This is a genomic window from Stenotrophomonas geniculata ATCC 19374 = JCM 13324 (assembly GCF_001431625.1).
Taxonomy (GTDB): domain Bacteria; phylum Pseudomonadota; class Gammaproteobacteria; order Xanthomonadales; family Xanthomonadaceae; genus Stenotrophomonas; species Stenotrophomonas geniculata.
The window spans coordinates 1-55,195 of sequence record NZ_LLXT01000079.1 but is presented as its reverse complement, the minus strand read 5'-3'; the positions used below and the strand labels follow the sequence as shown (position 1 = coordinate 55,195).

The following is a 55,195-nucleotide window of genomic DNA, read 5'->3' as shown; positions in this document are numbered from 1 at the left end:
CATCAGCCACAGCACGCTGCCGGGCACTGCCTGCAGAATGGCGAAGGCGCGGCCCATGCTGCGCGGGTTGAGCTTGTAGCTGTTGTTGAAGCAGCAGAACACCACGCCCTGTTCGGGCAGGCCGCAGTCGGCGCGGCTCGGCGCAGGCGCCAGCACGCGGGTGTTGTCCGACGGCTGGAAGGCGCGCGGCAGGCGCAGCACGCGTTCGCTGTAGTGCGGCTCCAGTGCGGGTGGCAGGGCGAAGGCATCGCCGATCACCGCATCCATCCACGGCGCGCCCGAGGTGCCCGGATAAGCCAGCCAGTTCAACTGCAGCGGGGCAGGGCGCATCGCCAGCACTTCCGGCGTGCCGCCGCCGCCCCAGCCGCGCAGGTCGAACAACAGGTCGATGCCCTGTGCGCGGATGCGCGCGGCAGTGTCTGCATGGCGCAGGCCAGCCACATCATGCAGCTGTGTGGCCGTCTGCAGGCGCTGGCGGATGCGGCTGCCGTCGTCGCGGTTCAACGCGAACAGATGCAGCTGCAACGCCGGGTCGTGACGCAGCTGCTCGAACAGGGCCACGGTCAGCAGCCCGGTGGGATGGGCGCCAAAACCATTGGAAAGGAAACCGACGCGCAGGGGGCCGTGCGCGCGCACCTTCACGGCAGGAAGGGGACGTACCCCCGAAGCAACCACTGCGGCGCGTGCACGCGCGCAGGCCAGCTGTTCGGCCGCGCTGGCATCCTCGCTGAGGAACGCGAACGGTTCGACCACGCCTTGCCCGGTGGCCAGGGCGCCACGCACCTGTGTGGCCAGCGCCTCCACGTCCTGCCAGTCGCAGAGGCGACGCTGCCAGGCCAGGCGCTGCGCGGCGATATAGGGTTCGTCCGGCATCAGCGCATGTGCACGGCGATAGGCCGCCGCCGCGCCTTCTGCATCATCGGCATCTTCCAGCGCATGGCCCAGCCACAACGCGATGCCGGGGTGCTGCGGGGCCAGCGCCGAGGCCTGGCCGAGCAGCTTCGCTGCGTCGGCATGCGCGCCGGCCATCCAGGCCACGCGACCCAACCGTGCCAGTGCTTCAGGGTGATTCGGGCGCAGCTGCAGGGCACGTCGCGCGGCCTGTTCGCCGGCGGCAATGTCGCCGGCTTCCAGTTCCACATCGGCCAGCATGACCCAGGCGACGAAGTCGCCGGGCTGGCGTGCAATCGCCTGTTGCAGGTGCTGTCGCTGCTGCCAGGCCGTCATCGTGCTCAGCCCGCCGACAGCTGGGCCAGGGCGTCGACCTGGTGCTCGTGGCTGAGCCGCTGCAGCAGCGGATCGAGGTCGCCGGCCAGTACGTTGGGCAGGTCGTACAGCGTCAGGCCTTCCACACGGTGGTCGGTGATCCGGCCCTGCGGGAAGTTGTAGGTGCGGATGCGCTGGCTGCGGTCGCCGCTGCCGACCTGCAGGCGCCGCGATTCGGCCTGCGCCGCGTCCTGGCGCTGGCGCTCGGCGTCCAGTAGTTGTGCTTTCAGGCGTTTCATCGCCTTGTCGCGGTTGGCGTGCTGGCTGCGCTCGGTCTGGCATTCCACCACCACGCCGGTCGGCACGTGGGTGATGCGGATGGCCGATTCGGTCTTGTTCACGTGCTGGCCGCCGGCACCGGACGAGCGGAACGTATCCACCTTCAGGTCGGCCGGGTTGATGGCGATGTCATCGACCTCATCGGCCTCGGGAATGATCGCTACGGTGGCCGCCGAGGTGTGGATGCGGCCCTGAGATTCGGTGGCCGGCACGCGCTGCACGCGATGCGTACCCGATTCGAACTTCAGGCGCGAGAACGCTCCACGGCCGACCACGCGCGCCACCACTTCCTTGTAGCCGCCGTGCTCGCCCGGACTGTCCGATTCGATCTCGACCTTCCAGCCCTGGCGTTCGGCGTAGCGGGCGTACATGCGGAACAGGTCGCCGGCAAAGATCGCTGCCTCGTCGCCGCCGGTACCCGCGCGCACTTCCAGGAACAGGTTGCCTTCGTCGCGCGGGTCGCGCGGCACCAGCAGCAGCGCCAGCTCCTGCTCCAGTTCCTGCAGGCGCGCCTGTGCAGCAGCGATTTCCTCGTCGGCCAGCTCGCGCAGGTCGGGGTCGGCGCGCATGCCTTCGGCGGCTGCCAGATCGGCCTTGGCACGGGCTTCATCAGCCAGGGCGATGGCGATCGGTTCAAGTTGGGCGAATTCGCGCGAAAGGTCGCGGAAACGAGTGTTGTCGGCGACCACATCGGGTTCGGCGAGCAGGCGTTCCAGTTCTTCGCGGCGCTCGGCCAGCGCTTCCAGCTTACGGCGCAGGGTCGGCGTCATCGGGTCTCACGGGTGGGTGGCGGTAACCCGGCGTGGCCGGGAACAGGCGCTCGGCGGCGCGGGTCAGGTCGGCATCGCCACTCAGCGCGGCCGCACGCAGGGCGGCGGTCGGCGGATGCAGCAGGCGGTTGGTCAGGCCGTGGGCAAGCAGCTCCAGCACTTCATCGGCCGGCTTGCCGTTGGCCAGTTGCTGGCGTGCGCGCTCCAGCAGCTCGGCGCGGGTGGCTTCGCCGAACGCGCGCAGCTGCCGCAGCGGCGCCTGGTGAGCGCTGGCCTGCTGGGTCTCGACGAAGCGCGACACCTGCAGGTCGATGATCGCCTCGGCTTCGGCGGCGGCCTCACGGCGGCCACGGCGGTTGTCTTCCACCGCACGCTCGAGATCGTCCACGGTGTAGAGGAAGGCATCGTTGAGCGTGCCGACCTCGGCCTCGATGTCGCGCGGTACGGCCAGGTCGAACAGCAGCATCGGCTTGTGCCGGCGCGCGCGCAGGGCCTTGGCCACCATCTCGCGATGGATCACCGGTTCGCGCGCAGCGGTGGCCGAGAACACCACGTCGGCCTCGCCCAGGTGGCGGTCCAGTTCGGTCAGCGGCAGGGCCACGCCGCCATGGCGGCTGGCAAGTTCCTGCGCGTGGGCGAGGGTGCGGTTGGCGATCAGCAGCCGGCGTACCTTGCCTTCGCTCAGGTGCCGTGCAGCCAGTTCGATGGTCTCGCCGGCACCGACCAGCAGCACGGTGGAATCGTCCAGCCGGGCGAACGCGTTCTGCGCCAGGCGCACTGCGGCCGACGCCACCGATACCGGGTTGGCGCCGACCTGGGTATCGGTGCGCGCACGCTTGGCCACCGAGAAGGTCTGCTGGAACAGGCGGTCCAGGCGCTGGCCGAGCAGGCCGTGGTCGCGCGCGGTCGACCAGGCATCCTTCACCTGGCCGAGGATCTGCGGTTCACCCAGCACCATCGAATCCAGGCCGGTGGCGACCCGGAACAGGTGGCGCACGGCTTCGGCATCGGCGTGCTGGTACAGGTAGCCCTGCAGGTCGCCGGCCTGGGTGTGCAGCCACTGGTCCAGCGCCTGTGCCGAATCGGCCACGGCATACAGCTCGGTGCGGTTGCAGGTGGACAGCAGCACCGCCTCGGCGATCTGCGGGGTATCGCGCAGCGAACCGAGCGCGCGCGGCAACGCCTCACCGGCGAAGGCCGCGCGCTCGCGCAGCTCCACCGGTGCGGTCTGGTGATTCAGTCCGAGCACCCACAGGGTCATTGTTCAGTTGCTTGCGATAAGCTGCTGGCCATTGGACGACATTTTAAGGCCCCGATGCCGACGATGCCCGCATTGATTCGCATCCCCAGTGTTCTGCTGCTGTCCCTGGCCTGCAGCCAGGCCCTGGCGGCGGTGCCGGCCAAGGCCCCTGTAAGGGCCCCGGCCACTGAGGAACTGGCGCTGGAGCCGGTGATGGCCGGTGAGTTCGCCCTGCAGGCCGGCAAGCTGGCTGAGGCCGCGCGCTGGTACCTGCAGGCGGCCCAGCAGACCGACGGCGACGCCGGCCTGGCCGAGCGTGCGACCCGCATTTCCATGCTCGCCAACGATGATGCCAGCGCGGCCAAGGGCCTGGCCCTGTGGCAACAGCGGGCCCCGCGCTCATTGACCATGCGCAGTGCGGCCGGTGCGCTGGCCATGCGCCAGGGCGATGTGAAGGCTGCCCGCACCGAACTGCAGGGCCTGCTGGCCGACTCCGACGAGCGTGGTTGGAAGTTTGCCCTGGCCGCCCTGATCGGTGGGGGGCGCGATCCGGCGGTGCCCGCGCAGGTGCTGGGTGAGCTGGTCGACGCCAACGCCATTCCACCGAAGATCGAAGCCTGGCAGGAGTTCGGCCGCCTCGCCCTGCGCATGGACAAGCCCGAACTGGCGCGGCGCATGATCGATGAAGTGGTCAAGCGCTTCCCTGAAGAACCGCGTGTGGCGTTGCTGCGTGCCAGCCAGCTGCAGCAGGCCGGGGAGACCGGCAAGGCGCTGTCGCTGCTGCAGGATGTGGAGCCTAAGACCCGCCAGGACCCGGAACTGCGCAATGCGGTGGCCATTGCCTACGACAGCCTCGGCCAGCCGTCCGCGGCCGAGCGCGTGCTGGCCTTTGGCCCGCAGGACGTGCAGACCTGGGGCATGCGCGCTTCGCTGCTGGCCAAGCAGGGCGACAAGGCGGCGCTGTCCAACCTCTACAACGAACTGTCGCGGCAGGCGGCCAAGCCGGACCCGGCGCAGCGCCTGCTGCTGGGCAAGATCGCCGAGTACCTGAAGCGTTATCCCGAGGCGGTGCAGTGGTATCACAGCGTGCCCGGCGGCGATGAGCTGAGCGAAGCGCGCCTGCGTGCGGCCAACGCCCAGGCCCTGGCCGGGCGCCTGCCGCTGGCACTGGATGAGGTGCACGCGATCCAGTCCGATGCGGTGGTTGACGACGACGTGCGCCGCGACGCCTACCTGCTGGAAGCGGAACTGCGCCAGCGCGCCGACGACAGCGCCGGTGAACTGGATGCGCTGGCCCGCGGCCTGGCCGCTTACCCGGATGACAACGGCCTGCTGTACGCCCGTGCGCTCACCTGGGAACGCCGCGATGACATTCCGCGCGCCGAGGCCGATCTGCGCAAGATCCTGGTGACCGACCCGGAGAACGTGCCGGCTTTGAACGCGCTGGGCTACACCCTGGCCGATCGCACCGGCCGCCTGCAGGAAGCACTGGAGCTGATCGACCGCGCCCGTGTGGCCGAACCGGACAACGCCGCCATCGTCGACAGCTATGGCTGGGTGTTGTATCGCCTGGGCCGCAAGGAAGAAGCACTGGTGCAGCTGCGCCGGGCCTGGACCCTGGCCAAGGACCCGGAGATCGCTTCCCACGTTGGCGAAGTGCTGTGGGTGCTGGGCAAGCATGACGAGGCCCGCCACTTCTTCGAAGAAGCGGCCAAGCTCGATCCTGAAAACCGCGCGCTGCTGCGCGCCCGCGAGAAATTCAATCCATGAGTGTTTCCCTGATCCGGCCGATGCTGTTGGTGGCCGTGACCCTGGCGGTGACCGCCTGTACCAGCGTGGGTACGCAGAAGACCGCGCCACCGGCGGTGGTCGAGACGGTTTCGGCCGAAGCGGCGCAGGCCGAGGCGGCGCGCGTGGCCGCGCTGCAGGCACAGTCGGACTGGGCCTTCCAGGGCCGGGTCGCGGTCAGCAAGGGCAAGGACGGCGGCAGCGGTCGCATCGACTGGAAGCAGGAGGGGCGCCGCTATGTGGTCGAGCTGAGCGCGCCGGTGACCCGGCAGAGCTGGAAGCTGACCGGCGATACCCATTCCGAAGCCGGTCGCCTTGAGGGACTGGCCGGCGGGCCGCGTGACGGCGAGGACGCCCAGCAGCTGCTGCTGGAGGCCACTGGCTGGGACATCCCGGTCAACCAGCTGCCGCAGTGGATCCGTGGCCTGGTGGCTGGCGATGCTGCCGGTCCGGAGAAGGTCGAGCGCGACGGTGAAGGCCGGCCGCGTCGTATGCAGCAGATGGGCTGGCAGGTGCAGTACCTGGACTGGTACCCGGCCGAGGCCGGGCGTCCGGCGCTGCCACGCCGGATAGAAGCCAGCCATGGTGACGCCAAGGTGCGCCTGCTGGTGGATCAGTGGGGGCAGGGCGCCCCATGAGTGCCGGGTGCGATGACGCGGGCTGGTCCTGGTGGCCGGCCCCGGCCAAGCTGAACCTGTTCCTGCATATCACCGGTCGCCGCGCCGATGGCTACCACGAGCTGCAGACCGTGTTCCGGCTGCTGGACTGGGGCGACCGCATTGGTCTGCGCCTGCGTGAAGACGGGCAGGTGCGTCGTGAGGGCGAGGGGCTGGCCGGCGTTGCCGAGGCGGATGATCTGGCGGTACGCGCCGCACGGATTCTGAAAGACGCGGCCAATATCGCGCAAGGCGCCGACATCATCGTCGAAAAGCGCGTTTCTGCCGGCGGTGGCTTTGGCGGCGGTTCCTCCGATGCCGCCACCGTGCTGGTGGTGCTGAACCGGCTCTGGCGGGCCGGTCTGGATGAGGACGCGCTTGCTGCGTTGGGCCTGCGCCTGGGCGCGGACGTGCCGGTGTTCGTGCGCGGGCGCAATGCCTGGGCCGAAGGGGTGGGCGAACGCCTGCAGCCCATCGTGCTGGAACCGGCCTGGTATGTGGTGGTTGAACCGGGCGTTCATGTTCCCACCCCGGCCCTGTTCGCAGACCCGGATTTGACGCGCGACAGCCCAGTGGCGAAAATAGAGGACTTCGCTTCCGGGACCCTGGTCGGGAACGCGTTCGAACCGGTGCTGCGCCGCCGTGAGCCTGCCGTCGAGGCAGCGTTCGCCGCGTTGAGCGATATCGGCACGGCGCGGCTGACCGGTTCGGGAAGTGGTTGTTTCGTCGAGTTCGCATCGCAGTCTGCCGCAGAGCAGGGACGGTCGAAGTTGCCGAAGGAGTTGCGGGCAAGGGTGGCAGCGGGCGTTGCGCGTTCGCCACTGCTGGATGCACTCGAGCAACACTGATTTATCAATGCAGGGGCGTCGCCAAGAGGCCCAAGGCACCAGGTTTTGATCCTGGCATTCGTAGGTTCGAATCCTACCGCCCCTGCCAATAGCGGCTGTGTCCGCGCCTTCCAGCGCATCGCCCGCGCGGGACGTGGAAACAACCGCGGTGTTGTCAGCAGCAAGGGTCCATCAGGGTCCTTGCCGACTCCGGATCCCCGCCACTCGTCCCCGCCCGAGACAATCATGATGCAAGAGTCCCCGAACCTGCTGGTCTTTTCCGGCAACGCCAACAAACGTCTGGCGCAGAATATCTGCAAGGAACTGGGGGTTCGCCCGGGCAAGGCGCTGGTCTCGCACTTCTCTGATGGCGAAGTGCAGGTGGAGATCGAAGAGAACGTCCGCAAGCAGGACGTGTTCGTGATCCAGCCGACCTGCGCGCCGAGCGCGGAAAACCTGATGGAACTGCTGGTGCTGATCGACGCGCTCAAGCGCGCATCGGTGGCCAGCGTGACCGCCGTGGTGCCGTACTTCGGCTACTCGCGCCAGGATCGCCGCATGCGTTCCTCGCGCGTGCCGATCACCGCCAAGCTGGCGGCGAAGATGTTCAGCACCGCTGGCGCTGATCGCGTGCTGACCGTCGACCTGCACGCTGACCAGATCCAGGGCTTCTTCGATATTCCGGTGGACAACGTGTATGCGTCCCCGCTGCTGCTGGCCGACATCTGGCGCGCCTACGGCACCGAGAACCTGATCGTTGTGTCGCCGGACGTGGGCGGCGTGGTCCGCGCCCGTGCGGTGGCCAAGCGCCTGGATGACGCCGACCTGGCGATCATCGACAAGCGCCGCCCGCGCGCCAACGTCTCCACCGTGATGAACATCATCGGTGACGTCGAAGGCAAGACCTGCGTGATGGTCGATGACATCGTCGACACCGCCGGCACCCTGTGCGCCGCTGCCGCTGCCCTGAAGGCGCGCGGTGCGCTCAAGGTCGCTGCCTACTGCACCCACGCGGTGCTGTCGGGCCCGGCAGTGGACAACATCACCAATTCCCAGCTCGACGAGCTGGTGGTGACCGACACCATCCCGCTGAAGGACGCCGCGCGGGTGTGCAGCAAGATCCGCCAGCTGAGCGTGGCGGAAATGCTGGCCGAAACGATGCGCCGCATCGCCTTCGGTGAGTCGGTCAGCTCGCTGTACGTCGACTGAGTTTTTCGTCCCTGCCGGCAACGGCAGGGACATACCCCGGGTGCTTCTGGTCGCGGAAGCATCTTCAACCGCCACGCCGCAGGGCGCGGCAACAACCTGAGTAGTCGAAAATGTCGAAGACCCATGAAATCAAGGTCACCAAGCGTGAACTGCAGCGTAAGGGTGCGAGCCGCCGCCTGCGTCACGCCGGTGTGATCCCGGCCATCGTGTACGGCGGCAACGCCGAGCCGGTCGCCATCAGCCTGGACCACAACGAAATCTGGCTGGCCCAGCAGAACGAGTGGTTCTATGCCTCGATCCTGGACCTGAACCTGGACGGCCAGGTGCAGAAGGTCCTGCTGCGTGACATGCAGCGCCACCCGTACAAGCAGCTGATCATGCACCTGGACTTCCAGCGCGTGAACGAGAACGAAGCCCTGACCGCTTCGGTCCCGCTGCACTTCGTCAACGAAGACACCTCGCCGGCCGGCAAGGCTGCCGACGTCGTGGTCACCCACGAACTGAAGGAAGTGACCATCACCTGCCTGCCGAAGGACCTGCCGGAGTCGATCGAAGTCGACCTGGGTGAGCTGAAGGCCGGTGACGTGGTGTACCTGTCCAACATCAAGCTGCCGAAGGGCGTGGAAATCCCGGCCCTGGCGCTGGGCAAGGACCACGACGACGCCATCGTCACCGCCAAGGCCGGCAAGGCCGACGAGGCTGACGAAGAAGCGGCTGCCGCCGAGTAATACCGTTACGGTGCCTGCCTCCGGGCAGGCACCGTACTGGAAGGAACCATGGCAGGACTGCGACTGATCGTCGGTCTGGGCAACCCCGGATCGGAACACGCCCGGACCCGGCACAATGCCGGGTTTCATTTCGTTGAGGCCCTGGCGGAAAAAGCCGGTGCGCGATGGAATGTGGACAGCAAGCTGTTCGGCGAGACCGCCAAGGTCGAGATCGCCGGGCAGACGGTGTGGCTGCTCAAGCCCGCCACCTTCATGAACCTCAGCGGCAAGTCGGTCACCGCCGCGCAGCGGTTCTGGAAGATCGAGCCGGAAGAGACCCTGCTGGCCCATGACGAACTGGACCTGGCGCCCGGTGTGGCGCGGCTGAAGTTCGACGGTGGCCACGGTGGTCAGAACGGCCTGCGTGACACCATCCGCCTGCTCGGCCACGGCAGGTTCCATCGCCTGCGCGTGGGCATCGGCCATCCCGGCCACAAGGACCGCGTGGTGGGTTGGGTGCTGGGGCGCCCGTCGAAGGACGACGACGTGCTGATCGCGCGCGCCATCGATGATGCGATCGACGTGATGCCGCTGGCGGTGCAGGGCGATTTCAGCGAAGCGATGAAGCGGCTGCATACCCCGCGCTGACCATGACTGACCCGCGTATTCCCTGCACCGTGTGTGGCGCCATGATCCTGCTGGCGACGGCGGCCCGGAACGATGGGCTCTGCATGCCGTGCCGGAATGGCACGCGGCAAAGCATGGAAATGGCGAAAGCACGAGATCGGCATATTCGCGAAGAGCGCAAGCGTTTCGGGGAATCTGCAGAGGGGCGGCATTGGCATTGGTTGATCGAACAGGTCCACGGGAACGGTTGTGGATTTGCCGGACTGTCAGTGCAGGATCAGCGTTACTTTGCGATCAACGCGCTCATCAATGATGTCTATCGTGGAGGGCTTGATGCCTATTTCCTCAATTCTGCTGGCGCCTACATTGCTGAAGCGCTTGCAGGGCTTGGGGAGATGCAGCAGCTTGACGTGCGAGACATCGTGCTCGCGGCCCAGCAGCTACTGTTTGGCAATGAGGCTATGGAAGATCATCATGCGCAGAGGCGCCTGCAGATCTATCGTGCTGACGGGTGGCTCGACGATGAAGTCGAAACAGCACTTGATGCGCTGGATGGGCGATTCTATGCGCTGGTCGATGACGGCAAGCTGGAAGAACTGCTGAAAGCGTACGCAGAACATCACAGGTTGTACGCCGCGTTCTAGCGCGGGCTACTGGAAGGACGATTGGGGATTGAGGGCATGCCCGCAGGCGAGCCTTGAATCCCGAATCATCCACTTACACTCAAACCCGGATTCAACCCATGGGTATCAAATGCGGCATCGTCGGCCTGCCCAACGTCGGCAAGTCGACCCTGTTCAATGCGCTGACCAAGGCGGGTATCGCCGCGGCGAACTTCCCGTTCTGCACCATCGAGCCGAACGTCGGCATCGTGCCGGTGCCGGATCCGCGCCTGAACGAGCTGGCGGGCATCATCAACCCGCAGAAGGTCATCCCGACCGCGGTCGAGTTCGTCGACATCGCCGGCCTGGTGGCCGGTGCCGCCAGCGGTGAAGGCCTGGGCAACAAGTTCCTGGCGCACATCCGCGAAGTCGATGCCATCACCCACGTGGTGCGCTGCTTCGAGCACGGTGACATTGTGCACGTCGCCGGCAAGGTCGACCCGATCTCGGACATCGAAACCATCGATACCGAGCTGGCGCTGGCCGACCTGGACAGCGTCGAGAAGGCGCTGAACCGTGCCGAGCGTGCAGCCAAGGGCGGCGACAAGGACGCAGCGGCGCGCAAGCCGGTGCTGGCCAAGCTGCAGGCGGCACTGTCCGACGGCAAGGCTGGTCGTTCGGTCGGCCTGGATGATGAAGAAAAGGCGCTGGTACGCGACCTGTTCCTGCTGACCCTGAAGCCGGTGATGTACATCGCCAACGTGCTGGAAGACGGTTTCGAGAACAACCCGCACCTGGAAGCCGTGCGCGCGCATGCCGCCGCCGAAGGCGCGCAGGTGGTGCCGGTGTCGGCCGCGATCGAGGAAGAGCTGTCCCAGCTCGACGACGAAGACCGCGATACCTTCCTGGCCGATCTGGGCCTGAGCGAGCCGGGCCTGAACCGCGTGATCAACGCGGCCTACAGCCTGCTGGGCCTGCAGACCTACTTCACTGCGGGCGTGAAGGAAGTCCGTGCGTGGACCGTGCGCAAGGGCGCTACCGCCCCGCAGGCCGCCGCGGTCATCCACACCGACTTCGAGAAGGGCTTCATCCGCGCCGAAACCATCGCGTATGACGACTTCATCAAGTACAAGGGCGAAGCCGGTGCCAAGGAAGCCGGTCGCCTGCGCCTGGAAGGCAAGGAGTACCGCGTGCAGGAAGGCGACATCCTGCACTTCCGCTTCAACGTCTGATCCAGCGGCATCGGATCGACCCCGGACGCCCCGCCTTGTGCGGGGCGTTCGCGTTTCTGGCACCGCCGCCGGTGGCTGGCGAAAAAATGACCATGCTTTGAAACGCTTGCGCGGCAAGTCTCGCGCTCACTTGTCCACACCAAACCCCCACCACTTTCCACGCGCGGTGTGGAAAACCCGGTGTGCCGCTGTAGAGCGGAGCCCATGCATCGGCTGATGCCGGCCGGAGCCGAGCATGGGCTCGGTTCTGCAGGGCTTGTCCGCGGAGCGTGGATAAATATTCGCCACGCTTCCAAACGCCTGCGTGGCAACACTCACAGCCACTTGTCCACACCTAGTTCCCATTGCTCTCCACGTCCGGTGTGGAAAACGATCGAAGGGCATGGACAAAAAATCACCACGCCCGGAAATGCCTGTGAGACAAGGATCGCGCCCACTTGTCCACACCAAGTTCCCATCGCTTTCCACGTGCGGTGTGGAAAACCCGCGTGGCCCGCTCTGGTAGTCGCCCGCCTTGGTGGGCGCTTGGCATATCGGTGTCCACCAAGGTGGGCATCTACCAGAGCCAGGTTCCCAAACAACAAGGCCCGCCAATGGCGGGCCCCGTCGTCCACGTCCTGCGTAACCGCGCTTACAATGCGCTGCCACCGAACTTGTGGGTGTACTGCAGGTTGATGGTGCGGCCGACGCTGTCGAACCAGGACACGTCGTAATACGGATACGCGGTGTAGGTGGCGTCCTTCGGCGGCATCTTGTTGAAGACGTTCACCACCGACAGCGACAGGCGCGCGTGGTCGTCGAAGCGGTACTGCAGCGACGCGTTGTAGCGGTAGGTCGCCTTGATGTACGGGCTGTCGCCGCTTTCCCACTCGAAGATCTGGTCGTAGCTGTCCGATGTCGGCAGCTTGCCCAGGCGCGAGCCATAGACCGTGGCCGACCACGCGTCCTTCTCCCAGGTCACGCTCAGGCTGGTCTTGGTGCGCGGAATATCGAAACCGCTGTTGACCGCGAACTGATCTTCGACGGGGTCACCGGGGTAGCGCTGGAAATCGTGCTTCTTCACCCAGGTGTGGGTGCCGTTGAGGATGAAATCACCAATGCCGGTCTGCAGGCGGTAGCGCAGGCCGACGTCGATGCCGGAGGTCGACTCGCGGGCGACGTTGATCGGGGCGACGCGTACGCCGTACAGGCGGCCATCACTGGTGCGGGTGATGCGGTCGAGCGCGTCCACGCAGGTCGGCGAGTTGATTTCGGCAGTACCCAGGCGGCAGTTCGCTTCACTGGCCAGTATCGTGCGCACGTCCATGTCCTGCACCTGCTTGCGCATGTCGATGTCGAACCAGTCCACCGACAGGTCCAGGCCGATCGCCGGCGACCAGACAAAGCCGGCGCTCCACGAGGTGCTGGTTTCCGGGTCGAGCTGGCGGTTGCCGGTGCGGCTGCGGATCAGGTTGCGCTCGTAATCGGAACAGTCGCTGGCTTCCTCGAGGCGGCAGGTGTACAGGTCCTCGGCGCTGGTCTCGTCGTTGCCCGGTCCGGCAAACACGTAGTGCAGGTCCGGTGCACGGAATGCGGTGCCGTAGGAGCCGCGCACCAGCAGGGTATCGATCGGGCGCCATTCCAGGCCGCCGCTCCAGGTGGCCTTGCCGATGGTGTGGCCCGAATAGCGGTACTGGTCGTAGCGGCCGGCCACGCTCAGGTTGACCGTCTCGTGCAGCGGCATGCGCAGCTCGGCCGCCGTGGCCCAGCGGTTGCGCGAACCGTTGCCGTCCGAATCCTTCCAGCTGTAGTAGTAGTACTGGGTCGCCAGCGGATCGGGATTCAGCGAGTACGCCTGCTGGCCCACTTCCACGGTCGCGGCGAAGCCGGCGTCACCGCCCGGCAGGCCGAACAGCGCGGAATTGGTCAGCGTGAACGCGGCGGTCTCGGTGCGCGACTTCGGGGTGTAAGTGGTACGCGCCGCGATCGAGTCGTACTCGGCGCGGGTCAGTGGCCGGTACAGGCGTGACGGATCGGCGTTGTAGATCGGGAAACCGTCGTCGTCCACGCCCAGCTGCGGGCCCAGGAACAGGTCATTGGCCTTGGCGGCGATGATCTGTGCCCAGCTGATCCGCGACTGGTACTGCGAATGGCTCAATGCTGCCTCGTAGTCCCAGTTGCCGGCCAGATTGCCCTTGAAGCCGGTAGTCACGCTGAAGGTCTTCTGCGTGCTGCGCACCATCGCATTGCGCAGGCCACCCATTTCCTCGGGGGAGAACTGGCGCTGCCAGAACTCGATCTCGCCGGTGGCCTGGTTGTTGAAATAGCCCGACTCATCGCCATTGGCGTCCATGCGGCCCCACTTGGTGACGTCGCGCATCAGCGACATCGTGTGGTAGCCCAGCTGCACATCGGCGAACCACTGCTGGCCGTTGTCGAAGTCGTAGCTGAGCGAAGCGTAGCCATTGGCGCCGCGACGCTTGCTGAGGATGGTGCCGTAGCCGATCGAGCTGTCGCTGCCGCAGTAGTAGCCGTAGCGCGGGCGGTACGCGCGGTAGGTGCTGCCCTGGTTCTGCCCGGCCAGCGCTTCGCACGTGGCCGTACCCGGATCCAGGTAGTCGTCGTTGTAGTCCGTGCGCAGGTAAGCGCGGCGGGCGATGCGCGAGCCCTCGGTGGGGCCGTCCTGGGTCGAATCCTGGATGTCGCGCTCGTACGCCCACAGCGGGCTCTGTGACTGCAGCTCGACGCTGTACACCGCGTTGAAATTGCCGCGGCTGAAACCGCTGGCCAGGCTCATGTCGAACGAGTCGCCACCGCCTTCGCTGGTGGTGCCCATGCGCATGTCGATCGTGGTGCCGTCGGCCTTCTTCTTCAGGATGAAGTTGACCACGCCGGCGATCGCGTCCGAGCCGTAGATGGCCGAGGCGCTGCCGGTCAGCACTTCGATGCGCTCGATCATCCCCAACGGGATGTTGGAGACATCGGTGAAGTTGCTGCGGCCCTTGAACGGCATTGGGAAGTCGGCGATGCGGCGGCCATTGACCAGCACCAGCGTGTGATTCGGGCCCAGGCCGCGCAGGTCCACCTGCTGGGCGCCCGGCGAGAAGTCAGCGCCACTGGAGGACTGCTGGCTCTGGGTCTCCCCCCCGTTCTGGGTCATCGCGCGCAGCACGTCCGGCACGGTGGTAAAGCCGCTGGAGCGGATCTGCTCGGCGCTGATCACCGTGATCGGGGCGGGGCCTTCGACCTGGGCGCGCGGAATGCGCGAACCGGTGACCTGCACCGCGTCCAGTTGTTGAACCGAAGAGGAAGCCGGTGCCTGGGCCGCCGCGGAAGCAGCCACGCCCATCAACGCCAGCTGGATCGACCACGCCATCGCCTTTCTACGCATGAGGAATTCTCGGAAATGAAGCCGGCCCGCAGAGGAGGGGCCCTGTCCCCCATTCAGATTTCCGGAATGGGCGCGCGCATTTAACGCCTTTTTCATGCCCTTGACTACTGGATCCCTATCTGGCAAAGAGTGAAAACGCTTGCAAGTCGATTTTGTTCAGGGAGATCAAGATGCGACGCCTCCATTGGACCCTGCGTGCCCCCTTCGCCTGGCTGGCGCTGCTGGTGTTGGCCGTGCCGTTGGCCGCCCTTGCGCAGGACCTGCAGGGCCCGGGTTTCGCCTACTACGAAGCCGGGGATCTCGACGCCCCCCGGCCCGGTCCGCGCGCGCCGGCCATGATGCTGATGGGCGGTGGCGAATGGGTGCCGGAAGCCTTCCATTGGTGGCTGAAGCAGGCTGGCAATGGCCGCGTGCTGATCCTGCGCGCTTCTGGCAGTGACGAACTGCAGGACCGCCTGTATCGCGAGATCGGCGGGGCCACCGCAGTGCAGACGCTGGTGTTCGACAATCGCCGTGGCGCCGATGATCCCGCGGTGCTGCGCGTGGTGGCTGCAGCCGATGCCATCTTCATCGCCGGCGGCGACCAGTCCCGCTACATCCGCTTCTGGAAGGGCACCGCGCTCAACCGCGCGCTCAACGCCCATGTGCGCGCCGGCAAGCCGATTGCCGGTACCAGCGCTGGGCTCGCCATCCTCGGTGGCTATGCCTACGGCGCGATGGACGGCGGCAGCATCACCTCCGCCGGTGCGCTGGCCGACCCGATGGGCAGTGCGGTGACCATGGACAGTGGCTTCCTGCAGATGCCCTACCTGCAGCGCGTGGTCACCGACACCCACTTCGACAAGCGCGATCGGCTTGGCCGCCTGATCGTGTTCGTGGCGCGCGCTGCCCAGGACAGTGGCAACCCCGACATCGTCGGCATCGGCGTCGACGAAGACACTGCCCTGTGCGTGGAGCCCGATGGCCAGGCACAGGTCTACAGTGCTGACGGCGAGGGCAAGGTCTGGGTGGTCAGCCCCGGCCGCGATGCCGACCGCCTGGTCGAAGGCGAGCCGCTGCGCTTCCACGCGGTGCCGGTAACGGTGGTCGCCAGCGGCAGCCGCATGCGCCTGGATGACTTCCAGGCCGAGGCCGACTACCAGGCCGTGGCCGACGTCAGCGACGGCGAGATCGAAGTCATCCGCCAGTGACCCGGCGATCCTGTGGCCACGCATGGGATGCTGTAGAGCCGAGCCCGCGCTCGGCTGCCTTTCAATCGAGGCATCAGCCGAGCATGGGCTCGGCTCTACGATGATGCCTCCCTTGCCCGCCTGCTGGAGACGTACCCGATGAAACTGCGCCTGGCGCTGTCCGCACTGTTGTCCCTGCCCACGCTTGTCCAGGCTGCACCGGCGGCTTCGCCGCTGCTGGTCATCCACGGCGGCGCTGGCGTCGAGCGCAAGGACCTGTCGCCGGCCGAGGAGAAGGCCGCACGTGACGCGCTGCGGGCGGCCCTGTTGAAGGGGCATGCGGAGCTGGCAGCGGGTCGCCCCGCGCTGGCCGCTGTCACCGCCGCGATCACCGTGCTGGAGGACGATCCCACCTTCAACGCCGGCAAGGGCGCGGTGTTCACCCACGACGGCCACAACGAGCTGGATGCGGCCGTCATGGACGGCGCGAGCCAGGCGGCGGGCGCGGTGGCGGGCGTGCAGCGGGTGCGCAACCCGATCCTGCTGGCGCAGACCGTGATGCAGAAGTCCAGGCATGTGATGATGGTCGGGCAGGGCGCCGAAGCCTTCGCGGTCGAGCAGGGCATTTCTCTGGTCGATCCCTCCTATTTCCGTACGGAAAAGCGCTGGCAGCAGCTGCAGCGTGCACTGAAGGAAGAGGCCGGCGGCCAGGCGCATGCCGATCTGGAGACCGCAAAGCACTTCGGGACCGTCGGTGCAGTCGCATTGGATGCACAGGGGCACCTGGCCGCCGGTACCTCCACCGGTGGCATGACCAACAAGCGCTATGGGCGCGTGGGTGATTCGCCGATCATCGGCGCCGGTACCTGGGCTGACGCGCGATGTGCGGTGTCTGGCACCGGCTGGGGCGAGTACTACATCCGTACTGCCGCCGCGCACGAGATCTGCGCGCGCATGCGTTACCAGGGGCAGAGCCCGGAGCAGGCCGGCAAGGGCGTGATCAACGAGACGATCCCACAGATGGGCGGCGACGGTGGTGCGATCGTGCTCGCCGCAGACGGAAAAATGGCCACGCCGTTCAACACCCAGGGCATGTATCGGGGCTGGATTGGCGGCGACGGTGTCCCTCATGTCGCAATTTTCGCCAGCGAGACCCTGCCGGTCCCCGGGCAATAACCTTGCGTATCAATGGGTTTGCGACAGCGTGTGAAAAAAGTGGAAAAAAGCGTTGACAGCCCCCCGTCCCATCAGCAGAATAAGCGGCTCACCACCACACACCGCAACGCTTCGGCGGCAACGGAATGGGGTGGTAAGGAGGGATACCCAAGCGGCCAACGGGGGCAGACTGTAAATCTGCTGGCTTACGCCTTCGGTGGTTCGAATCCACCTCCCTCCACCAGTTTCACGTTGTGACATTCCCGGCGCGGGAGTAGTTCAATGGTAGAACCTCAGCCTTCCAAGCTGATGGTGCGGGTTCGATTCCCGTCTCCCGCTCCATTGAATGAACTTTGAATATTATCGAGTTCATGTCATAATGCAAAACTCGGCTCACGTAGCTCAGTCGGTAGAGCACTTCCTTGGTAAGGAAGAGGTCGAAGGTTCGATTCCTTTCGTGAGCACCATCTTAAGCATCACCTCTCAGACGAATTCGAGATAAGCAGCCATGGCCAAGGGTAAGTTCGAGCGCACCAAGCCGCACGTCAATGTCGGCACCATCGGTCACGTCGACCACGGCAAGACCACGCTGACCGCCGCACTGACCAAGATCGGTGCCGAGCGCTTCGGTGGCGAGTTCAAGGACTACTCCTCGATCGACGCCGCGCCGGAAGAAAAGGCTCGTGGTATCACGATCTCGACCGCGCACGTCGAATACGAATCCCCGATCCGTCACTACGCCCACGTTGACTGCCCGGGCCACGCTGACTACGTCAAGAACATGATCACCGGTGCCGCCCAGATGGATGGCGCGATCCTGGTGTGCTCGGCCGCTGACGGCCCGATGCCGCAGACCCGCGAGCACATCCTGCTGTCGCGTCAGGTCGGCGTGCCGTACATCGTCGTGTTCCTGAACAAGGCCGACATGGTTGACGACGCCGAGCTGCTCGAGCTGGTCGAGATGGAAGTGCGTGAACTGCTGAGCAAGTACGAGTTCCCGGGCGACGACACCCCGATCATCGCCGGTTCGGCCCGCCTGGCGCTGGAAGGCGACCAGAGCGACATCGGCGTGCCGGCCATCCTGAAGCTGGTCGATGCCCTGGACAGCTGGATTCCGGAGCCGGAGCGTGCGATCGACAAGCCGTTCCTGATGCCGGTGGAAGACGTGTTCTCGATCTCGGGCCGCGGCACCGTGGTGACCGGCCGTATCGAGCGCGGCGTGATCAAGGTCGGCGACGAAATCGAAATCGTCGGCATCCGTCCGGTGCAGAAGACCACCGTGACCGGCGTTGAAATGTTCCGCAAGCTGCTGGACCAGGGCCAGGCAGGCGACAACGCTGGCCTGCTGCTGCGCGGCACCAAGCGTGACGACGTCGAGCGTGGCCAGGTCCTGGCCAAGCCGGGCACGATCAAGCCGCACACCAAGTTCGAAGGCGAAGTCTACGTCCTGTCGAAGGACGAAGGCGGCCGTCACACCCCGTTCTTCAACGGCTACCGTCCGCAGTTCTACTTCCGCACCACCGACATCACCGGCGCAGCTGCACTGCCGGAAGGCGTCGAAATGGTGATGCCGGGTGACAACGTCAAGATGGTCGTCACCCTGATCAACCCGGTGGCAATGGACGAAGGCCTGCGCTTCGCCATCCGCGAAGGCGGCCGTACCGTCGGCGCCGGCGTGGTCTCGAAGATCATCGAGTAAGCCTGCAGTACCGGTGGTTGCATAGCGCCGCCGGTTACGCGAATGGCGGGCCGGGAACCTCGGTCCGCCTTCGCCGTCTAAGGGAAGGCAAGTTTCAATACGTACGCCAGTAGCTCAATTGGCAGAGCAGCGGTCTCCAAAACCGCAGGTTGGGGGTTCGAGTCCCTCCTGGCGTGCCATCTGCCCACCTTATCCAGCGGCCTGGGCCGCTAAAGCAGACACAGCCGGATGAATAGCAAGATCGAACACTCCAAGGACAACTCCGCCAATGGCGGGGATATCGTCAAGTACGTCGCCGCATCGCTGCTGGTGCTGGCTGGTCTGTTCGTCTGGTTCTGGTTCTCCGCCGACTCCGGTCGCGCCACCCAGCTGGGTGCGTGGGCGGGTCAGCTGCGTGCGTTGGCGGTTGTAGTCGGTCTGGTTGGCGGTATCGGCGTGTTCATGCTGACCGGCAAGGGGCGCGACACCCGCGAATTCCTCTCCGAGTCGCGCTTCGAACTGCGCAAGGTGGTCTGGCCGACGCGCCAGGAAGCCATCCGCATGACCTGGGTCGTGATGGTGGTGGTAACCATTCTCAGCCTGCTGCTGGGTGGGTTCGATTACGTCATTCAGTGGCTGATTCAGCTGTTCCTGAGCCGCTAAGGAGAATTGCATGAAGCGTTGGTACGTCGTTCACGCCTATTCGGGCTTCGAGAAGTCGGTGGCGCAGGCTCTGCGCGATCGCATCGTCCGTGACGGCATGGAAGAGCGCTTCGGCGATGTCCTGGTCCCGACCGAAGAAGTGGTCGAGATGCGCGCTGGCCAGAAGCGCCGCTCCGAGCGCAAGTTCTTCCCGGGTTACGTGCTGGTCCAGATCGAGACCCACGAAGAAGCCGGTATTCCGCGCATCGACAACGAAAGCTGGCACCTGGTCAAGGAAACCCCGCGCGTCATGGGCTTCATCGGCGGCACGGCCGACCGTCCGCTGCCGATCGCCGATTCCGAGGCCGAAGCCATCCTGAACCGCGTTCAGGAAGGCGTCGAGAAGCCGCGTCCGAAGGTGCTGTTCGAGCCGGGCCAGATGGTCCGCGTCACCGACGGCCCGTTCAACGATTTCAATGGCGTCGTCGAAGAGGTCAACTACGAGAAGAGCCGTCTGCGCGTCTCGGTGCTGATCTTCGGTCGTGCCACTCCGGTCGAACTCGAGTTCGGCCAGGTCGAAAAGGCCGTCTGATCCCATTGTAGAGTCGAGCCATGCTCGACTCCGGACAAGAAACCGGGCTTGGCCCGGTTTCTCTCGTTTACGTGCCGCTTCAGGCATGTGAAGAGAAAACCTGATATAGTGCGCGGCTCCCCGCTGGGAAGCCAGCAGGACGAGGCCACCGCAAGGTGGCCTTCAGCATGATTTCAAAACGCGATGCCGGGACGCGTGATTCCCGGTCCGATGGGGAGCCTGTTGTCGAAAGGCGCTAGCACCCGGAGAGTACTCACATGGCAAAGAAAGTTGTCGGTTACATCAAGCTGCAGGTGAAGGCCGGTCAGGCCAACCCCTCGCCGCCGGTCGGTCCTGCGCTGGGTCAGCGCGGTCTGAACATCATGGAATTCTGCAAGGCGTTCAACGCTGCCACGCAGAAGCTCGAGCCGGGCCTGCCGGTTCCGGTGATCATCACGGCCTACTCGGACCGTACGTTCACCTTCATCACCAAGAGCACCCCGGCCACCACCCTGCTGAAGAAGGCCGCTGGCATCTCGTCGGGCTCCAAGCGCCCGAACACCGAGAAGGTCGGCAAGGTCACCCGTAAGCAGCTGGAAGAGATCGCCAAGGCGAAGGAACCGGATCTGACTGCCGCCGATCTGGACGCCGCCGTGCGTACCATCGCTGGCTCTGCCCGTTCCATGGGCCTCGTGGTGGAGGGTTAATAAGATGGCACAGACCAAGCGTGAGAAGGCCATCAAGGCCGCCGTCGTTCCGGGTAAGGCATACGCCTTCGAGGACGCGATCAACATCCTGAAGAGCGCCACCAAGGCCAAGTTCGTCGAGTCGATCGACGTCGCTGTGCGCCTGGGCGTCGATGCGAAGAAGTCCGACCAGCAGGTCCGTGGCTCCACCGTGCTGCCGGCCGGTACCGGCAAGTCGGTCCGCGTCGCCGTGTTCGCTCCGGCCGGTGCCAAGGCTGACGAAGCCCTGGCCGCTGGCGCCGAAGCCGTCGGTATGGATGACCTGGCCGAGAAGATGCAGGCCGGCGATCTGAACTACGACGTCGTCATCGCGACCCCGGACGCCATGCGCGTCGTCGGTAAGCTGGGCACCGTGCTGGGCCCGCGCGGCCTGATGCCGAACCCGAAGGTCGGCACCGTTTCCCCGAACCCGGGTGAAGCCGTGAAGAACGCCAAGTCGGGTCAGGTCCGTTACCGCACCGACAAGGCCGGCATCATCCACTGCACCATCGGCAAGGCCGACTTCGCCGAAGACGCGCTGAAGTCGAACCTGACCGCGCTGCTGCTGGACCTGATCAAGGCCAAGCCGGCCACCTCGAAGGGCACCTACCTGCAGAAGGTTTCGGTCAGCTCGACGATGGGCCCGGGCGTCACCGTCGACCAGTCGTCGCTGACCCTGAAGTAATTGTTTCAAGCGGTCACGGTACCTTCGGTGCCGTGACCGTGACATTTGAAGGCATCGCTGGCAGTGCATCGCCCGCGGTAGCCGTCAAAGACCGCAGGCGCGGTCGTGGCAATACCGGCGACGGGCACGGAAGCTCGATCTGGCAAGGAGTCGCCGCCGGAGCAGTCATGAGCGCTTAATCGATTCCCCGGAATCACCCTGCGTAGATGGTGCCCTTCTGGAGTTTTTCTGGTTCACGCACGTCTGGGTTTCCCAGGTTGGCCCACTCCAGGTCTAGAACGGCCCACCCCCGGAACATCATCCCGATGTTCCCGGCGTCCAGGACGGATGCCGCACAGGACCGCACACGGCAGGAGCCGTAAGCGGAGTTCAATAGGAGGAGTGCAATGGCTCTCAATCTGTCCCAGAAGCAAGAAGTAGTCGCCGAGCTGGCAGACGTCGCCGCCAAGGCCCACTCCTTGATCGCAGCCGAATACGCTGGCACCACGGTCGCCCAGATGACCGCGATGCGCAAGCAGGCTCGTGAAACCGGTGTTTTCTTGAAGGTTGTCAAGAACACCCTGGCTTCGCGCGCCGTTGAAGGCACCGAGTTCGCAGTCGCCCAGGACCAGATGGTTGGTCCGCTGCTGTACGCGTTCTCGCTCGAGGAGCCCGGCGCTGCCGGTCGCCTGATCAAGGAAGCCGCCAAGGGCAACGACAAGCTGAAGGCTAAGGTCGTCGCCATCGGTGGCGAAGTGTTCCCGGCAAGCCACGTCGAAGTGCTGGCCTCGCTGCCGACCCGCGACCAGGCCCTGGCCATGCTGGCCCGCGTCCTGACCGAGCCGGTCACGATGTTTGCCCGCGCCATCAAGGCCGTTGGCGAGAAGCAGGGTGGTGGCGACGTCGCCGCCGACGCTGCCGAGCCGGCCGCCGAGACCGCCTGAGTTTCGACTTACCGTGGTTCCTGACGGAACCTCAACCCAGAAAATCATCCAAAGGTATTAATCATGTCCCTTACCAACGAACAGATCGTCGACGCCATCGCCGAGAAGTCCCTGATGGAAGTGATGGAGCTGGTCAAGGCCATCGAAGAGAAGTTCGGCGTCTCCGCCGCTGCTCCGGTTGCCGTGGCTGCTGCCGCTGGCCCGGCTGCTGCTGTTGAAGAGCAGACCGAGTTCACCGTCACCCTGAAGTCGGCCGGCGACAAGAAGGTCGAAGTCATCAAGGCCGTCCGCGCCATCACCGGCCTGGGCCTGAAGGAAGCGAAGGACCTGGCCGAAGCCGGTGGCGTCCTGAAGGAAGGCGCTTCGAAGGACGACGCCGAGAAGATGAAGAAGGACCTGGAAGCTGCTGGCGCGACTGTCGAAGTCAAGTAAGCAGTTACCTTGCATCGTCACCGATTCACGGCGATGCAGCCAAGGCTGGGGGCGTAAGCCCCCGGCCTTTGGTCGTTGTTGCAGTGTTGTAGATCCACGCCACGCGTGGATGTAACGAGCGGCAAAAAGCCCAACACGGGCTGCGGTCAGACCCCGGCCGGCCAGCGCAGCGCGCGGCAGCGGGGGGGTGGATGCAGACGAGTTGGCAGTTGGAAGTAGCGGGAGAAGGCGTGCTGGTGCCGGCAATACCAGCGACTTCCAACTGACAATTTCAAGTTCCCTTCGGATCGTGGGCGCACGATCCGCACAACAAGGTGGAAGACCTCATGACGTCCTATTCGTTCACCGAAAAAAAGCGTATCCGCAAGGATTTCGGCAAGCAGCGCTCGATTCTCGAAGTGCCGTTCCTGCTCGCCATCCAGGTGGATTCCTATCGTGAATTCCTGCAGGAAAACGTCGATCCGGCCAAGCGCACGGACCACGGCCTGCACGCTGCGCTGAAGTCGGTCTTCCCGATCGCCAGCTACAGCGGCAATGCCGCCCTGGAATACGTCGGCTACAAGCTGGGCGAACCGGTCTTCGACGAGCGTGAGTGCCGCCAGCGTGGCATGAGCTACGGCGCCCCGCTGCGCGTGACCGTGCGCCTGGTGATCTACGACCGTGAGTCGTCGACCAAGGCCATCAAGTACGTGAAGGAGCAGGAGGTCTATCTGGGCGAAATCCCGCTGATGACCGAGAACGGCACCTTCATCGTCAACGGCACCGAGCGCGTCATCGTCTCGCAGCTGCACCGCTCGCCGGGTGTGTTCTTCGACCACGACCGTGGCAAGACCCACAGCTCGGGCAAGCTGCTGTACAGCGCCCGCATCATTCCTTACCGCGGTTCCTGGCTGGACTTCGAGTTCGACCCGAAGGACGCGCTGTTCACCCGTATCGACCGCCGCCGCAAGCTGCCGGTGTCGATCCTGCTGCGCGCGCTTGGCTACAGCAACGAAGAGATGCTGGCCGAGTTCTTCGAGATCAACACCTTCCACATCAACCCGGATGAAGGCGTCCAGCTGGAGCTGGTGCCGGAACGCCTGCGTGGCGAAACCCTGGGCTTTGACCTCGCCGACGGCGACAAGGTCATCGTGGAAGCCGGCAAGCGCATCACCGCGCGCCACATCAAGCAGCTGGAAGCCTCGGGCATCGCCGCCCTGGCCGTGCCGGACGACTACATCGTCGGCCGCATCCTGTCGCACGACGTGGTCGACGCCTCGACCGGCGAACTGCTGGCCCAGGCCAATGACGAGATCACCGACGAGCAGCTGCAGGCCTTCCGCAAGGCTGGCGTGGATGCCGTGGGCACCCTGTGGGTGAACGATCTGGATCGTGGCCCGTACCTGTCCAACACCCTGCGCATCGACCCGACCAAGACCCAGCTGGAAGCCCTGGTCGAGATCTACCGCATGATGCGTCCGGGCGAGCCGCCGACCAAGGATGCCGCGCAGAACCTGTTCCACAACCTGTTCTTCACCTTCGAGCGCTACGACCTGTCCGCGGTCGGCCGCATGAAGTTCAACCGTCGCGTGGGCCGCAAGGAAACCACCGGCGAAGCCGTGCTGTACGACCGCAAGTACTACGGTGAGCGCAACGACGAAGAGTCCAAGCGCCTGGTCGCCGCCCATGGCGACAGCTCCGACATCCTGGACGTGATCAAGGTCCTGACCGAGATCCGCAACGGTCGCGGCGTGGTCGACGATATCGACCACCTGGGCAACCGTCGCGTGCGTTCGGTCGGTGAAATGGCCGAGAACGTGTTCCGCGTGGGCCTGGTCCGCGTCGAGCGCGCGGTCAAGGAGCGCCTGTCGATGGCCGAGTCGGAAGGCCTGACCCCGCAGGAACTGATCAACGCCAAGCCGGTCGCCGCTGCCATCAAGGAGTTCTTCGGCTCCTCGCAGCTGTCGCAGTTCATGGACCAGAACAACCCGCTGTCGGAAGTGACCCACAAGCGTCGCGTCTCGGCCCTGGGCCCGGGCGGCCTGACCCGTGAGCGCGCCGGCTTCGAAGTGCGTGACGTGCACCCGACCCATTACGGCCGCGTCTGCACCATCGAAACCCCGGAAGGCCCGAACATCGGCCTGATCAACTCGCTGGCCGTGTACGCCCGCACCAACCAGTACGGTTTCCTTGAGACCCCGTACCGCAAGGTCGTGGACGGCAAGGTCTATGACGAAGTCGAGTTCCTGTCGGCGATCGAAGAAAACGAGTACGTCATTGCGCAGGCCAACGCCCTGACCAATGCCGACAGCATGCTGACCGAGCAGTTCGTTCCGTGCCGCTTCCAGGGCGAATCGCTGCTGAAGCCGCCGGCGGAAGTCCACTTCATGGACGTCTCGCCGATGCAGACCGTGTCGATCGCGGCCGCGCTGGTTCCGTTCCTGGAGCACGATGACGCGAACCGCGCACTGATGGGCGCCAACATGCAGCGTCAGGCCGTGCCGACCCTGCGTGCGCAGAAGCCGCTGGTCGGTACCGGCATCGAGCGCGCCGTGGCCCGTGACTCCGGTGTGACCGTGAACGCCCGTCGTGGTGGCGAGATCGTGCAGATCGACGCCGCCCGCATCGTGGTCAAGGTCAACGAGGAAGAGATCGTTGGCGCCACCGACGCAGGCGTGGACATCTACAACCTGGTCAAGTACACCCGTTCGAACCAGAACACCTGCATCAACCAGCGTCCGCTGGTCCAGGTGGGTGACGTCATCGCCCGCGGCGACGTGCTGGCCGACGGTCCGTCCACCGACATCGGCGAACTGGCCCTGGGCCAGAACATGCTGATCGCGTTCATGCCGTGGAACGGCTACAACTTCGAAGACTCCATCCTGCTCTCCGAGCGCGTGGTGGAAGAGGATCGTTACACCACGATCCACATCGAAGAGCTGACCTGCGTTGCGCGTGACACCAAGCTGGGGCCGGAGGAAATCTCCGCCGACATCCCGAACGTCTCCGAGCAGGCGCTGAACCGCCTGGACGAGAGCGGCGTGGTGTACATCGGTGCCGAAGTCCGCGCCGGCGACATCATGGTCGGCAAGGTCACCCCGAAGGGCGAAAGCCAGCTGACCCCGGAAGAGAAGCTGCTGCGCGCGATCTTCGGCGAGAAGGCTTCGGACGTTAAGGACAGCTCGCTGCGCGTTCCGCCGGGCATGGACGGCACCGTCATCGACGTGCAGGTCTTCACCCGCGACGGCATCGAGAAGGACAAGCGCGCCCGCCAGATCGAAGAGTCTGAAATCAAGCGCGTCAAGAAGGACTTCGACGACCAGTTCCGCATCCTGGAAGCCGCCATCTACATGCGTCTGCGTTCGCAGATCGTGGGCAAGGTGGTCAACGGTGGCGCTGGCCTGAAGAAGGGTGACGTGATCAGCGACGCCTTCCTGGACGGCCTGAAGAAGGCTGACTGGTTCGCCCTGCGCATGAAGGACGAGGACGCTTCGGAAGCCATCGAGCGCGCGCAGAAGCAGATCCAGGCGCACGAGAAGGAATTCGAGCGTCGCTTCGCCGACAAGCGCGGCAAGATCACCGCCGGTGACGACCTCGCCCCGGGCGTGCTGAAGATGGTCAAGGTATTCCTGGCCGTGAAGCGCCGCATCCAGCCGGGCGACAAGATGGCAGGCCGCCACGGCAACAAGGGTGTGGTCTCCAACGTGGTGCCGGTCGAGGACATGCCGTACATGGCCTCGGGCGAAACCGTGGACATCGTGCTGAACCCGCTGGGCGTGCCGTCGCGTATGAACATCGGCCAGATCCTGGAAGTGCACCTGGGCTGGGCCGCCAAGGGCCTGGGCCGCAAGATCCAGGCGATGATGGAGGCCCAGGCCGCCGTTGCCGACCTGCGCAAGTTCCTGGACGACATCTACAACCACGACGACACCAACGTGGCCAACCGTGTCGACCTGTCGCAGTTCAGCGACGAGGAACTGCTGCGTCTGGCCCGCAACCTGACCGACGGCGTGCCGATGGCCACTCCGGTGTTCGACGGCGCCACCGAAGCGGAAATCAAGCGCATGCTGGAACTGGCCGACCTGCCGAGCAGTGGCCAGACCCAGCTGTACGACGGCCGCACCGGTGAAGCGTTCGATCGCCACACCACCGTGGGTTACATGCACTACCTGAAGCTGAACCACCTGGTCGACGACAAGATGCACGCCCGTTCGACCGGTCCGTACTCGCTCGTCACCCAGCAGCCGCTGGGCGGCAAGGCGCAGTTCGGCGGCCAGCGCTTCGGTGAAATGGAAGTCTGGGCGCTGGAAGCCTACGGCGCGGCCTACACCCTGCAGGAAATGCTGACGGTGAAGTCCGATGACGTGCAGGGCCGCAACCAGATGTACAAGAACATCGTCGACGGTGAGCACGAGATGGTCGCGGGCATGCCGGAATCCTTCAACGTGCTCGTGAAGGAAATCCGCTCGCTGGCTATCAACATGGAACTGGAAGACAACTGATCCATGCCGGCGCGGCGGTCCGCCGCCGCGCCGCTGGCAGTGAACTGAAAGCCCATCGACACAGCATTCCTCCTTCTGGAGAACACCATGAAAGACCTGCTCAACCTCTTCAACCAGCAGCGCCAGACGCTGGACTTCGACGCGATCAAGATCGCGCTGGCTTCGCCGGACCTGATCCGTTCGTGGTCCTTCGGCGAAGTGAAGAAGCCGGAAACCATCAACTACCGTACCTTCAAGCCGGAACGCGACGGCCTGTTCTGCGCCGCCATCTTCGGCCCGGTGAAGGACTACGAGTGCCTGTGCGGCAAGTACAAGCGCATGAAGCACCGCGGCGTGGTCTGCGAAAAGTGCGGCACCGAAGTGACCCTGGCCAAGGTGCGTCGCGAGCGCATGGGCCACATCGACCTGGCCTCGCCGGTCGCGCACATCTGGTTCCTGAAGTCGCTGCCGTCGCGCATCGGCCTGATGCTGGACATGACCCTGCGCGACATCGAGCGCGTGCTGTACTTCGAAGCCTACGTGGTGACCGAGCCGGGCCTGACCGCCCTGGAACGCCGCCAGCTGCTGACCGAAGAACAGTACCTGCAGGCCCGCCAGGAGCACGGTGACGACTTCGACGCCGCCATGGGCGCCGAGGCCGTGTACGAACTGCTGCGCACCATCGACCTGCAGTCGGAAATGACCCGCCTGCGCGAGGAAATCGCCGCTACCGGTTCGGAAACCAAGCTCAAGCGCCTCACCAAGCGCATCAAGCTGATCGAAGCCTTCCTGGAATCGGGCAACCGTCCGGAATGGATGGTCATGACCGTGCTGCCGGTGCTGCCGCCGGACCTGCGTCCGCTGGTCCCGCTGGATGGCGGCCGCTTCGCGACCTCCGACCTGAACGACCTGTACCGCCGCGTCATCAACCGCAACAACCGCCTGCGCCGCCTGCTCGAACTGAGCGCGCCGGACATCATCGTGCGCAATGAAAAGCGCATGCTGCAGGAATCGGTCGATGCGCTGCTGGACAACGGCCGTCGTGGCCGTGCCATCACCGGCACCAACAAGCGCCCGCTGAAGTCGCTGGCCGACATGATCAAGGGCAAGCAGGGTCGCTTCCGCCAGAACCTGCTCGGCAAGCGCGTCGACTACTCGGGCCGTTCGGTCATCGTGGTCGGTCCGTACCTGCGCCTGCACCAGTGCGGCCTGCCGAAGAAGATGGCGCTCGAGCTGTTCAAGCCGTTCGTCTTCGCCAAGCTGCAGCGTCGTGGCCTGGCCACCACCATCAAGGCTGCCAAGAAGCTGGTCGAGCGCGAAGAAGCCGAAGTCTGGGACATCCTGGAAGAGGTCATCCGCGAGCATCCGGTGATGCTGAACCGTGCGCCGACCCTGCACCGTCTGGGCATCCAGGCGTTCGAGCCGGTGCTGATCGAAGGCAAGGCCATCCAGCTGCATCCGCTGGTCTGCACCGCGTTCAACGCCGACTTCGACGGTGACCAGATGGCCGTCCACGTGCCGCTCTCGCTGGAAGCCCAGCTGGAAGCGCGTGCGCTGATGATGTCCACCAACAACATCCTGTCGCCGGCCAACGGCGAGCCGATCATCGTGCCGTCGCAGGACGTCGTGCTGGGTCTGTACTACATGACCCGCTCGCTGGAAAACAAGAAGGGCGAGGGCATGGCCTTCGCCAACATCGCCGAAGTCAAGCGTGCCTATGACAACCGCGTGGTGGAACTGCACGCCAAGGTCAAGGTCCGCATCACCGAGGTGGTGACCGACGAAGACGGCAACAAGCAGAACAAGACCTCGATCGTGGACACCACGATCGGTCGTGCCCTGCTGGCTGAAATCCTGCCGGAAGGCCTGCCGTTCGCGCTGGCCAATGTCGAGCTGACCAAGAAGAACATCAGCCGCCTGATCAACTCCAGCTACCGCCAGCTGGGCCTGAAGGACACGGTCGTGTTCGCCGACAAGCTGATGTACACCGGCTTCGCCTATGCGACCCGCGCCGGCGTCTCCATCGGCATCGACGACATGCTGATCCCGGACGAGAAGAAGGGCATCCTCACCGAGGCCGAAGCCGAAGTGCTGGAAATCCAGGAGCAGTACCAGTCGGGCCTGGTTACCGCCGGCGAGCGCTACAACAAGGTGGTCGACATCTGGTCGCGCACCAACGAGCGCATCGCCAAGGCGATGATGGACACCATCGGTACCGAGAAGGTGGTCAACGCCAAGGGTGAGACCATCGACCAGAAGTCGATGAACTCGCTGTACATCATGGCCGACTCCGGTGCGCGTGGTTCGCAGGCGCAGATCCGTCAGCTGGCCGGCATGCGCGGCCTGATGGCCCGTCCGGACGGCTCGATCATCGAGACGCCCATCAAGGCGAACTTCCGCGAAGGCCTGAACGTGCAGGAGTACTTCAACTCCACCCACGGTGCCCGTAAGGGTCTGGCCGATACCGCGCTGAAGACCGCGAACTCGGGTTACCTGACCCGTCGTCTGGTCGACGTCGCGCAGGACGTGGTGATCACCGAGGTGGATTGCGGTACCACCGAAGGCCTGATCATGACCCCGATCGTGGAAGGCGGCGACGTGGTCGAGCCGCTGAAGGACCGCGTGCTGGGTCGCGTGGTGGCCGAGGACGTGTTCCTGCCGGGCAACGACGAAGATCCGATCGTCACCCGCAACACCCTGCTGGACGAAGCCTGGGTTGCCAAGCTGGAAGATGCCGGCGTGCAGACCATCAAGGTCCGCTCGACCATCTCCTGCGAATCGGCCTTCGGTGTCTGCTCGCGCTGCTACGGCCGCGATCTGGCCCGTGGTCACCTGGTCAACATCGGTGAAGCGGTCGGCGTCATCGCCGCCCAGTCCATCGGTGAGCCGGGTACCCAGCTGACCATGCGTACGTTCCACATCGGTGGTGCGGCGTCGCGAGCTGCTGCGGTCGACAACATCACCGTCAAGACCACCGGCTCGGTCAAGTTCAGCAACCTCAAGTCCGTCGAGCATGCCAACGGCTCGCTGGTGGCAGTGTCGCGCTCGGGCGAAATCTCGGTGCTCGATGCCCACGGCCGTGAGCGTGAGCGTTACAAGCTGCCGTACGGTGCGACCATCACGTCCAAGGACGGTGATGCGATCAAGGCGGGCCAGACCGTGGCCAACTGGGATCCGCATAACCACCCGATCGTGTCGGAAGTGGCCGGCTTCATCCGCTTCATCGACTTCGTCGACGGCATCACCGTCATCGAGAAGACCGACGAGCTGACCGGCCTTGCTTCGCGCGAAATCACCGATCCGAAGCGTCGTGGTACCCAGGCCAAGGATCTGCGCCCGATCGTGCGCATCGTCGACGCCAAGGGCAACGACCTGTCGATTCCGGGCACCGACCTGCCGGCGCAGTACCTGCTGCCGCCGCGCTCGATCGTCAACCTGCAGGACGGCGCTGCCGTCGGCGTGGGTGACGTGGTCGCCAAGATTCCGCAGGAAGCGTCGAAGACCCGCGACATCACCGGTGGTCTGCCGCGCGTGGCCGATCTGTTCGAAGCGCGCAAGCCGAAGGATCCGGCGGTGCTGGCCGAGCGTTCGGGCATCATCAGCTTCGGCAAGGACACCAAGGGCAAGCAGCGCCTGATCATCAAGGACACCGATGGTTCGGAGCACGAAGAGCTGATTCCGAAGTACCGCCAGGTCATCGTGTTCGAAGGCGAGCATGTCACCAAGGGTGAAACCATCGTGGACGGCGAGCCGAGCCCGCAGGACATCCTGCGCCTGCTGGGTGTCGAACCGTTGGCGGCCTACCTGGTGAAGGAAATCCAGGACGTGTACCGCCTGCAGGGCGTGAAGATCAACGACAAGCACATCGAGGTGATCACCCGCCAGATGCTGCGCAAGGTCGAGATCACCGACCAGGGCAGCAGCAAGTTCCTGAACGGCGAGCAGGTGGAGCGTCAGCGCGTTATCGAGGAGAATGCGCGCCTGTCGACCCGCAACGAGCTGCCGGCGCACTTCGATCCGGTCCTGCTGGGTATCACCAAGGCCTCGCTGGCGACCGAATCGTTCATCTCGGCCGCGTCGTTCCAGGAAACCACCCGCGTGCTGACCGAAGCGGCCGTCCGCGGTACCAAGGACAACCTGCGCGGTCTGAAGGAAAACGTGATCGTGGGCCGCCTGATCCCGGCCGGTACCGGTCTGTCGTACCACAGCAGCCGCCGCCGCGGCGCTTCGGGTCTGACCGACTCGGAGATGCAGGCCCTGACCGGCACCCCGGCTGCAGTCGAGGCTCCGGCCGTTGAAGCTGAAGCTGAACAGGCGTCTGGCGAAGAATGAGGTATCCGGTCCGGCCGCAAGGCCGGACCACCCCGTCGGTTCATCGACGGGTAGGGAAAGGGCAGGGGAGATCGTCCGCGATCGCCCCGGCCAACCTGAACGGGGTACATGGAGGCCCCCCAGTAACGTTCCAGGATCAGGAACGGGCTTGACAGGAGGCGTTTGACTGCTTTCCTGACGGGTTGCTACAATCGTCTGTCTCAGCAGGCCAGAATTTTGGCCTGCTTTAACATTTCCGCATCTCTGGTCGGATTTTCCGGCCACCAATCAGAAGAACCTACTGATGGCGACGATCAACCAGCTGGTCCGCAAGCCGCGGCAAGCGACCACCTACAAGAGTGCCTCGCCGGCGCTCGACAAGTGCCCGCAGCGCCGTGGCGTCTGCACCCGTGTCTACACCACCACTCCGAAGAAGCCGAACTCGGCTCTGCGCAAGGTTGCCAAGGTCCGCCTGACCAACCAGGAAGAAGTGATTTCCTACATCGGTGGTGAAGGCCACAACCTGCAGGAGCACTCCGTGGTCCTGATCCGCGGCGGTCGCGTCAAGGACCTGCCGGGTGTGCGTTACCACACCGTTCGTGGCTCGCTCGACGCCGCCGGCGTTGCCAAGCGTCGCCAGGCCCGTTCCAAGTACGGCGCCAAGCGTCCGAAGGCATAAGGAGAGAGCACTATGTCGCGTAAGGGTAATACTCCGCAGCGTTCCGTCCTGCCCGATCCGAAGCACGGAAGCGAAACCATCGCCCGCTTCATCAACATGGTCATGCAGAGCGGCAAGAAGTCCGTCGCCGAAAAGATCGTGTACGGCGCCATGGACGTGATCACCGAGAAGAACAGCAGCGCCAACGCCATTGAGCTGGTGCAGAAGGCTCTGGACAACGTCGCTCCGGCGGTCGAAGTCAAGTCGCGCCGCGTCGGTGGTGCCACCTACCAGGTGCCGGTCGAAGTGCGTTCGTCGCGCAAGATGGCTCTGGCCATGCGCTGGCTGATCGACTCCGCGCGCAAGCGTGGTGAGAACACCATGCCGAAGAAGCTGGCTGCTGAACTGATCGACGCCTCGGAAAACCGTGGCGGCGCCATCAAGAAGCGCGAAGAAACCCACCGCATGGCCGAAGCCAACAAGGCATTCGCCCACTACCGCTGGTGAGTTTGACGGCCTTGTAAAACAGGCAGGGCAGCACCACTTCGGTGCGTGCTGCCTCGCGGTCCCAGAAGGGCTGCGCCAATCCGAAGGCCGCCGAAAGGCGGCGTTCGGCCATCCGAAATCCAAGAAATCTGAGAGGCTCCCGTGGCCCGTTCCACTCCCATCGAGCGTTACCGTAACTTCGGCATCATGGCTCACATCGATGCCGGCAAGACCACCACGTCCGAGCGCATCCTGTTCTACACCGGCAAGAGCCACAAGATCGGTGAAGTGCACGACGGCGCCGCCACCATGGACTGGATGGAGCAGGAGCAGGAGCGTGGCATCACGATCCAGTCCGCTGCCACCACCGCGTTCTGGAAGGGCATGGACAAGTCCCTGCCGGAGCACCGCTTCAACATCATCGACACCCCCGGGCACGTCGACTTCACCATCGAAGTGGAGCGCTCGCTGCGCGTGCTCGACGGTGCCGTCTTCGTCCTGTGCGCCGTCGGTGGCGTGCAGCCGCAGTCGGAAACCGTGTGGCGCCAGGCCAACAAGTACCACGTGCCGCGCATCGCGTTCGTCAACAAGATGGACCGCACCGGTGCCAACTTCCAGAAGGTCGTCGGCCAGCTGAAGGCCAAGCTGGGCGCGGTTGCCGTGCCGATGCAGCTGCCGATCGGCGCTGAAGACAACTTCAAGGGCGTTGTCGACCTGCTGAAGATGAAGGCCATCCATTGGGATGAGGCTTCGCAGGGCATGAAGTTCGAGTACGTTGAAATCCCGGCCGAACTGCAGGGCCCGGCTGAAGAGGCTCGCCAGTTCATGGTCGAGACCGCTGCCGAAGCCAGCGAAGAGCTGATGGAAAAGTACCTGGGCGGCGAAGAGCTGGCTGAGGCTGAAATCATCAATGCGCTGCGTACCCGCACCCTGGCCACTGAAATCGTGCCGATGTACTGCGGCTCGGCCTTCAAGAACAAGGGCGTGCAGGCCATGCTGGACGGCGTGATCCAGCTGCTGCCGTCGCCGGTCGACGTGCCGGACGTGAAGGGCGTGGACGTTGACGACGACACCGTCGAAATGACCCGCAAGTCGGACGACAAGGCTCCGTTCTCGTCGCTGGCCTTCAAGATCATCACCGACCCGTTCGTCGGCGCGCTGACCTTCTTCCGTGTCTACTCGGGCACCCTGAACGGTGGCGACACCGTGCTGAACTCGGTGAAGGGCAAGAAGGAGCGCATCGGCCGCATCCTGCAGATGCACTCGAACAACCGCGAGGAAATCAAGGAAGTTCTGGCCGGTGACATCGCCGCTGCCGTGGGTCTGAAGGACACCACCACCGGTGACACCCTGTGCGCCGTGGACGCCCCGATCATCCTGGAGCGCATGACGTTCCCGGAGCCGGTGATCTCGATGGCCGTCGAGCCGAAGACCAAGTCGGACCAGGAAAAGATGGGTCTGGCCCTGGGCCGTCTGGCGCAGGAAGATCCGTCGTTCCGCGTCAAGACCGACGAAGAATCCGGCCAGACCATCATCTCGGGCATGGGCGAGCTGCACCTGGACATCATCGTCGACCGCCTGAAGCGCGAGTTCAACGTTGAAGCCAACGTCGGCGCGCCGCAGGTGGCCTACCGCGAAACCATCACCCTGGCCGACGTCAAGTCGGACTACAAGCACGCCAAGCAGTCCGGTGGTAAGGGTCAGTACGGTCACGTCGTGATCGAGCTGTCGCCGATCACCGCTGAAGATCGTGCCGATCCGAAGATCGCTCCGATGATCAAGGACGACTTCCTGTTCATCAACGACATCACCGGCGGCGTGATCCCGAAGGAATTCATTCCGTCGGTTGAAAAGGGCTTGCGCGAAACCATCACCAGCGGCCCGCTGGCTGGCTTCCCGGTCGTGGACGTCAAGGTGAAGCTGGTGTTCGGTTCGTACCACGACGTCGACTCCTCGGAAATGGCGTTCAAGCTGGCTTCGTCGATGGCCTTCAAGCAGGGCTTCGCCAAGGCCAAGCCGGTGCTGCTGGAGCCGATCATGAAGGTCGAGATCGTGACCCCGGAGGATTACCAGGGTGACGTGATGGGCGACGTCAGCCGTCGTCGCGGCGTGCTGCAGGGTTCCGACACCACCGGTGACGGTTCGGCCAGCATCATCAACGCGATGATCCCGCTGGGTGAAATGTTCGGCTACGCCACTGCGCTGCGTTCGCAGACCCAGGGCCGCGCCACCTTCACCATGGAATTCGATCACTACGAGCCGGCGCCGACCAACATCGCCGAAGCCGTCATGAAGAAGGGCTGAGCTTCGCTCAGCCTCTCTTGAAACCACTTACGAACAATCAAGGTATAGAACAATGGCAAAGGGTAAGTTCGAGCGCACCAAGCCGCACGTCAACGTCGGCACCATCGGTCACGTCGATCACGGCAAGACCACGCTGACCGCTGCACTGACCAAGATCGGTGCCGAGCGCTTCGGTGGCGAGTTCAAGGATTACTCCTCGATCGACGCCGCTCCGGAAGAAAAGGCGCGTGGTATCACGATCTCGACCGCGCACGTCGAATACGAATCCCCGATCCGTCACTACGCCCACGTCGATTGCCCGGGCCACGCTGACTACGTCAAGAACATGATCACCGGTGCCGCCCAGATGGACGGCGCGATCCTGGTGTGCTCGGCCGCTGACGGCCCGATGCCGCAGACCCGCGAGCACATCCTGCTGTCGCGTCAGGTCGGCGTGCCGTACATCGTCGTGTTCCTGAACAAGGCCGACATGGTTGACGACGCCGAGCTGCTCGAGCTGGTCGAGATGGAAGTGCGTGAACTGCTGAGCAAGTACGAGTTCCCGGGCGACGACACCCCGATCATCGCCGGTTCGGCCCGCCTGGCGCTGGAAGGCGACCAGAGCGACATCGGCGTGCCGGCCATCCTGAAGCTGGTCGACGCCCTGGACAGCTGGATCCCGGAGCCGGAGCGCGCGATCGACAAGCCGTTCCTGATGCCGGTGGAAGACGTGTTCTCGATCTCGGGCCGCGGCACCGTGGTGACCGGTCGTATCGAGCGCGGCGTGATCAAGGTTGGCGACGAAATCGAAATCGTCGGCATCCGTCCGGTACAGAAGACCACCGTGACCGGCGTTGAAATGTTCCGCAAGCTGCTGGACCAGGGTCAGGCAGGCGACAACGCTGGCCTGCTGCTGCGCGGCACCAAGCGTGACGACGTCGAGCGTGGCCAGGTCCTGGCCAAGCCGGGCACGATCAAGCCGCACACCAAGTTCGAAGGCGAAGTCTACGTCCTGTCGAAGGACGAGGGCGGCCGTCACACCCCGTTCTTCAACGGCTACCGTCCGCAGTTCTACTTCCGCACCACCGACATCACCGGCGCAGCTGCTCTGCCGGAAGGCGTCGAAATGGTGATGCCGGGTGACAACGTCAAGATGGTCGTCACCCTGATCAACCCGGTGGCAATGGACGAAGGCCTGCGTTTCGCCATCCGCGAAGGCGGCCGTACCGTCGGCGCCGGCGTGGTCTCGAAGATCATCGAGTAATCTGGTAGTATCTGCGCCCCGATGTTGCCTGGGTAGGGCATCGGGGCGTATCAAATGGGAAAGCAGGCACAGGATGTGCCTTGTGTTCCCCGGACCAGGAAGGGTCAATGCCATTCAGGCGGCGTCAACAGGCGACTGTTGACAGCTGCCTTGCGTGCCATTATGCTTCTACGTCTGGGCAGGCCTGGGAACGGGTCTGCCTACGTTTTTGAGGTCTATGGAATGACCTTGTCGGCCTGCAGGAGTGTGGGCCGTCCGTATTCAGGAATTTCATGGGACAAAGCAACCCAGAGGCTTTGTCTGTCGCTCTTTTAACGAAGGAACCTACCGCCATGGCGGACCAAAAGATCCGGATCCGGCTGAAAGCGTTCGATCATCGTCTGATCGACCGTTCGGCCAGCGAGATCGTTGAAACGGCAAAGCGGACCGGCGCGCAAGTGCGTGGCCCGATCCCGCTGCCGACCAAGATCGAGCGTTACACCGTTCTCGTTTCCCCGCACGTCGACAAGGACGCGCGTGACCAGTACGAGACCCGCACGCACAAGCGCGTGCTCGATATCGTTGACCCGAATGACAAGACCGTGGACGCGCTGATGAAGCTCGAACTGGCTGCCGGCGTCGACGTTCAGATCAAGCTGACCTGAGGACTACGACCATGACGAAGAAGTATTCGTTGGGCTTCGTGGGCCGCAAGGCCGGCATGAGCCGCGTGTTCACTGAAGATGGCCGCTCCATCCCGGTGACCCTGATCGAAGCAACCCCGAACCGCATCGCGCAGATCAAGACCGTCGAAACCGACGGCTACAGCGCCGTGCAGGTGACCGTCGGCGCGCGTCGCGCTGCCCTGGTCAACAAGCCGGAAGCCGGCCACTTCGCCAAGGCGAAGGTGGAAGCGGGTCGTGGCCTGTGGGAATTCCGCGTTGAAGACGCGCAGCTCGGCGATTTCGCCGTTGGCGGCGAAGTCAAGGCGGACATCTTCGAAGTCGGCCAGATCGTCGACGTCCAGGGTGTCACCAAGGGTAAGGGCTTCCAGGGCACCATCAAGCGCCACAACTTCCGTATGGGCGATGCAACCCACGGTAACTCGCTGTCGCATCGCGCGCCGGGTTCGCTGGGTCAGCGCCAGACCCCGGGTCGCGTTTTCCCGGGCAAGAAGATGTCGGGCCACATGGGCGCGGTGCAGCAGAGCACCCAGAACCTGGAAGTGGTCAAGGTCGACGTCGAGCGCGGTCTGATCGCCGTTCGCGGCGCCGTTCCGGGCGCGGCGGGTGGCGACGTGATCGTCCGTCCGGCGAGCAAGGCATAAGGAGAGATGACGATGGAACTCGTTATCACGGGTAGCAACAACAAGGTCTCGGTCTCCGACGCCGTGTTCGGTCGCGATTTCAGCGAAGATCTGGTCCACCAGGTCGTCGTTGCCTACCGCAACGCCGGTCGCGCCGGCACCAAGGCACAGAAGACTCGCTCCGAAGTGGCTGGTACCACCAAGAAGTCGAAGAAGCAGAAGGGCGGCGGCGCGCGTCATGGCGCACTGACGGCTCCGATCTTCGTCGGCGGCGGTGTCACCTTCGCGGCCAAGCCGCGCAGCTTCGAGCAGAAGGTCAATCGTAAGCAGTACCGTGCCGCCATGTGCGCGATCCTGTCCGAGCTGAACCGTCAGGGCCGTCTGACCATCGTGGAGTCCTTCGACGTCGAAGTGACCAACACGAAGGGTCTGATCGCCAAGCTGGCCGGCCTGGAAGTGGGCAAGCGCCCGCTGATCGTCACCGAAGAAGCGTCCGAGCACCTGTACCTGTCCGCCCGCAATCTGCCGTACGTGCAGGTGCGTGACGTCCAGGGTCTGGATCCGGTCTCGCTGGTGGGTGCCGACACGGTCGTCATCACCGCTGACGCGGTCAAGAAGGTCGAGGAGTGGCTGGCATGAACAGCAACGAAAAAATCTTCAGCGTGCTGCGTGCCCCGCGTGTCTCCGAAAAGACCGCGCGCCTGCAGGAACTCTCCAACCAGTATGTCTTCGAAGTTTCGAACGAAGCCACCAAGGCCGATGTAAAGGCCGCGGTTGAGCAGCTGTTCGACGTCAAGGTCGAAGCCGTCAACGTGGTCAACGTCAAGGGCAAGAACAAGTCCTTCCGTAACCGTGCTGGCCGCCGCGGCGATTGGCGCAAGGCGTACGTTCGCCTGGCCGATGGCCAGTCGATCGATGTAACGGCCAAGGCCTGAGGTACATCCCATGCCATTGATGAAATTCAAGCCCACTTCCCCCGGCCGCCGTTCGGCCGTGCGCGTGGTCACTCCCGATCTGCACAAGGGTGCTCCGCACGCTGCGCTGGTCGAGTCGCAGAGCCGCTCGGGTGGTCGTAACCACCATGGCCGCATCACCGTGCGTCACGTCGGTGGTGGTGCCAAGCAGCACTACCGCATCATCGACTTCAAGCGCAACAAGCTGGGCATCCCGGCGCGCGTGGAACGCATCGAATACGATCCGAACCGCACCGCGCACATCGCTCTGCTGTGCTACGTCGACGGTGAGCGTCGCTACATCATCGCCCCGAAGGGCCTGAAGGCTGGTGATCAGGTGATCGCTGGTTCGGATGCCCCGATCAAGGCCGGCAACACCCTGCCGCTGCGCAACATCCCGGTCGGCACCACCATCCACTGCATCGAACTGAAGCCGGGCAAGGGCGCTCAGATCGCTCGCGCCGCGGGTGCGGCCGTGCAGCTGGTGGCTCGTGAAGGCATCTACGCCACCCTGCGCCTGCGCTCGGGTGAAATGCGTAAGGTTCCGGTCGAGTGCTGCGCCACCATCGGCGAAGTCGGCAACGACGAGCACAGCCTGGAAAAGCTGGGCAAGGCCGGTGCCAAGCGTTGGCGCGGCGTCCGCCCGACCGTTCGTGGTGCTGCCATGAACCCGGTTGACCACCCGCACGGTGGTGGTGAGGCCAAGGCCGGCCAGGGTAATCCGCATCCGGTCACCCCGTGGGGTGTCCCGACCAAGGGTTACAAGACGCGCCATAACAAGCGCACTCAGCAGTTCATCGTCCGCGATCGTAGGGGCTAATCGACCATGGCACGTTCACTCAAGAAGGGCCCGTTCGTCGATCACCACCTCGTCAAGAAGGTGGAGGCCGCTGCGGGCAGCAAGAAGCCGATCAAGACCTGGTCGCGCCGTTCGATGATCCTGCCTGACATGGTAGGCGTCACCATTGCCGTGCATAACGGCAAGAACCACATCCCGGTTCTCGTCAACGAGAACATGGTCGGCCACAAGCTCGGCGAATTTGCCATCACCCGGACCTTCAAGGGTCACGGTGGTGACAAGAAGTCGGGCAAGTAAGGAGAGATGACAATGGAAGCGAAAGCCATCCTGCGCACTGCGCGCATCTCCCCGCAGAAGGCTCGTCTGGTCGCTGACCAGGTGCGCGGTCTGCCGGCCGAGCGTGCGGTCAACCTGCTGAAGTTCTCGGACAAGAAGGCTGCCCACCTGATCAAGAAGGTGGTGGAGTCGGCTATTGCAAATGCCGAAAACAACCAGGGCGCCGACGTCGACGAGCTGAAGGTTCAGACCATCATGGTTGATGAAGGTCCGACCCTGAAGCGTTTCATGGCGCGGGCGAAAGGCCGCGGTACCCGCATCCTCAAGCGCACCAGCCACATCACTGTGGTTGTGGGCGCCGCCAAGTAAGCGGATAAGGAAAAGACCATGGGTCATAAAGTTCATCCGATTGGTATCCGCCTCGGCATTTCCAAGGACTGGAACTCCAAGTGGTACGCCAACAAGGCCGAGTTCGCTGGTTACCTGGCAGCCGACCTGAAAGTGCGCGACATGCTGCGCAAGAAGCTGGCTCAGGCCGGCATCAGCAAGATCCTGATCGAGCGTCCGGCCAAGACCGCTCGCGTGACGATCCACACCGCCCGTCCGGGCGTGGTGATCGGCAAGCGCGGTGAGGACATCGAGAAGCTGCGCAAGGAAGTGAGCGAAATGATGGGCGTCCCGGCGCACATCAACGTCACCGAAGTGCGCAAGCCGGAACTGGACGCGCAGCTCGTTGCCGAGTCGATCGCCCAGCAGCTGGAGCGTCGCATCATGTTCCGCCGTGCAATGAAGCGCTCGGTCGGCAACGCGATGCGCCTGGGTGCCCTGGGCATCAAGGTCAACGTCGGTGGCCGCCTCAACGGTGCAGAAATCGCCCGTTCGGAGTGGTACCGCGAAGGCCGCGTGCCGCTGCACACCCTGCGTGCCGACATCGACTATGGCTTCGCTGAAGCCAAGACGACCTACGGCATCATCGGCATCAAGGTCTGGATCTACAAGGGCGAGGTCTTCGATTTCTCCCAGGTTGGCCAGGAAAAGCAGGACGACACCCCGTCGCGCAACGATCGTCACGATCGCGGCGACCGTGGTGACCGTCAGCGCCCGGCCCGTGAAGCGAGGTAACGACAATGTTGCAACCCAAGCGAACCAAGTACCGCAAGGTACACAAGGGCCGTAACGATGGCCTGAGCTGGAGCGCCAACGCTGTCAGCTTCGGCGAATACGGCCTGAAGGCAACCGCACACGGTCAGCTGACCGCGCGTCAGATCGAAGCGGCCCGCCGCTCGATCAGCCGCTACGTCAAGCGCGGCGGCAAGATGTGGATCCGCGTGTTCCCCGACAAGCCCATCACCAAGAAGCCCATCGAAGTCCGAATGGGTTCTGGTAAGGGTAACGTGGAATACTGGGTGGCCCAGATCCAGCCCGGCCGCATGATCTATGAAATCGAGGGTGTTTCCGAGGAAGTGGCTCGCGAGGCGTTCCGCCTGGCCGCCGCCAAGCTCTCGGTCACCACCACTTTCGTGACCCGTACGGTGCGCTGATGGATATCAAAACTCTCCGTGAAAAGTCGGCTGACGAACTCAAGGCCCACCTGATCGACCTGCGTAAGGAACAGTTCTCTGTCCGTATGCAGCAGGTCACCGGCCAGCTGCCGAAGACCCACGACATTCGCCGGGTCCGTCGCGAGATTGCTCGCGTCAAGACCCTGCTCGGCAGCACGAAGTAAGGATGGCCGCTATGAGCGACAATACTGAAAAGAAGACGCTGCGCACGGTCGAAGGCCGTGTCGTCAGCAACAAGATGGACAAGACGGTTACCGTCCTGGTTGAGCGTCAGGTCAAGCACGCGTTGTACGGCAAGTACATCAAGCGCTCGACGAAGCTGCACGCCCACGATGCCGACAACGCCTGCAAGGAAGGCGATGTCGTCCGCGTGACCGAGATTGCTCCGATGTCCAAGACCAAGAACTGGCGCGTGGTGGAAGTCATCACGCGTGCGGCTGAATAAGGAGTCTGAATCATGATCCAGATGCAGAGCTACCTTGACGTCGCGGACAATTCGGGTGCCAAGCAGGTGATGTGCTTCAAGGTGCTGGGTGGTTCCAAGCGCCGTTACGCCGGCATCGGCGACATCATCAAGGTCACCGTGAAGGATGCGATTCCGCGCGGCAAGGTCAAGAAGGGTGAAGTGTATGACGCCGTCGTGGTGCGTACCCGCAAGGGTGTGCGTCGCGCCGACGGTTCGCTGATCCGCTTCGACGGCAACGCGGCCGTCCTGCTGAACAACAAGCAGGAGCCGATCGGTACCCGTATCTTCGGGCCGGTGACCCGTGAACTTCGTTCGGAGAAGTTCATGAAGATCGTCTCGCTCGCTCCCGAAGTGCTGTGAGCGACAGGAGATAATCATGGCTAACCGTATCAAGAAGGGCGACCAGGTTGTCGTCAACGCTGGCAAGGACAAGGGCAAGCAGGGCGAAGTCGTCCGCGTCGACGGCGACCGTGTGGTCGTCGCCAACGTGAACATCGTCAAGCGCCACACCAAGCCGAACCCGCAGGCAGGTGTTGCCGGCGGCGTGGTCGAGCGCGAAGCTTCGATCCATATCTCCAACGTGAATGTTCTGAATCCGGCTTCGGGCAAGGGCGAACGCGTTGGCTTCAAGGTGCTGGAGGATGGACGCAAACTGCGTGTGTTCCGCTCCAGCGGTGAGGCGCTCGACGCCTGAGGAATGAGAAGATGAGTTCCCGTCTCGAAAAGTTCTACAAGGACGAAGTGGTGCCGGCGCTGATGAAGCAGTTCGGCTACACCAATCCGATGGAAGTGCCGAAGCTGGTCAAGGTCACCCTGAACATGGGTGTCGGCGAAGCGGCCACCAACAAGAAGATCCTGGAAAACGCCGTCGGCGACATGACCAAGATTTCCGGCCAGAAGCCGGTTGTCACCAAGTCGCGTGTGTCGGTTGCGTCGTTCAAGATCCGTGATGGTTGGCCGATCGGCTGCAAGACCACGCTGCGTCGCCACAAGATGTACGAGTTCCTGGATCGCCTGATCAACATCTCGCTGCCGCGCGTGCGCGACTTCCGTGGTGTTTCCGGTCGTTCCTTCGACGGCCGCGGCAACTTCAACATGGGTGTGAAGGAGCAGATCATCTTCCCGGAAATCGACTTCGACGCCGTCGACGCGATCCGCGGTATGGATATCGCCATCACCACCACTGCGAAGACCGATGCGGAAGCGAAGGCGCTGCTGGCAGCGTTCAAGTTCCCGTTCCGTAACTGATCTGTCGAGGAAACCGAAATGGCAAAGACCTCCATGGTCAACCGCGACATCAAGCGGGAAAAGCTGGCAAAGAAGTACGCTGAAAAGCGTGCGGCTCTGAAGAAGATCGTGTCCTCCGTGGACGCGACCTACGAAGAGAAGATCGACGCCGCAACCAAGCTGGCCAAGCTGCCGCGCGATTCGTCGCCGAGCCGCCAGCGCAACCGTTGCGAGCTGTCGGGTCGTCCGCGTGGCGTCTACAGCAAGTTCGGCCTCGGCCGTAACAAGCTGCGTGAAGCCACCATGCGTGGCGACGTCCCGGGTCTGCGCAAGGCCAGCTGGTAATCCCAGCCGGCCCTGCGATCGGGAGCCCCTTCGGGGGTTCCTGAACCGGGCAGGGGAGGCATTCAGCTTTCCCGACGCAAAAAAACCGAAGAGCCCGGCGCAAGCCGGGCTCTTTTGGCGTATACTCCCGCGTCTTGCCCTGCGCAAACGGGGTCGTAGGAGTGGGCTTCCGGCCCGCTGCATCAAGGGACCTGGCCCGTTTCCAGGAGACAACAGATTTTCGCGAAAGCGGATATCGGTGCACTCAAAGGTACTCATATGAGCATGACTGATCCCATCGCCGACCTGCTGGTCCGCATCAAGAATGCGGCCGCGGTTGGCAAGCAGACGGTGAAGGCCCCGTCGTCCAAGATCAAGGTTGCGATCGCCCAGGTCCTGAAGGACGAGGGTTACATCACCGACCTGCGCGTGACCCAGCTGGAAAACAACAAGTCCGAGCTGGAAATCGTGCTGAAGTATTTCGAAGGCAAGCCGGTCATCGCGACCCTGAAGCGCTTCTCGCGTTCGGGCCTGCGCCAGTACCGCGGCAAGAGCGAGCTGCCGAAGGTCATGAACGGCCTGGGTATCTCCATCATTTCCACCTCCAAGGGCATCATGACTGATGCGCAGGCGCGCCAGCTGGGCGTCGGCGGCGAAGTCCTGTGCTTCGTGGCCTAAGGCGAAAGGAGTAGAACTATGTCCCGCGTAGCCAAGAAGCCGATTACCCTGGGTAAGGTTGAACTGAACGTCCAGTCGGACAGCGTCACCGCCAAGGGCCCGAAGGGTACCCTGTCGCTGGCCAAGCCGGCCGGTATTGCCATCAACGTCGACAACGGCGTTGCCACCCTGAGCACCGAGAACGCCGAGCTGGTCGCACTGACCGGTACCGTGCGTGCGATCCTGTCCAACATGGTCAAGGGCGTGTCCGAAGGCTTCGAGCGCAAGCTGGAGCTGGTCGGCGTGGGTTACCGTGCTGCCATGCAGGGCAAGGACCTGAGCCTGTCCCTGGGCTTCTCGCACCCGGTCGTGTTCGTGGCGCCGGAAGGCATCACCATCACCACCCCGACCCAGACCGAGATCCTGGTCCAGGGCGCTGACAAGCAGGTCGTCGGTGAAGTTGCCGCCAAGATCCGTGCGTTCCGCAAGCCGGAGCCGTACAAGGGCAAGGGCGTGAAGTACTCCGACGAAGTCATCATCCGTAAGGAAGCCAAGAAGGCCTAATTAGGCGCTTCCGCTTTCAAAGGAAAAACATCATGAACAAGAACATCGCCCGCCTGCGTCGCGCCAAGTCGACCCGCGCCCACATCCGTGAGCTCGGCGTCGCCCGCCTGTCGGTGCTGCGCACCGGCCAGCACCTGTACGCCCAGGTCTTCACCGCCGACGGTTCCAAGGTGCTGGCTGCCGCCAACACCACCCAGACCGACGTCAAGGAAGGCCTGAAGAACGGCAAGAACGCCGATGCCGCCGCCAAGGTTGGCCGCATCGTTGCCGAGCGCGCCAAGGCCGCCGGCATCGAGAAGGTTGCCTTCGATCGTTCGGGCTACCGCTACCACGGCCGCATCAAGGCCCTGGCAGAAGCCGCCCGCGAAGCCGGCCTGCAGTTCTAAGGGATAAGGGCAGGGGACCTGTGGTCTCCTGCCCGCCTGCTCGCCCGCCTGAGTGAGGCGGGACGGCGCCACTCTTCTGCAGTGGTCCACCGGAACAACGCGACATTCCACAACCATAAGCGGCCTCGAGCCGTACATACCCAAACAACCAAGGAATCAACATGGCAGAAGAGCGTCAGCAGCGGGGTCGCGATCGCGACCGTAACCGCGAAGAGAAGATCGACGACGGCATGATCGAAAAGCTGGTCGCGGTCAACCGCGTCAGCAAGACCGTCAAGGGTGGCCGCCAGTTCACCTTCACCGCCCTGACCGTGGTCGGCGACGGCGAAGGCAAGGTCGGTTTCGGTTATGGCAAGGCCCGCGAAGTGCCGGTCGCCATCCAGAAGTCGATGGAGCAGGCCCGCAAGAACCTGGTCAGCGTTGACCTGAACAACGGCACCCTGTGGCACACCATCAAGGATGGTCACGGCGCAGCCCGCGTGTTCATGCAGCCGGCTTCGGAAGGTACCGGCGTCATCGCCGGCGGTGCCATGCGCGCCGTGCTGGAAGCCGTTGGCGTGAAGAACGTGCTGGCCAAGGCCACCGGTTCGCGCAACCCGATCAACCTGGTGCGTGCCACCGTGAAGGGCCTGTCTGCTGCGCAGTCGCCGGCCCGCATCGCGGCCAAGCGCGGCAAGAAGGTGGAGGAACTCAACCATGGCTAATGAGTCCAACAAGACTGTCAAGGTCCGCCTGGTGCGTGGCCTGCGTGGCACCCAGTCGCGTCACCGCCTGTCGGTGCGTGCCCTGGGCCTGAACAAGCTCAACGATGTGCGTGAACTGAAGGACAGCCCGCAGGTGCGCGGCCTGATCAACAAGGTTCAGTACCTCGTCCAGGTTGAGGAGTAATCGACCATGACTCTGCGTCTCAATGAACTGAGCCCGGCACCGGGCGCCCGCACCGAGCGCACCCGCGTCGGTCGCGGTATCGGCTCGGGCCTGGGCAAGACTGCCGGCCGCGGCCACAAGGGTTCGTTCGCCCGCAAGGGTGGCGGCAAGATCAAGGCTGGCTTCGAAGGCGGCCAGACCCCCATGCAGCGTCGTCTGCCGAAGATCGGCTTCCGTTCGCCGATCGCCAAGGACACCGCTGAAGTGCTGCTGTACGCGCTGGACAAGCTGCCGGCCGGTGAGATCGACTTCGCCGCCCTGCGTGCTGCCAAGCTGGTCCCGAGCACTGCGAAGAAGGCCAAGGTCGTCGTCAAGGGCGAAGTGACCAAGGCGTTCACCCTGAAGGGTATCGCTGCCACGGCGGGTGCCAAGGCCGCGATCGAAGCTGCCGGCGGCAGCGTAACGGAGTAAGAAAATCATGGCGCAAGCTGGCATCGGTAACCTCGCGGGCGGAATGGGCAAGTTCACTGAACTTCGCCAACGTTTGCTGTTCGTCGTCGGGGCTTTGATCGTCTATCGCATCGGCTGCTACGTGCCGGTGCCGGGCGTCAATCCCGATGCCATGCTTGCCATGATGCAACAGCAGGGCGGCGGCATCGTGGACATGTTCAACATGTTCTCGGGCGGCGCCCTGCACCGTTTCAGCATCTTCGCGCTGAACGTGATGCCGTACATCTCGGCATCGATCGTGATGCAGCTCGCCGTGCACATCTTCCCCGCCCTGAAGGCGATGCAGAAGGAAGGTGAGTCCGGCCGCCGCAAGATCACCCAGTATTCGCGCATCGGCGCCGTGCTGCTGGCAGTGGTGCAGGGCGGTTCGATCGCGCTGGCCCTGCAGGGCCAGGTCTCGCCGTCGGGCGCTCCGGTCGTGTACGCGCCGGGCATGGGCTTTGTGCTCACCGCCGTGGTCGCGCTGACCGCCGGCACCATGTTCCTGATGTGGGTTGGTGAGCAGGTCACCGAGCGCGGCATCGGCAACGGTGTGTCGCTGATCATCTTCGCCGGTATCGTCGCTGGCCTGCCGGGTGCGATCATCCACACCTTCGACGCCTACCGCGACGGCAACATCCAGTTCATCCAGCTGCTGCTGATCGCCATCGTCGTGCTCGCCTTCACCTTCTTCGTGGTGTTCGTCGAGCGTGGCCAGCGCCGGATCACGGTCAACTACGCGCGCCGCCAGGGCGGTCGCAATGCGTACATGAACCAGACCTCGTTCCTGCCGCTGAAGCTCAACATGGCCGGCGTCATCCCGGCGATCTTCGCCTCGAGCCTGCTGGCCTTCCCGGCCACCCTGGCCATGTGGTCCGGCCAGGCCGCCAACCAGAGCAGCTTCGGCCAGGTCCTGCAGAAGGTCGCCAACGCGCTGGGCCCGGGCGAGCCGCTGCACATGATCGTCTTCGCCGCGCTGATCACCGGTTTCGCGTTCTTCTACACCGCGCTGGTGTTCAACTCGCAGGAAACCGCCGACAACCTGAAGAAGTCGGGCGCGCTGATTCCGGGCATCCGTCCGGGCAAGGCCACTGCCGACTACATCGACGGCGTGCTGACCCGCCTGACCGCGGCCGGCTCGGCCTACCTGGTGATCGTCTGCCTGCTGCCGGAACTGATGCGCACGCAGCTGAACGCCTCGTTCTACTTCGGCGGTACTTCGCTGCTGATCGTGGTGGTGGTGGTGATGGACTTCATCGCCCAGGTGCAGGCGCACCTGATGTCCCACCAGTACGAGAGCCTGCTGAAGAAGGCCAACCTGAAGGGCGGCAACCGCGGCGGTTTTGCCCGCGGCTGATTGGCCTGTTATACTTTCGTCTTCCTGACGTGATGGTCCCTCCGCTTCGCGGACTCCGGCCACACAAACGAAGGGCGGCCCCCGCAGCGGTTCCGGGTGGGGGTGTGATGAGGTGGTCCCGCGCTGGAGTAGCGCGGGCGGCTCCGGGGGAAACCCCAGGTCCAACCCCATCCGGCGCCGGAGCCTGGGCACACTCCCCAGGCCGGGTTCATGAAACCAATGGTTTCACGGGCTTCCATGTAAACCGGAACCTTGTTAGTATCGCTAGTTCACTTTTTTGATCCATCCTGCCGGATTGGCGTGCCCGAGGCGCGCTGTCGGCCATCACTCAGCTGGAGAACCGCGTCATGGCGCGTATTGCAGGCGTCAACCTGCCAGCCCAGAAGCACGTCTGGGTCGGGTTGCAAAGCATTTACGGCATCGGCCGTACCCGTTCGAAGAAGGTCTGCGAAGTCGCAGGCGTTGCTTCGACCACCAAGATCCGCGATCTGTCGGAGCCGGAAATCGAGCGCCTGCGCGCCGAAGTCGGCAAGTACATCGTGGAAGGCGATCTGCGCCGTGAGATCGGCATCGCGATCAAGCGCCTGATGGACCTGGGCTGCTACCGCGGCCTGCGTCACCGTCGTGGCCTCCCGCTGCGTGGCCAGCGCACCCGTACCAACGCCCGCACCCGCAAGGGTCCGCGCAAGGCGATCAAGAAGTAAGGGACTGAGAAATGGCTAAGCCCGCTGCTAAGACCAAGAAGAAGATCAAGCGCGTCGTCACCGACGGCGTTGCCCACGTCCACGCTTCGTTCAACAACACCATCGTCACCATCACCGACCGCCAGGGCAACGCTCTGTCGTGGGCGACCTCCGGTGGCGCTGGCTTCCGCGGTTCGCGCAAGTCGACCCCGTTCGCTGCCCAGGTGGCTGCTGAAAAGGCCGGTCGTGCTGCGCTGGACTACGGCGTGAAGTCGCTGGAAGTCCGCATCAAGGGCCCGGGTCCGGGCCGTGAGTCGGCCGTGCGTTCGTTGAACAACGTCGGCTACAAGATCACCAACATCATCGACGTGACGCCTATCCCGCACAACGGGTGCCGTCCGCCGAAGAAGCGTCGCGTCTAAAGGGAGCGATAAGAAATGGCTCGTTATATCGGTCCTACCTGTAAGCTCGCCCGTCGCGAAGGCGCCGACCTGTCCCTGAAGAGCCCGGCGCGTGCGCTGGACTCGAAGTGCAAGCTGGAGCAGAAGCCCGGCCAGCACGGCGCCACTGCCCGCAAGGGCAAGCTGTCCGACTACGCCACCCAGCTGCGTGAAAAGCAGAAGGTCAAGCGTATCTACGGCCTGCTGGAGCGTCAGTTCCGCAACTACTACAAGAAGGCCTCGACCAAGAAGGGCAACACCGGCGAGAACCTGCTGCAGCTGCTGGAAACCCGCCTGGACAACGTCGTCTACCGCATGGGCTTCGCCGTGACCCGTCCGGCTGCCCGTCAGCTGGTGTCGCACCGCGGCGTCACCGTGAATGGCAAGTCGGTCAACCTGGCTTCGTACCAGGTCAAGGCTGGCGACGCCATCGCCCTGTCTGAAAAGGCTGCCAAGCAGCTGCGCGTCCAGGAAGCCCTGACCGTCGCCGCCCAGCATGACCTGAGCCCGTCGTGGGTTGAAGTGGATTCCGGCAAGTTCACCGGCATCTTCAAGGCTGTTCCGGATCGTTCGGATCTGCCTGCGGACATCAACGAAGCGCTGATCGTCGAGCTGTATTCGAAGTAATTCACATTGGAGAGCCCCCGGCGACGGCCGGGGGTTCACTAGGAGAACCCGCAACATGACGGTTACCGCCAACCAGGTTCTGCGTCCTCGCGGTCCGCAGATCGAACGCCTTACCGACACCCGTGCAAAGGTCGTTATCGAACCTTTGGAGCGGGGTTACGGGCATACGCTGGGTAATGCCCTGCGTCGCGTGCTGCTGTCGTCCATCCCGGGCTTCGCCATCACGGAAGTCGAAATCGACGGCGTGTTGCATGAGTACACCACGGTCGAAGGTCTGCAGGAGGACGTGCTCGAAGTCCTGCTGAACCTGAAGGACGTGGCCATCCGTATGCACTCCGGCGACAGCGCCACCCTGTCCCTGTCCAAGCAGGGCCCGGGCGTTGTCACCGCTGCCGATATCAAGGTCGACCACAATGTGGAGATCCTGAACGGCGAACACGTGATCTGCCACCTGACCAAGGATACGGCGATCAACATGCGTCTGAAGATCGAACGTGGTTTCGGCTACCAGCCGGCTGCCGCGCGTCGTCGTCCGGACGAAGAAACCCGTGCCATCGGCCGCCTGGTCCTGGATGCCTCGTTCTCGCCGGTCCGCCGCGTCGCCTATGCCGTTGAAGCGGCCCGCGTCGAACAGCGTACCGACCTGGACAAGCTGGTCATCGATATCGAGACCAACGGCACCATCGACGCCGAGGAAGCCGTGCGCACCGCCGCCGACATCCTCAGCGACCAGCTGTCGGTGTTCGGTGACTTCACCCACCGCGACCGCGGTGCGGCGAAGCCGGCCAACAACGGCGTGGATCCGGTGCTGCTGCGCCCGATCGACGATCTGGAGCTGACCGTGCGTTCGGCCAACTGCCTGAAGGCTGAAAGCATCTACTACATCGGCGATCTGATCCAGAAGACCGAAGTGGAGCTGCTGAAGACCCCGAACCTGGGCAAGAAGTCGCTCACCGAGATCAAGGAAGTGCTGGCTCAGCGCGGCCTGTCGCTCGGCATGAAGCTGGAGAACTGGCCGCCGGCCGGTGTCGCCAGCCACGGCATGCTGGGCTGATATCGGTAATGCCTGAAGGCTCCACCGTTCGCGGTGGGGCCTTCAACGCAACACAACATGCCACGACGAACCGCAGGTTCGCGGGGCAGGTCGTCCAGGACGGGCGGCCAGGACCAACCGCAGTCCGCGCAGCAACGCCAGGAAGGCGACAACGATCCGCACAGCCTCATCATTAACCAAGGAATATCACCATGCGTCACCAGAAGTCTGGCCGTAAGTTCAGCCGCACCAGCGCCCACCGCGAAGCGATGTTCAAGAACATGGCTGCCTCGCTGTTCAAGCACGAGCTGATCAAGACCACCCTGCCGAAGGCCAAGGAACTGCGCCGAGTTGCCGAGCCGCTGATCACCCTGGCCAAGGTCGACTCCGTCGCCAACCGCCGTCTGGCCTTCGCCCGCCTGCGCGACAACGAAGCCGTGGGCAACCTGTTCACCATCCTGGGCCCGCGCTACGCGAACCGTCCGGGCGGCTACCTGCGTCTGCTGAAGTGCGGTTTCCGCGCCGGCGACAACGCGCCGATGGCCTACGTCGAGCTGGTCGACCGTCCGGTCGTGGCCGAGGAAGTGGCCGAGTAATCGGACTGCTCCAACGCGACACAGCGAAAGCCCGGCCTCTGCCGGGCTTTTGCGTTTGAGGGGGCCGGATTCCGTTTCTGCGGAACGGGCTCTGACCCACACCGTTCCGACAGGCGTCACCTGTGGCGGTTCAGGCGGCGCGCACTCTCGGTTACGCTTGGCGCCTGATCCATTCGAGCGTTGACGATGAATCCACTGCGCTGGCCCTTCCGCGCCCAGTTCTTCCTGGGCTTCCTGATCTGCGCGGGCCTGCTCGCCTACGCGATCTTCCTGCAGCTGAAGATGGGCCTGGAGCCGTGTCCGTTGTGCATCTTCCAGCGCCTGGCATTTGCCGCGCTGGGGCTGCTGTTCCTGATCGGTGCACTGCACGGGCCTTCCAACCGTCCCGGCCGCGCGACCTATGGCGTGCTGGCCTTCATTGCCGCCGCAGTGGGTGTCGGCATCGCCGCGCGCCACGTCTACGTGCAGATGCTGCCGCCGGAAATGGGTTCCACCTGTGGCCCGCCGCTGGCCTTCCTGAGCGAGACCATGGGCCCGCTGGAAGTGTTCCGCACCGTGCTGACCGGTACCGGCAACTGCGGCAACATCGACTGGACGTTCCTGGGCCTGACCATGCCGATGTGGTCGGCCGTGTGGTTCGTGCTGCTGGCGCTGTGGGCGCTGGTGGTGTCGCTGCGCAAGGTCAAGCGCTGAAGCAGGGCAGTGCCGGCCGCTGGCCGGCACTACCTCAGAAGTCCTGCTGCAGGCTCAGGTAAGCGCCACGGCGCGGCCCCCACTGCGGGGCGAACACGCCGACACCGCCGCCATCGCGCAGCTGGTAGCTGCGGTCCAGTGCGTTGATCACGGCCAGCTGCACATGCAGCGGATGACCGCTGTCGGCGTTGAAATCGTGTCCGGCGCTGAGATTCACCTGCAGGTAGGACGGCAGCTCGCCACCATTGGGCACGCCCTCGATGTCCGAACGCAGGCCGCTGCCGAACACGTAGTTGGCCCCGATCCGGTTGTGCCCGGCGAAGGCGTAACTGAGGCCACCGGACGACGTCAGCTTCTGGTCGTGGTCGAGGTGGATCCAGTGGTTGGCCACATAGGCCAGCGCGTCCGGATCGAGGTTGTACTGGCCGGTGATGACGTCGGTACCGATGGCCTTGTTCAGCGCGGCGTTGAAGTAGGCGCTGAACGGACCGTTGCTGTAGTCGGCACTGAACTCCAGGCCGCGGATATGGCCACGGCGATAGTTGAAGGTCGAATAGATGTAGGCGGCGCCGAACTGGCCTTCGTCCTGCAGGCGGGCGACGCGTCGGTCATACGCATCCAGGCCCAGGGTCAGGTGCTCGCCCAGTTGCTGCGAGACGCCGATGTCGTAGTAGTCGCTGCGCTCGGCCAGCGGCGTGTTGTTGCCGCCGCTGGGCTGCTGATTGGTGGTGCCGTCGTATAGCGCGATGTCGCTGCTGGCGATCAGTTCGCTGGCCGGTGGCGTGAAGTAACGTGAATAGCCGGCGTGCACGGTGGTGCTGTCGCTGGCATTCCAGACCACGCCCACGCGCGGGCTGAGCTGGCCCTCGGTGTGGCCGAAGGCTTTGTAGCGGTCGCCACGCAGGCCGTAGTTCACGGTCCAGTCGTCGCCGAGCTTCCATTCGTCCTGCACGTACAACGCCAGCGTGCTGGCATGGAACGCGCTGCGGTCAGGTATCAGCAGCGGTGTGGTGCTGGACTGCTGGCCGGCATCATCAACCGGGAACACCCAGCTGTTGTTGCTGGCCCGCGCGTTCTCGTAATTGCCGTACAGGCCGTAGCGCAGCGTGTGGTCGTTGCCCAACGGCGTCGAGAAGTCGGCCTGCAACGTGTTGGCGCGGTTGCTGCGCTGGACCTGCGAGGCGACGCCGCTGAACACCAGATCGCCGACCACATCGGGAATGAAGCCGACATCGCTGTAACGCTGCCCGGCCGAGACCTGGTAGGCGGTGTCGCCCAGTGTGCCCTGCAGCACCAGCATGCCGAAGCGCGTGGTCTCGCGCTGGGTCTCATCCAGCTGGCTGGAATCGAAGGTGGTGGTATCCAGGTAGCCGAACTGCGGCGTCTGGCCGGGGTTGACCGGAATCTGGAAGCGGTTGTTGGCGAAGCCGGCGAACACGCTCAGGCGGGTGGTGTCGTTGACCAGATAGGTCAGGTCGGCGAACGCCTTGCCTTGGTGGGTATCGTCATGCTCCGGCTTGCGCGAACGGGTCGGGTTCTCCAGGCCGACTTCGTTCTGGTCGTAGTTGCCGGTCAGGAACCAGCTCCAGCGCCCCTGCGACCCCCACCATGAGGCATTCGGATTGACCTTGCCGAACGAGCCGGTGGTGATGCCGACGCTGCCGCCATTGCCGAGCTCGGCGCCACTGCGGGTGGTGATGTCGACCACCGCGGCGGTGCGCTCGCCAAACTGTGCTGGCAATGCCCCGTCCATCAGCCGGATGCTCTTGATCGTGCGCGCATCCAGGGTCTGGCCGAAGCCGGAGATCGATTCGGGCAACAGCACGCCGTTGATGCGGTACTGCAGATTGGCGTGGTCGCCGCGCACGTGCACGCCACCATAGGAATCCTGGACCACGCCCGGCGCCTGCAGCAGCACCTGGCTGAGCGGCGCGGAGGCGCCCAGCGGCTGCTTCTGGATGTCCTCGGCGGTGATCTGGTACTGACTGCTGCCGATGTCCGGCGACAGTGCGTTGCGGGCCTGGTCGAGCTGGGCGCTGACGGTGACCGTGTCGAGGTCCTTCACGGGAGCGGCGGCATCGGCGGCCACAGCGAGGGAAGGCAGGCTGGCCAGGGTCAGGGCGAAGGTGATGCCGGTAGCGAGCAGGGAGGGCTTCATGGCGGATACGCTGTGGAAGGGGCCAATGGGGATTGAGTGTTACTTCGTAACAGTGCGTGGCGAATCATGCGCCTGTCCGGCTGGCCGTGGGCATGCCGCTTTTGGCCGATCGCGATGCCTTTTCCCCGGCGTTCAGTCATGTGCAGACGCCGTTCGACCCTTTGCGACAGCGGTCGGCTCTGCGACCATGAACGTCTCCCACCTCCGGAAGCCTGCAATGAGCCTGTCCGCCGTTTCGCCTGTCCCCGATCCCGTCGCAGCGGCCACCGGCGCTGCCTGGTCGCCGGAGAGCTGGCGTGGCAAGACCGCGCTGCAGATGCCGACCTACCCGGACCCTGTGGCGCTGGACGCTGCCCTGCACGAGCTGAAGCGGCTGCCGCCGCTGGTCACCTCGTGGGAGATCCTCGCGCTGAAGCAGCAGCTGGCCGAGGCCCAGGAGGGCAAGCGCTTCCTGCTGCAGGGTGGCGACTGCGCCGAGAATTTCAGCGACTGCGAATCGGGCACCATCTCCAACCGCCTGAAGGTGCTGCTGCAGATGAGCCTGGTGCTGGTTCACGGCCTGCGCCAGCCGGTGATCCGCGTCGGTCGTTTCGCCGGCCAGTACGCCAAGCCGCGTTCGGCCGATACCGAGACCCGCGACGGTGTGACGCTGCCGAGCTACCGCGGCGATGTGATCAACGCGCCGGCCTTCACCGAGGCGGCGCGCCTGCCGGACCCGAAGCGGATGCTGCAGGCCCACGCGCACTCCGCGATGACGATGAACTTCGTGCGGGCGCTGATCGATGGTGGCTTCGCCGACCTGCACCACCCCGAGTACTGGAACCTGGAGTGGGTAAGCCACTCGCCGCTGGCCGCCGAGTACCAGAAGATGGTGGCCTCGATCGGTGATGCGGTGCACTTCATGGAGACCCTGGCCGGGGCCCGCGTGCACAACCTCAACCGCATCGATTTCTACACCTCGCACGAGGCGTTGCTGCTGCCCTACGAGCAGGCGCTGACCCGGCAGGTGCCGCGCCAGCAGGGCTGGTTGAACCTGAGCACGCATTACCCGTGGATTGGCATGCGCACCGCTGCGCTCGATGGCGCACACGTGGAATACCTGCGTGGCGTGCGCAATCCGATCGCGATCAAGGTCGGCCCATCGGTGACGCCGGACCAGCTGCTGCGCCTGATCGACGTGCTCAACCCGCATGACGAACCGGGCCGCCTGAGTTTCATCCACCGCATGGGTGCGGCGCAGATCGCCGAGAAGCTGCCGCCGCTGCTGGATGCGGTCAAGCGCGATGGCCGTCGCGTGCTGTGGGTGTGCGATGCGATGCATGGCAACACCGAAAGCACCGCCAACGGTTTCAAGACACGTCGCTTCGACAATGTGCGTGGCGAAGTGGAGATGTCGTTCGATCTGCATGCGGCCGCAGGCACGCGCCTGGGTGGTGTGCACCTGGAGCTGACCGGCGAAGACGTGACCGAGTGCACCGGTGGCGCGCGCGAACTGACCGAGCGTGACCTGGAGCGCGCGTATCGTTCAACGGTGGACCCGCGGTTGAATTACGAGCAGTCGCTGGAGATCGCGATGGCGATCGTCCGCAAGCAGGAGCAAGTGCGGTAAGGGTTTTTCGGCAGGGCTTGCAGCCCTGCACCTGCCCAGAATCCGAAGCAACAGCAAAAGCAACAGCAGAAGCGGCATTCCGTGGGATGGCGGGGCGGTGTGGGTGGTCAGGACACGCCGTAAACCTGT

57 protein-coding genes and 5 tRNA genes (1 of these 62 cut by a window edge) are annotated in these 55,195 nt (G+C 64.3%); 57 read left to right on the top strand and 5 right to left on the bottom strand.

Features of this window, described 5'->3' with window-relative positions; genetic code table 11:
* The 3 genes in view from ARC63_RS04415 to hemA are tightly spaced (at most 5 nt apart) and all read right to left on the bottom strand, a layout consistent with a single transcriptional unit that may run on beyond the window.
* A protein-coding gene (locus ARC63_RS04415; RefSeq protein ID WP_057502612.1) for an O-linked N-acetylglucosamine transferase, SPINDLY family protein crosses the window boundary here: on the bottom strand, positions 1 to 1,227 show its 5' portion. 480 nt of this gene lie to the left of the window's left edge; the window shows 1,227 of its 1,707 coding nt (coding positions 1-1,227); its start codon is at positions 1,225 to 1,227; the stop codon falls past the left edge of the window.
* A 5-nt stretch (positions 1,228 to 1,232) separates the two neighbouring features.
* Positions 1,233 to 2,315, bottom strand: a complete 1,083-nt coding sequence (gene prfA / locus ARC63_RS04410; RefSeq protein WP_057502611.1) for a peptide chain release factor 1 — start codon at positions 2,313 to 2,315, stop codon at positions 1,233 to 1,235.
* Positions 2,293 to 3,576 (bottom strand): glutamyl-tRNA reductase, encoded by a 1,284-nt coding sequence (gene hemA, locus ARC63_RS04405; RefSeq protein WP_010481752.1) that lies wholly within the window; start codon positions 3,574 to 3,576, stop codon positions 2,293 to 2,295. Before hemA ends, prfA begins: the two co-directional genes overlap by 23 nt.
* Positions 3,577 to 3,639: 63 nt before the next feature.
* Between hemA and ARC63_RS04400 the strand changes: the two genes are divergently transcribed.
* The 9 genes from ARC63_RS04400 to ychF all read left to right on the top strand — a co-directional run bounded on the left by ARC63_RS04400 (position 3,640) and on the right by ychF (position 11,203).
* On the top strand, positions 3,640 to 5,325 hold the full coding sequence (locus ARC63_RS04400; RefSeq protein ID WP_197657125.1) for a tetratricopeptide repeat protein: 1,686 nt from the start codon (positions 3,640 to 3,642) through the stop codon (positions 5,323 to 5,325).
* The gene (gene lolB / locus ARC63_RS04395; protein ID WP_057502609.1) at positions 5,322 to 5,981 is read left to right on the top strand and encodes a lipoprotein insertase outer membrane protein LolB; all 660 of its coding nucleotides are present in this window, start codon (positions 5,322 to 5,324) and stop codon (positions 5,979 to 5,981) included. Before ARC63_RS04400 ends, lolB begins: the two co-directional genes overlap by 4 nt.
* Positions 5,978 to 6,847: a 4-(cytidine 5'-diphospho)-2-C-methyl-D-erythritol kinase gene (ispE, locus tag ARC63_RS04390; RefSeq protein WP_057502608.1), complete on the top strand. Its 870-nt coding sequence runs from the start codon at positions 5,978 to 5,980 to the stop codon at positions 6,845 to 6,847. The genes lolB and ispE overlap by 4 nt, the downstream gene beginning before the upstream one ends.
* Positions 6,848 to 6,858: 11 nt before the next feature.
* Positions 6,859 to 6,935: transfer RNA gene (locus ARC63_RS04385), tRNA-Gln, on the top strand.
* A 140-nt stretch (positions 6,936 to 7,075) separates the two neighbouring features.
* Entirely contained in the window at positions 7,076 to 8,035 is a 960-nt protein-coding gene (locus tag ARC63_RS04380) for a ribose-phosphate diphosphokinase (RefSeq protein ID WP_005415400.1), read from the top strand.
* Positions 8,036 to 8,145: 110 nt separating this feature from the next.
* Positions 8,146 to 8,763 carry a 50S ribosomal protein L25/general stress protein Ctc gene (locus ARC63_RS04375; RefSeq protein WP_010481743.1) on the top strand — a complete coding sequence of 206 codons (618 nt, stop codon included), beginning with the start codon at positions 8,146 to 8,148 and terminating at the stop codon, positions 8,761 to 8,763.
* Between the two features lie 48 nt (positions 8,764 to 8,811).
* Positions 8,812 to 9,390, top strand: coding sequence for an aminoacyl-tRNA hydrolase (gene pth / locus ARC63_RS04370; RefSeq protein ID WP_057502607.1), 579 nt, complete (start codon positions 8,812 to 8,814; stop codon positions 9,388 to 9,390).
* Between the two features lie 2 nt (positions 9,391 to 9,392).
* Positions 9,393 to 10,013 (top strand): DMP19 family protein, encoded by a 621-nt coding sequence (locus ARC63_RS23585; protein ID WP_029379776.1) that lies wholly within the window; start codon positions 9,393 to 9,395, stop codon positions 10,011 to 10,013.
* Between the two features lie 98 nt (positions 10,014 to 10,111).
* Positions 10,112 to 11,203, top strand: coding sequence for a redox-regulated ATPase YchF (gene ychF, locus ARC63_RS04360; RefSeq protein ID WP_057502606.1), 1,092 nt, complete (start codon positions 10,112 to 10,114; stop codon positions 11,201 to 11,203).
* 631 nt (positions 11,204 to 11,834) lie between these two features.
* On the opposite strand, the gene ARC63_RS04355 is transcribed toward ychF, so the two are convergent.
* Complete coding sequence (locus tag ARC63_RS04355) at positions 11,835 to 14,573, bottom strand: TonB-dependent receptor plug domain-containing protein (protein WP_057502605.1); 2,739 nt, start codon at positions 14,571 to 14,573, stop codon at positions 11,835 to 11,837.
* A 170-nt stretch (positions 14,574 to 14,743) separates the two neighbouring features.
* Between ARC63_RS04355 and ARC63_RS04350 the strand changes: the two genes are divergently transcribed.
* The 47 genes from ARC63_RS04350 (at position 14,744) to ARC63_RS04120 (ending at position 51,299) form a co-directional block, all read left to right on the top strand.
* Positions 14,744 to 15,763, top strand: coding sequence for a cyanophycinase (locus ARC63_RS04350; RefSeq protein ID WP_057502613.1), 1,020 nt, complete (start codon positions 14,744 to 14,746; stop codon positions 15,761 to 15,763).
* Between the two features lie 138 nt (positions 15,764 to 15,901).
* Complete coding sequence (locus ARC63_RS04345) at positions 15,902 to 16,918, top strand: isoaspartyl peptidase/L-asparaginase family protein (RefSeq protein WP_057502604.1); 1,017 nt, start codon at positions 15,902 to 15,904, stop codon at positions 16,916 to 16,918.
* 137 nt (positions 16,919 to 17,055) lie between these two features.
* A tRNA-Tyr gene (locus tag ARC63_RS04340) sits at positions 17,056 to 17,141 on the top strand.
* A gap of 24 nt (positions 17,142 to 17,165) precedes the next feature.
* A tRNA-Gly gene (locus ARC63_RS04335) sits at positions 17,166 to 17,239 on the top strand.
* A gap of 49 nt (positions 17,240 to 17,288) precedes the next feature.
* Positions 17,289 to 17,364 (top strand) — tRNA-Thr (locus ARC63_RS04330).
* A 41-nt stretch (positions 17,365 to 17,405) separates the two neighbouring features.
* On the top strand, positions 17,406 to 18,596 hold the full coding sequence (gene tuf / locus ARC63_RS04325; RefSeq protein WP_014036096.1) for an elongation factor Tu: 1,191 nt from the start codon (positions 17,406 to 17,408) through the stop codon (positions 18,594 to 18,596).
* Between the two features lie 103 nt (positions 18,597 to 18,699).
* Positions 18,700 to 18,775: transfer RNA gene (locus tag ARC63_RS04320), tRNA-Trp, on the top strand.
* A 49-nt stretch (positions 18,776 to 18,824) separates the two neighbouring features.
* Positions 18,825 to 19,238: a preprotein translocase subunit SecE gene (gene secE, locus ARC63_RS04315; protein WP_010480389.1), complete on the top strand. Its 414-nt coding sequence runs from the start codon at positions 18,825 to 18,827 to the stop codon at positions 19,236 to 19,238.
* Positions 19,239 to 19,248: 10 nt separating this feature from the next.
* Positions 19,249 to 19,809 (top strand): transcription termination/antitermination protein NusG, encoded by a 561-nt coding sequence (gene nusG, locus ARC63_RS04310; RefSeq protein ID WP_004154362.1) that lies wholly within the window; start codon positions 19,249 to 19,251, stop codon positions 19,807 to 19,809.
* A 257-nt stretch (positions 19,810 to 20,066) separates the two neighbouring features.
* Complete coding sequence (rplK, locus tag ARC63_RS04305) at positions 20,067 to 20,495, top strand: 50S ribosomal protein L11 (protein WP_004145248.1); 429 nt, start codon at positions 20,067 to 20,069, stop codon at positions 20,493 to 20,495.
* Positions 20,496 to 20,499: 4 nt separating this feature from the next.
* Entirely contained in the window at positions 20,500 to 21,198 is a 699-nt protein-coding gene (rplA, locus tag ARC63_RS04300) for a 50S ribosomal protein L1 (protein WP_004154350.1), read from the top strand.
* Between the two features lie 386 nt (positions 21,199 to 21,584).
* Positions 21,585 to 22,121: a 50S ribosomal protein L10 gene (rplJ, locus tag ARC63_RS04295; RefSeq protein WP_010480377.1), complete on the top strand. Its 537-nt coding sequence runs from the start codon at positions 21,585 to 21,587 to the stop codon at positions 22,119 to 22,121.
* Between the two features lie 63 nt (positions 22,122 to 22,184).
* Positions 22,185 to 22,553, top strand: coding sequence for a 50S ribosomal protein L7/L12 (gene rplL / locus ARC63_RS04290; RefSeq protein WP_010480374.1), 369 nt, complete (start codon positions 22,185 to 22,187; stop codon positions 22,551 to 22,553).
* Positions 22,554 to 22,879: 326 nt separating this feature from the next.
* Positions 22,880 to 27,034: a DNA-directed RNA polymerase subunit beta gene (gene rpoB / locus ARC63_RS04285; RefSeq protein ID WP_010480373.1), complete on the top strand. Its 4,155-nt coding sequence runs from the start codon at positions 22,880 to 22,882 to the stop codon at positions 27,032 to 27,034.
* Positions 27,035 to 27,121: 87 nt separating this feature from the next.
* The gene (gene rpoC, locus ARC63_RS04280; RefSeq protein ID WP_010480372.1) at positions 27,122 to 31,345 is read left to right on the top strand and encodes a DNA-directed RNA polymerase subunit beta'; all 4,224 of its coding nucleotides are present in this window, start codon (positions 27,122 to 27,124) and stop codon (positions 31,343 to 31,345) included.
* Between the two features lie 283 nt (positions 31,346 to 31,628).
* Positions 31,629 to 32,003 (top strand): 30S ribosomal protein S12, encoded by a 375-nt coding sequence (rpsL, locus tag ARC63_RS04275; RefSeq protein ID WP_004145320.1) that lies wholly within the window; start codon positions 31,629 to 31,631, stop codon positions 32,001 to 32,003.
* Between the two features lie 12 nt (positions 32,004 to 32,015).
* On the top strand, positions 32,016 to 32,489 hold the full coding sequence (rpsG, locus tag ARC63_RS04270) for a 30S ribosomal protein S7 (RefSeq protein ID WP_004145321.1): 474 nt from the start codon (positions 32,016 to 32,018) through the stop codon (positions 32,487 to 32,489).
* Positions 32,490 to 32,630: 141 nt separating this feature from the next.
* Complete coding sequence (fusA, locus tag ARC63_RS04265) at positions 32,631 to 34,772, top strand: elongation factor G (protein WP_057502603.1); 2,142 nt, start codon at positions 32,631 to 32,633, stop codon at positions 34,770 to 34,772.
* Positions 34,773 to 34,824: 52 nt separating this feature from the next.
* The gene (gene tuf, locus ARC63_RS04260; protein WP_014036096.1) at positions 34,825 to 36,015 is read left to right on the top strand and encodes an elongation factor Tu; all 1,191 of its coding nucleotides are present in this window, start codon (positions 34,825 to 34,827) and stop codon (positions 36,013 to 36,015) included.
* A gap of 332 nt (positions 36,016 to 36,347) precedes the next feature.
* Positions 36,348 to 36,659 (top strand): 30S ribosomal protein S10, encoded by a 312-nt coding sequence (rpsJ, locus tag ARC63_RS04255; protein ID WP_005408208.1) that lies wholly within the window; start codon positions 36,348 to 36,350, stop codon positions 36,657 to 36,659.
* Positions 36,660 to 36,670: 11 nt separating this feature from the next.
* Positions 36,671 to 37,321: a 50S ribosomal protein L3 gene (rplC, locus tag ARC63_RS04250; protein ID WP_004145336.1), complete on the top strand. Its 651-nt coding sequence runs from the start codon at positions 36,671 to 36,673 to the stop codon at positions 37,319 to 37,321.
* Between the two features lie 12 nt (positions 37,322 to 37,333).
* On the top strand, positions 37,334 to 37,939 hold the full coding sequence (gene rplD, locus ARC63_RS04245) for a 50S ribosomal protein L4 (protein WP_004145337.1): 606 nt from the start codon (positions 37,334 to 37,336) through the stop codon (positions 37,937 to 37,939).
* On the top strand, positions 37,936 to 38,235 hold the full coding sequence (gene rplW, locus ARC63_RS04240) for a 50S ribosomal protein L23 (RefSeq protein WP_004145338.1): 300 nt from the start codon (positions 37,936 to 37,938) through the stop codon (positions 38,233 to 38,235). Before rplD ends, rplW begins: the two co-directional genes overlap by 4 nt.
* Before the next feature lie 10 nt (positions 38,236 to 38,245).
* Positions 38,246 to 39,073, top strand: a complete 828-nt coding sequence (gene rplB / locus ARC63_RS04235; RefSeq protein WP_004145339.1) for a 50S ribosomal protein L2 — start codon at positions 38,246 to 38,248, stop codon at positions 39,071 to 39,073.
* Positions 39,074 to 39,079: 6 nt separating this feature from the next.
* Complete coding sequence (gene rpsS, locus ARC63_RS04230; protein WP_004154485.1) at positions 39,080 to 39,349, top strand: 30S ribosomal protein S19; 270 nt, start codon at positions 39,080 to 39,082, stop codon at positions 39,347 to 39,349.
* A gap of 12 nt (positions 39,350 to 39,361) precedes the next feature.
* Complete coding sequence (gene rplV, locus ARC63_RS04225) at positions 39,362 to 39,697, top strand: 50S ribosomal protein L22 (RefSeq protein ID WP_004145348.1); 336 nt, start codon at positions 39,362 to 39,364, stop codon at positions 39,695 to 39,697.
* An 18-nt stretch (positions 39,698 to 39,715) separates the two neighbouring features.
* Positions 39,716 to 40,450 carry a 30S ribosomal protein S3 gene (gene rpsC / locus ARC63_RS04220; RefSeq protein WP_005415414.1) on the top strand — a complete coding sequence of 245 codons (735 nt, stop codon included), beginning with the start codon at positions 39,716 to 39,718 and terminating at the stop codon, positions 40,448 to 40,450.
* Positions 40,451 to 40,455: 5 nt separating this feature from the next.
* A complete protein-coding gene (gene rplP, locus ARC63_RS04215) occupies positions 40,456 to 40,869 on the top strand; it encodes a 50S ribosomal protein L16 (RefSeq protein WP_004154486.1) in 414 nt (137 codons plus the stop codon).
* Complete coding sequence (gene rpmC / locus ARC63_RS04210) at positions 40,869 to 41,054, top strand: 50S ribosomal protein L29 (RefSeq protein ID WP_004154487.1); 186 nt, start codon at positions 40,869 to 40,871, stop codon at positions 41,052 to 41,054. The genes rplP and rpmC overlap by 1 nt, the downstream gene beginning before the upstream one ends.
* Positions 41,055 to 41,065: 11 nt before the next feature.
* Positions 41,066 to 41,335 (top strand): 30S ribosomal protein S17, encoded by a 270-nt coding sequence (rpsQ, locus tag ARC63_RS04205; protein ID WP_004154489.1) that lies wholly within the window; start codon positions 41,066 to 41,068, stop codon positions 41,333 to 41,335.
* 12 nt (positions 41,336 to 41,347) lie between these two features.
* Positions 41,348 to 41,716, top strand: a complete 369-nt coding sequence (gene rplN, locus ARC63_RS04200; protein ID WP_010483978.1) for a 50S ribosomal protein L14 — start codon at positions 41,348 to 41,350, stop codon at positions 41,714 to 41,716.
* 16 nt (positions 41,717 to 41,732) lie between these two features.
* Positions 41,733 to 42,050, top strand: a complete 318-nt coding sequence (gene rplX / locus ARC63_RS04195; protein WP_004154490.1) for a 50S ribosomal protein L24 — start codon at positions 41,733 to 41,735, stop codon at positions 42,048 to 42,050.
* Between the two features lie 11 nt (positions 42,051 to 42,061).
* Positions 42,062 to 42,604: a 50S ribosomal protein L5 gene (gene rplE / locus ARC63_RS04190; protein WP_004154491.1), complete on the top strand. Its 543-nt coding sequence runs from the start codon at positions 42,062 to 42,064 to the stop codon at positions 42,602 to 42,604.
* A gap of 18 nt (positions 42,605 to 42,622) precedes the next feature.
* Positions 42,623 to 42,928, top strand: coding sequence for a 30S ribosomal protein S14 (gene rpsN / locus ARC63_RS04185; RefSeq protein ID WP_005408209.1), 306 nt, complete (start codon positions 42,623 to 42,625; stop codon positions 42,926 to 42,928).
* Between the two features lie 258 nt (positions 42,929 to 43,186).
* Positions 43,187 to 43,585, top strand: a complete 399-nt coding sequence (gene rpsH / locus ARC63_RS04180) for a 30S ribosomal protein S8 (protein WP_005408210.1) — start codon at positions 43,187 to 43,189, stop codon at positions 43,583 to 43,585.
* A gap of 18 nt (positions 43,586 to 43,603) precedes the next feature.
* Complete coding sequence (gene rplF / locus ARC63_RS04175; protein ID WP_014646052.1) at positions 43,604 to 44,128, top strand: 50S ribosomal protein L6; 525 nt, start codon at positions 43,604 to 43,606, stop codon at positions 44,126 to 44,128.
* Positions 44,129 to 44,160: 32 nt separating this feature from the next.
* Positions 44,161 to 44,514 carry a 50S ribosomal protein L18 gene (rplR, locus tag ARC63_RS04170; protein ID WP_004154495.1) on the top strand — a complete coding sequence of 118 codons (354 nt, stop codon included), beginning with the start codon at positions 44,161 to 44,163 and terminating at the stop codon, positions 44,512 to 44,514.
* Between the two features lie 161 nt (positions 44,515 to 44,675).
* On the top strand, positions 44,676 to 45,218 hold the full coding sequence (gene rpsE / locus ARC63_RS04165; protein WP_005408213.1) for a 30S ribosomal protein S5: 543 nt from the start codon (positions 44,676 to 44,678) through the stop codon (positions 45,216 to 45,218).
* The gene (gene rpmD / locus ARC63_RS04160) at positions 45,211 to 45,402 is read left to right on the top strand and encodes a 50S ribosomal protein L30 (protein WP_005408214.1); all 192 of its coding nucleotides are present in this window, start codon (positions 45,211 to 45,213) and stop codon (positions 45,400 to 45,402) included. The genes rpsE and rpmD overlap by 8 nt, the downstream gene beginning before the upstream one ends.
* Before the next feature lie 6 nt (positions 45,403 to 45,408).
* Positions 45,409 to 45,852, top strand: a complete 444-nt coding sequence (rplO, locus tag ARC63_RS04155) for a 50S ribosomal protein L15 (RefSeq protein ID WP_004154498.1) — start codon at positions 45,409 to 45,411, stop codon at positions 45,850 to 45,852.
* A 7-nt stretch (positions 45,853 to 45,859) separates the two neighbouring features.
* Positions 45,860 to 47,227, top strand: coding sequence for a preprotein translocase subunit SecY (gene secY / locus ARC63_RS04150; RefSeq protein WP_005408215.1), 1,368 nt, complete (start codon positions 45,860 to 45,862; stop codon positions 47,225 to 47,227).
* 347 nt (positions 47,228 to 47,574) lie between these two features.
* On the top strand, positions 47,575 to 47,931 hold the full coding sequence (gene rpsM / locus ARC63_RS04145) for a 30S ribosomal protein S13 (RefSeq protein ID WP_004154500.1): 357 nt from the start codon (positions 47,575 to 47,577) through the stop codon (positions 47,929 to 47,931).
* Positions 47,932 to 47,942: 11 nt separating this feature from the next.
* Positions 47,943 to 48,332, top strand: coding sequence for a 30S ribosomal protein S11 (gene rpsK / locus ARC63_RS04140; protein WP_004145443.1), 390 nt, complete (start codon positions 47,943 to 47,945; stop codon positions 48,330 to 48,332).
* 15 nt (positions 48,333 to 48,347) lie between these two features.
* Positions 48,348 to 48,977, top strand: a complete 630-nt coding sequence (gene rpsD / locus ARC63_RS04135; RefSeq protein ID WP_004145446.1) for a 30S ribosomal protein S4 — start codon at positions 48,348 to 48,350, stop codon at positions 48,975 to 48,977.
* Positions 48,978 to 49,032: 55 nt separating this feature from the next.
* The gene (locus ARC63_RS04130; RefSeq protein WP_010483975.1) at positions 49,033 to 50,031 is read left to right on the top strand and encodes a DNA-directed RNA polymerase subunit alpha; all 999 of its coding nucleotides are present in this window, start codon (positions 49,033 to 49,035) and stop codon (positions 50,029 to 50,031) included.
* Between the two features lie 191 nt (positions 50,032 to 50,222).
* Entirely contained in the window at positions 50,223 to 50,606 is a 384-nt protein-coding gene (gene rplQ, locus ARC63_RS04125) for a 50S ribosomal protein L17 (protein WP_005408217.1), read from the top strand.
* A gap of 186 nt (positions 50,607 to 50,792) precedes the next feature.
* On the top strand, positions 50,793 to 51,299 hold the full coding sequence (locus tag ARC63_RS04120) for a disulfide bond formation protein B (protein WP_057502602.1): 507 nt from the start codon (positions 50,793 to 50,795) through the stop codon (positions 51,297 to 51,299).
* A gap of 34 nt (positions 51,300 to 51,333) precedes the next feature.
* Here the strand turns inward: ARC63_RS04120 and ARC63_RS04115 are convergent, their stop codons facing one another.
* The gene (locus ARC63_RS04115; RefSeq protein WP_057502601.1) at positions 51,334 to 53,457 is read right to left on the bottom strand and encodes a TonB-dependent receptor; all 2,124 of its coding nucleotides are present in this window, start codon (positions 53,455 to 53,457) and stop codon (positions 51,334 to 51,336) included.
* A 217-nt stretch (positions 53,458 to 53,674) separates the two neighbouring features.
* Here ARC63_RS04115 and ARC63_RS04110 point away from each other — a divergent pair, with 217 nt between their 5' ends.
* Entirely contained in the window at positions 53,675 to 55,066 is a 1,392-nt protein-coding gene (locus tag ARC63_RS04110) for a class II 3-deoxy-7-phosphoheptulonate synthase (protein ID WP_010483972.1), read from the top strand.
* The last annotated feature ends 129 nt before the right edge of the window (positions 55,067 to 55,195 follow it).

Bases quoted from the DNA above. Each gene is read 5' to 3' on its own strand.
- prfA (WP_057502611.1), bottom strand. From the start codon at position 2,315: ATGACGCCGACCCTGCGCCGTAAGCTGGAAGCGCTGGCCGAGCGCCGC.
- hemA (WP_010481752.1), bottom strand. From the start codon at position 3,576: ATGACCCTGTGGGTGCTCGGACTGAATCACCAGACCGCACCGGTGGAG.
- ARC63_RS04400 (WP_197657125.1), top strand. From the start codon at position 3,640: ATGCCCGCATTGATTCGCATCCCCAGTGTTCTGCTGCTGTCCCTGGCC.
- lolB (WP_057502609.1), top strand. From the start codon at position 5,322: ATGAGTGTTTCCCTGATCCGGCCGATGCTGTTGGTGGCCGTGACCCTG.
- ispE (WP_057502608.1), top strand. From the start codon at position 5,978: ATGAGTGCCGGGTGCGATGACGCGGGCTGGTCCTGGTGGCCGGCCCCG.
- ARC63_RS04380 (WP_005415400.1), top strand. From the start codon at position 7,076: ATGCAAGAGTCCCCGAACCTGCTGGTCTTTTCCGGCAACGCCAACAAA.
- ARC63_RS04375 (WP_010481743.1), top strand. From the start codon at position 8,146: ATGTCGAAGACCCATGAAATCAAGGTCACCAAGCGTGAACTGCAGCGT.
- pth (WP_057502607.1), top strand. From the start codon at position 8,812: ATGGCAGGACTGCGACTGATCGTCGGTCTGGGCAACCCCGGATCGGAA.
- ARC63_RS23585 (WP_029379776.1), top strand. From the start codon at position 9,393: ATGACTGACCCGCGTATTCCCTGCACCGTGTGTGGCGCCATGATCCTG.
- ychF (WP_057502606.1), top strand. From the start codon at position 10,112: ATGGGTATCAAATGCGGCATCGTCGGCCTGCCCAACGTCGGCAAGTCG.
- ARC63_RS04355 (WP_057502605.1), bottom strand. From the start codon at position 14,573: ATGCGTAGAAAGGCGATGGCGTGGTCGATCCAGCTGGCGTTGATGGGC.
- ARC63_RS04350 (WP_057502613.1), top strand. From the start codon at position 14,744: ATGCGACGCCTCCATTGGACCCTGCGTGCCCCCTTCGCCTGGCTGGCG.
- ARC63_RS04345 (WP_057502604.1), top strand. From the start codon at position 15,902: ATGAAACTGCGCCTGGCGCTGTCCGCACTGTTGTCCCTGCCCACGCTT.
- tuf (WP_014036096.1), top strand. From the start codon at position 17,406: ATGGCCAAGGGTAAGTTCGAGCGCACCAAGCCGCACGTCAATGTCGGC.
- secE (WP_010480389.1), top strand. From the start codon at position 18,825: ATGAATAGCAAGATCGAACACTCCAAGGACAACTCCGCCAATGGCGGG.
- nusG (WP_004154362.1), top strand. From the start codon at position 19,249: ATGAAGCGTTGGTACGTCGTTCACGCCTATTCGGGCTTCGAGAAGTCG.
- rplK (WP_004145248.1), top strand. From the start codon at position 20,067: ATGGCAAAGAAAGTTGTCGGTTACATCAAGCTGCAGGTGAAGGCCGGT.
- rplA (WP_004154350.1), top strand. From the start codon at position 20,500: ATGGCACAGACCAAGCGTGAGAAGGCCATCAAGGCCGCCGTCGTTCCG.
- rplJ (WP_010480377.1), top strand. From the start codon at position 21,585: ATGGCTCTCAATCTGTCCCAGAAGCAAGAAGTAGTCGCCGAGCTGGCA.
- rplL (WP_010480374.1), top strand. From the start codon at position 22,185: ATGTCCCTTACCAACGAACAGATCGTCGACGCCATCGCCGAGAAGTCC.
- rpoB (WP_010480373.1), top strand. From the start codon at position 22,880: ATGACGTCCTATTCGTTCACCGAAAAAAAGCGTATCCGCAAGGATTTC.
- rpoC (WP_010480372.1), top strand. From the start codon at position 27,122: ATGAAAGACCTGCTCAACCTCTTCAACCAGCAGCGCCAGACGCTGGAC.
- rpsL (WP_004145320.1), top strand. From the start codon at position 31,629: ATGGCGACGATCAACCAGCTGGTCCGCAAGCCGCGGCAAGCGACCACC.
- rpsG (WP_004145321.1), top strand. From the start codon at position 32,016: ATGTCGCGTAAGGGTAATACTCCGCAGCGTTCCGTCCTGCCCGATCCG.
- tuf (WP_014036096.1), top strand. From the start codon at position 34,825: ATGGCAAAGGGTAAGTTCGAGCGCACCAAGCCGCACGTCAACGTCGGC.
- rpsJ (WP_005408208.1), top strand. From the start codon at position 36,348: ATGGCGGACCAAAAGATCCGGATCCGGCTGAAAGCGTTCGATCATCGT.
- rplC (WP_004145336.1), top strand. From the start codon at position 36,671: ATGACGAAGAAGTATTCGTTGGGCTTCGTGGGCCGCAAGGCCGGCATG.
- rplD (WP_004145337.1), top strand. From the start codon at position 37,334: ATGGAACTCGTTATCACGGGTAGCAACAACAAGGTCTCGGTCTCCGAC.
- rplW (WP_004145338.1), top strand. From the start codon at position 37,936: ATGAACAGCAACGAAAAAATCTTCAGCGTGCTGCGTGCCCCGCGTGTC.
- rplB (WP_004145339.1), top strand. From the start codon at position 38,246: ATGCCATTGATGAAATTCAAGCCCACTTCCCCCGGCCGCCGTTCGGCC.
- rpsS (WP_004154485.1), top strand. From the start codon at position 39,080: ATGGCACGTTCACTCAAGAAGGGCCCGTTCGTCGATCACCACCTCGTC.
- rplV (WP_004145348.1), top strand. From the start codon at position 39,362: ATGGAAGCGAAAGCCATCCTGCGCACTGCGCGCATCTCCCCGCAGAAG.
- rpsC (WP_005415414.1), top strand. From the start codon at position 39,716: ATGGGTCATAAAGTTCATCCGATTGGTATCCGCCTCGGCATTTCCAAG.
- rplP (WP_004154486.1), top strand. From the start codon at position 40,456: ATGTTGCAACCCAAGCGAACCAAGTACCGCAAGGTACACAAGGGCCGT.
- rpmC (WP_004154487.1), top strand. From the start codon at position 40,869: ATGGATATCAAAACTCTCCGTGAAAAGTCGGCTGACGAACTCAAGGCC.
- rpsQ (WP_004154489.1), top strand. From the start codon at position 41,066: ATGAGCGACAATACTGAAAAGAAGACGCTGCGCACGGTCGAAGGCCGT.
- rplN (WP_010483978.1), top strand. From the start codon at position 41,348: ATGATCCAGATGCAGAGCTACCTTGACGTCGCGGACAATTCGGGTGCC.
- rplX (WP_004154490.1), top strand. From the start codon at position 41,733: ATGGCTAACCGTATCAAGAAGGGCGACCAGGTTGTCGTCAACGCTGGC.
- rplE (WP_004154491.1), top strand. From the start codon at position 42,062: ATGAGTTCCCGTCTCGAAAAGTTCTACAAGGACGAAGTGGTGCCGGCG.
- rpsN (WP_005408209.1), top strand. From the start codon at position 42,623: ATGGCAAAGACCTCCATGGTCAACCGCGACATCAAGCGGGAAAAGCTG.
- rpsH (WP_005408210.1), top strand. From the start codon at position 43,187: ATGAGCATGACTGATCCCATCGCCGACCTGCTGGTCCGCATCAAGAAT.
- rplF (WP_014646052.1), top strand. From the start codon at position 43,604: ATGTCCCGCGTAGCCAAGAAGCCGATTACCCTGGGTAAGGTTGAACTG.
- rplR (WP_004154495.1), top strand. From the start codon at position 44,161: ATGAACAAGAACATCGCCCGCCTGCGTCGCGCCAAGTCGACCCGCGCC.
- rpsE (WP_005408213.1), top strand. From the start codon at position 44,676: ATGGCAGAAGAGCGTCAGCAGCGGGGTCGCGATCGCGACCGTAACCGC.
- rpmD (WP_005408214.1), top strand. From the start codon at position 45,211: ATGGCTAATGAGTCCAACAAGACTGTCAAGGTCCGCCTGGTGCGTGGC.
- rplO (WP_004154498.1), top strand. From the start codon at position 45,409: ATGACTCTGCGTCTCAATGAACTGAGCCCGGCACCGGGCGCCCGCACC.
- secY (WP_005408215.1), top strand. From the start codon at position 45,860: ATGGCGCAAGCTGGCATCGGTAACCTCGCGGGCGGAATGGGCAAGTTC.
- rpsM (WP_004154500.1), top strand. From the start codon at position 47,575: ATGGCGCGTATTGCAGGCGTCAACCTGCCAGCCCAGAAGCACGTCTGG.
- rpsK (WP_004145443.1), top strand. From the start codon at position 47,943: ATGGCTAAGCCCGCTGCTAAGACCAAGAAGAAGATCAAGCGCGTCGTC.
- rpsD (WP_004145446.1), top strand. From the start codon at position 48,348: ATGGCTCGTTATATCGGTCCTACCTGTAAGCTCGCCCGTCGCGAAGGC.
- ARC63_RS04130 (WP_010483975.1), top strand. From the start codon at position 49,033: ATGACGGTTACCGCCAACCAGGTTCTGCGTCCTCGCGGTCCGCAGATC.
- rplQ (WP_005408217.1), top strand. From the start codon at position 50,223: ATGCGTCACCAGAAGTCTGGCCGTAAGTTCAGCCGCACCAGCGCCCAC.
- ARC63_RS04120 (WP_057502602.1), top strand. From the start codon at position 50,793: ATGAATCCACTGCGCTGGCCCTTCCGCGCCCAGTTCTTCCTGGGCTTC.
- ARC63_RS04115 (WP_057502601.1), bottom strand. From the start codon at position 53,457: ATGAAGCCCTCCCTGCTCGCTACCGGCATCACCTTCGCCCTGACCCTG.
- ARC63_RS04110 (WP_010483972.1), top strand. From the start codon at position 53,675: ATGAGCCTGTCCGCCGTTTCGCCTGTCCCCGATCCCGTCGCAGCGGCC.